Below are 57671 nucleotides of genomic sequence, written 5' to 3' on the forward strand. Positions count from 1 at the left end.
GTCGATTCATGATAGGGATAACCGCCGAACAGCGCCCCGAAATCGCCGAGATAGTCGGCCAGCGACTGGGCCGGCTCCGGATCGAAATTGATGAAGACGAAACCCTGCCATTCGTCGCACGCGATCGGGCGCAGCCCCAGGCAGGCGGTGTCGATCTGGCCGAAATGATCCTGAAGCGGCACCGATTTCAGCGGCCCTTCGGTGCTGAACACCCAGCCATGGAAACGGCAGGACAGGACATTGGCGCGCGCGCGGCCGAAACTTTCGAAATCGCTGTTGGGCACCACCTTGTTGCCGCGATGCGTGCAGACATTGTGGAAGGCGCGGATACGCCCGTCCTTGCCGCGCACGATCAGCACCGATGTGTCGGCGACCGGCATCTCCTTCACCTTGTAATCGCCGGGATTGGGCAGTTCCCACGCGGTCGCGACCTTCAGCCAGACCTTTTTGAACAGCCTTTCCTTTTCGAGCGCGTAGATGGCGGGATCGCGGATGGCGCGCACCGGAACGGGGGCGACGCCCAGCTCCTCGCGGATCTGCGGCACGGAGCGCCTGATATGGTCGAGCGATGCGGCTGGATGAGACATGTTTATTGATCCTTCCCGTTCCGGGTTCAGGCCTGGTCGAGAGCGGCGGGCTTGTCGTGCCAGCCCTCGGGATAATGAGAGATGAGATCGGCGCCGAGCGTCAGGCTGGCGAAACGCCAGCGATCCTCCGCCGCCACCGCCGTCGCGGCATAGCTGCCGCCGATCCAATAGGCGCGGCCGCTGGCGGCGGTCGCCGCTTCCCACAGCATGAACGCGACCGCCGCTGACCGGCCGTCCGCCGACAGGTCGATACGCGGCGACACCAGATAATGGAGCGTCCAGCGAAAGCCGGTATCGGCATTGCCGGCGACGCCGTCGGCGATGGCGTCGGCGCCGGCCAGCACGCCATAGCCGTCGATCGTGAACACCGCATCGGCGGTGAACAGCCCGCGCAGCAGTGTGGCGGAAGGGCCGCTGTCGAAACCATGGCCCAGGTCGGCGATCAGGCGTTCGATGGCCTGATACGCCTCCAGCCGGGCGATACGCGCCTCCAGCGACATGTCCGGCGCCATGGTCAGAACTTGTAGCCGGCGGTCAGATACCATTCGCGCGGGCGGCCATAGACGCCCTCGAAAATGCCGCCGAACGAGTCGGCATAGCCCGAACCCAGATAGACCTGCTTGGTGAGGTTGCGGACGCCGAGCGCCAGGCTCCAGCGCGCATCCTTGCCGGCATAGGCGATGGCGGCGTTGACGAGGTGATAGCCGTCCTGAACCAGTTCGGGCGTGTTGACCGCGTCGTTATAGACGCGCGATCGATAGGACCAGTCGATGCGCGGCGTGATCGTGCCGCTGTCGCCCAGGTCTACGGCATAGGAGATGCCCGCGCTCAAGGTCCATTTCGGCGCGTTCTGGAGATGCGTGTCCTTGGTGACGCCCGCGTTGAGCGCGCGGATATCGACCTCACGGTAGCGCGCGTCGAGATAGCCCAGCCCCGCCTCGATCCGCAGCCCGTCGATCGGCTGGGCGAGCAGTTCGAGTTCCAGTCCCTTGATCCGCGCCTTCGCCGCATTCTGGATGATCGGCGCGAAGCCCAATGTCGGGTCGTTCACGGTGATCTGGAGATTGCTGTAATTGTTGATGAACGCGGCGCCGTTCAGCCGCAGCCTGCGATCGAGCAGATCGGTCTTGAAGCCCGCTTCGAAGGTCTCGCTCGTCTCCGGCGCGAAGGACGGGATGAAGGCGAAGGGCGGGAAGACGCGCTGGGTGAAGCCGCCGCCCTTGAAGCCCTTGGAATAGGACAGATAGGTCAGGATTTCGGGGCTCCAGCGATAGGACAGGCTGGCCATCGGCGTCCAGGCGCGGTCCTTGATCGTCGAGCTCTGCCCCAGCGGGCCCATCAGCGGATCGCCGTCCTGCAGGCCCGAACCGTCGGGATTGAAGGGTGCGCCGGTCAGGAAGCCGGCCTCGACGACATATTGGTTGGCATTGTTGAAGGTCTTCTGGTCCTCGGTCCAACGAATGCCGGCGGTGAGGTTCAGATTCTCGACGATCTCGTAGGTCGCTTGGCCGAACACAGCATAGCTTTTGCCGTCGAGCACCGCGCCGCTCAGGAACACGGCGTCGATGATGTTGACCAGATCCCTGTGATTGCCGCTCTCGCTCGAATAATAGGCGCCGACCAGCCAGTTGAGCCGCTTGTCGAGCGCGTCGCCGCCAAGCTGGAGTTCCTGGCTGAACTGATCCTGGCGCCAGTCGCTGTTGGTCTGGATGATCGTCGCCGGGCTGTGATCGGAATCGCGCGTCCAGAAGCCCGTCACCTTGCGATAGGCGGTGATCGATTTGAGCGTGACCGCATCCGACAGCCGCCATTCAAGCACGCCAGAAATACCCCAGATGTTGAGGTCGGACGCGGATTGATAAGGCCGGCGGCTCGCCGAATTGAACACCTGCGAGATGGTCGTGAAGGTGCCGCCGTGGCGATAGGGTGCCAGCGCCCATTGGCTGTTGAAGCAGCGCTGATCGGTGAAGCGCGCCGGATTGGTCGCGCTCGCGCAGATCGCGGCCGCGCCCGAATAGGCGGCGTTCCAGGTCGCGGCGGCGGGCGCGTTCTCGTCCTGCGCGATCAGCACATTGGGCGCCGACTGCTCGCGCGAACGGGTGCCGTCCACCGCGATGTCGATGCTGACGTCGCTCGACGGCTCCAGCCGCAGCGCGAAACGGCCGGCAAGCTGGTTGGTATCGCCCAGATCGGGCGCGCCGGGCACCACGCCTTTCACATAGCCGTCCCGATTGTGATAAAAGGCGGACAGGCTGGTATAGACGCCTTCTGCCAGCGGCACGTCGATCGATCCCTTGATCTGGACGCGGTTGAAGCGCCCGGTCGTGACGTCGAGGCTGCCGCCAAGCGTGCTTCCCGGCTTCCTGGTGACGACGCTGACCGCGCCACCGATCGTGTTGCGGCCGAACAGCGTGCCCTGCGGCCCGCGCAGCACCTCGATCCGCTCGACGTTAAGCACGTCGAGCACATTGCCGACGCCGCGCGAGATATAGACGCCGTCGAGATAGAGGCCGACGCCCGGATCGGCGGATAGCTGATAGTCGTTCTGGCCGATGCCGCGGATGAAGATCGCCGCGGTGGCGTTGCTCGCCGAAACCGGAACCGAGCTGTTGAACTTCACATTGGGGGTGAAGTCCCCGATCTGCGTGACATTGTCGAGGCCGCGCGCCGCGATGCCTTCGCCCGAAACCGCCGAGATCGCGATCGGCGTGTCCTGCAGCGATTCCGCGCGCCGCCGGGCGGTGACGGTGATTTCCTCGATGCCCGCGCTCTCCTCTTCCGCCGCCTGCGGCGACGCATCCTGCGCATGGAGCGCGGGGGCGCCGACCAGCATCGCGGAAAGCGATGCGCCGGCGAGCAGACATTTGCCGAAAGCTGCGCGCATATGGGCCGCGCGGCCGAAACCATATTGGGTCATTATTGCTTCTCCCCTCACCCTGATCGGCGGAACCGCTGGACGGATCGGCCCCGTTTTCGGGCTCCAACCGTTCGTTTCCGCCGCGTGGCATTCATGGCGGCTCAGTGCCCCATGATCGTTCGCAATTGAGCCCCGCACGCCTTTTGCCGCTAGCCTGATCCCGCTGCCGCCATCCCGTCGCTGCTATCGACTGCACCGGCATCGCCAGCGTTTCCGGGCGATCGCACGGATGTTTCAGTGCGCGCGCAGGCTAAGCCGGACAGGGACGGGCTAGCCGCCTTCCCGCCGCCGCGGACATGATCATGCCATCAGATCATCGGGCAGCAGAAGGAGCATATCATGTCCGAGACCGCGCATCGCTGGATCGAACAATATCCCGAACTCGGCTCCGGCCCGATATCGACCGAACCCTATATCTCGCCCGAATGGTACGAGCGCGAAAAGGAGAAGATCTTCCGCCAGGTCTGGCTGTGCGTCGGGCGCGAGAACGAGATCCCCAGGGCCGGCGACTATAAGGTCAAGCGCCTCGCCGCCGCCGACACCTCGGCGATCCTGATCCGCGGCAAGGACGGCAAGGTCCGCGCCTTCCACAATGCCTGCGCGCATCGCGGCAACACCGTGGTCAACGAAACCGGCGAGGAGACCTTCGGCCGCAACAAGGCGGGCATCGTCACCTGCCGCTTCCATGGCTGGGTCTATGATGCCGAAGGCGCGCTGAAGCAGGTGCCGAGCGAGCAGCGCTTCTACAATTGCTTCTCAAAGGCCGAGAACGGCCTCGCCCCGATCCATCTCGACACCTGGGAAGGCTTTCTGTTCGTCAACCTGGCCGAAACGCCGGATGCCAGCCTGGCCGAGTTCCTGGGCGACTATGCCACGCATTTCGCGGGCTATCCCTTCGATACGCTCGATTACGGCTTCACCTATCACACCTATCTCGACTGCAACTGGAAGGTCGCGCACGACGCGTTCGCCGAGGCCTATCATGTCGACACCATCCATGCCGGCTCGTTCCCCAACGTGTTTTCGACCGGGCTTCAGAATGTGAAGCTGATGGGGCCGCACCGCACCTGCGCGGTGTGCCTGACGCTCAATGCGAAGCCCACGCCCGTCGCCGCCATCGCCAACGCGATGGCGGGCGCGTCGCTGGTTTCGACGCGCGCGGAATCGATGCTGCCGCCGACCATAAACCCGGACAAGCGCGCCGATTTCGCGTTCGAGCTGAGCGTGCTCTTTCCCAACACGCTGATCCATGTGGCGGAGGGCATCTGGTTCACCCACCAGTTCTGGCCGATCGCGCACAACAAGACGCTGTGGGAAGGCCGCTATTATGTGAAGGCGCCGCAGACCAACGGCCAACGCTGGGCGACCGAGCACGCGATGACGCTGCAGCGCAACGCCTGGCTGGAGGACACCGCGACGATGGAGGACACGCAGCGCGCCATGCAGTCGCGCGCCAAGACGCTCCAGCACCTGCAGGACGACGAGATCCTGATCCGCCATGGCGCGGTGATCGTCGACCGTTTCGTCAACGCGTGACCGCGACCGCGCACAAGGAACCGACAATGCCCCATACCCCCCTGCCCGATGCTTTTGCCGAGCTGGCGCCCTTTCTCGACTGGGCGCTGCCCAGCGCCGATGCGCGCCAGACCCGTCGCCGAACCGCGACGCGCCAGGAGATCAGGGCCTTTTACGATGCGGTGCTGCCGCGCACCGAGGCGATGCTGGCGGCGGTCGACGCCTATCCCTTGGGCAAGCTGCCCGATGAGATGCGCCCACTCTATTATCTGGCGCTGGCGCTGGCCGAGGTCGCCCCGCATGTCGAACTCTATGGCGGCGCGCCGGGCGTACCCTATGCGTTCGAGGAGACGCGCTTCGTCGCGGCGCATGGCGCGCAGGATACCGCGCTCGGCCTGCCGCCGACAGGCGCGTCATGACCCATGGCATCGAACAGCGGCTGCACCGCATCGAGGCGCGGCACGCGATCGGCGATCTCGTCGCGCGCTATGCGGCAGCCGCCGATCGCCGCAACGATCCCGCGATGATGGCGCCGCTGTTCGCCGACGATGCGACCTGGTCGTCCGAAGGCTTCGCCGCACTGGCAGGGCGCGACGCGATCACGCAGGGCCTGGCCGCGATCGCGGCGGAGCGCGTGCTATGGTCGATCCATTACATGACCCCGCCGCTGGTGGTGCTCGCCGAGGACGGCATGAGCGCGGACTGCCAATGGTATCTCTGGGAACTCTGCACGATGCGGACCGACGACGGCCCGCGCGATCAATGGCTGGGCGGCTGGTATGACGGCAGCGCCCGAATGGGGAATGACGGATGGAAATTCAGCAGGATCATATTGGATGTCCGCTTGCAGGGCGAAGCCTCGCCGCCCTGGTCGCTCAGGAAACCGGTTCAGGCCTGATGGAACGGCTCTGCGCATCCGCCGACGTTCCCGAAGGCGAGGTCTTCCAGGTCGATCTCGGCGATGGCCGGGTGCTCGCGGTCTATCGCGTCGACGGCCAGGTCTATGCGACCGACGACCTCTGCACCCATGGTGACGCGTCGCTGGCCGAAGGCGAGATCGAGAATGGCGAGATCGTCTGCCCCTATCATATGGGCAAGTTCGACATCCGCACCGGCGAGGCGACGGGCGCGCCCTGCTCGATCGCGCTGCGCACCTACAGCGTCGTCGAACGCGACGAAGCGATCCATCTGATTTGAAACAAGAGCCCCCAGGTGGGATTGGCCATCACCACCGTTGGGACTGAGCCTGTCGAAGTCCTGTCTTTCTTCGGCACCATGCCAAAGCAGGACAAGGGCTTCGACAGGCTCAGCCTCAACGGATTTTCATTTACCGCACTCAACCTGGCGGCCCTGGACCGCAGCCCCCCTCACACCCGCGCGAAATCGCAGGCGCGCAGCGTGGTCGAGGGGCGTTCGCCATAGCGTTCGAAATAATCGCGTGCGAATTTGCTGAGATGCGTGAAGCCGCAGGCCAGCGCAACGTCGGTCACCGAAATCCCCTTCTCCGCGCCCTTCTGCAGCGCGCTGCGCGCCAGCGACAGCCGGTGGTTCTTGAGATAGCCCATCGGCGTGCTGTCGCGGAACCGGCGGAAACCGGCATGGAGCGACCGCGCGCTGACGCCCGACACCTCGATCAGGTCGGCCAGGCTGATCGGTTCCTCGGCATGGGCGCGGATATATTCCTCCGCCCGCCGCACATAGAAGGGCGCCAGCCCCGAAACCGATCCGTTGAACAGGTCGCTGTGATTGTGCGGCACCGCCGCCAGCAACAGCCGCTTCAGCGTATCCTCCACCGATCCGCAGGTGCGCGGATGACTGTATGCGGTGAGCCCGAGATCGATATCGTCGCAGACGGTACGGACCATGCCGGCGAACGATGCCGCCACCCCTTCCAGCCGCACCGGCCGCGACGAGAAATGGAGTTCACCCGGCCGGAAGCCGAGTTCCTGCGCCAGCAAGGTCTCCAGATCGGCCTTGGGGATCTTCACCGTGAAATGCTTGTAGCCCTGATCGAAGACCTGGCGGACGCGCTGGCCGGATCCCAGCACGCACATCTCGCCGGGATCGAGCACGAAGCTTTCATCGCCCTGCGAGATCTCCGCCCTGCCCGACAGTGAGAACTGCACGAGATAAAGCTCTTCCATCGGCGGGATCGTCACCACCACCCGGCCATAGGGATTGCCGTAATCGGTGGCGTTGAAGGTCAGTCCGCGCAGCGGTGCCTGATTGTGGCAAAAGGCGATCGGCGGCACGCCGCCCTCGATATGCAGGCTGTGCCGGCAGAACATCGCGCTCATATGCGCGTGGACCATGTCGATATCGTCGCTGAGCAGCTTGTTGCAATGCGCCAGCGGCATGCCGGCGCCGTTCCAGGCATCGGCGCTCAGCGCAAAGGGCCATGGCGAAGAGGATGTCGTCATCACACTGCCTTTCCGGCGCCGACGATCCCGGGCGAAGGATCGAAACGAAACACCGTGTCGTTCAATCCTCTTGGCGAGGGATAGGCGCGCTTGCTGTGGCTCAATCCAAGATCGAGCAATGTCTCGCAGGTCTTGAAGGCAATCAAGCCCGGATTGAGTACGGGTATGTCGAGCCGGGACCGCAGGAAATCATGGCTCTGGTGCATCGTCGTCGAACCGAGGACGAGCACGTCGGCGCCATCGACCTCGATTGCCTGGCGCGCGGCATCCAGCAGCAGCGGGAACACCATATCCTCCTTGCCGGCGAGCAGTTCGGCGGTATCGGGAGCGACGCCGATCGTGCGGATCGAGGCGAGCCGATGACGCAGTCCGGTCTCGCCCAGCACCTTGTCGTACAGCCAGCGCCAATTGTCCCACATGCTGAGGATCGAGAAGCTGCGGCCGAGCTGGCTGGCCAGATGATAGGTCGGCGCGGCGGTGCCGAGCACCGGGATCGACAGCCGCGAGCGCAGCCCGGCGACGCCGGAATCGCTCATCGAATTGACGCAGACCGCATCGAACCCCTCCGCCTCCGCGCGGAGCCCGGCATCGAGGCAATAGGCGTCCGCCATCACCCCCTCATAATGGGAATCGAGCGCGCCGCCGCCGCGCGCGGCGCAGCAGAATTCGATCGACAGATCGGCGCGCGTCTCGGGATATTGCGCGGCGAAGCCGGCCAGTGCAGCGGCAGGCACCGGAACCGGGATGATCATCTTAATCCGTCGCATCATCGACGATACTCCGCAGGCATGATCATGGTGAAAGCCTGAAATTCGACCCCATGACCGCTTGGTGTCAAATACCTATTCCCGCAAATTCAATACCTGACGGGTATAGCGCTGACGGCCACGGCGCATGCCATCCGGTCCGCCGCAATGCTGCCGTTTCAGCGCATCGGTTGCACCAGCGGGATAGAGCGCGAAGCCCGGCCGCGCCGACAATCCACCCCACCGAACAGGCCCCGGACAGCGGGGCGCCGGACGATGCGACAGGGAGAGTGGCGTGCAATCATCATTGCCCGACGGATTTGCCGATCTCGAACGCTGGATCGATTGGGCGCTGCCCACCGAATATCAGCGCAATCGCAAGCGCTGGTCGGCATCGATGGCGGAAAGCCAGGCCTTTTACGACGTGATGCAGGCGCGCTGCGGCGATGCGCTCAGCTATCTCGACCAGACCCCGCTCACCGAGCTCGACGAACGCCAGCAGGCGCTGCTCAACATGTGCCTGTCGCTCACCGAAGTCGCGGTGACGGTGGAGATGTATGGCGAGCCCAGCCCCAAATATGTCTTTCCCATCGACCGGTTCGTGCCGCTGCACGATGCCTGGCCGCTCGGCGCCTCCGGCCCCGTCACGGGAAGCGCACGATGAGCGGCGCGGCAAGCCCGACCGAGGACGGCGCGCGCCGGTTCATGCGGCGCTATCCCGAGGAAGGCGACGGCCCGATCCCGGTCGAGCGCTATACCAGCCAGGCCTATTTCGATCGCGAGAAGGATGCGGTCTTCCGCCGCAAATGGCTGAATGTCGGCCATATGCTCCAGGTCGCCAAGCCCGGCGACTATATCGTGGTGGATCTCAAGATCGCCGAGACCGCGATCCTCGTCATCCATGGCAAGGACGGGGCGATCCGCGCCTTCCACAATATGTGCTCGCATCGCGGCGCGCCGGTGGCGTGGGACGCGCAGGGCAGTTGCCGCGGCTTCCTGTCGTGCCGCTTCCACGGCTGGGTCTACGACACCTCAGGGAAACTGGTGCATGTCAGCGACGCCGAGAATTTCCCGAGCGTCGATCCGGCCGCCAATGGCCTCAGCGCCGTGCATTGCGCGGTGTGGCAGGGCTTCATCTTCATCAATCTGGCGAAAGAGCCGGAAGAGAGCCTGGAGGATCATCTCGCCCCCGTCGCCGATCATATCGGTCGCTATGATTTCGAGGGCTTCACCCCCGCCTTCTCATACCGGATCGACGAGAACGTCAATTGGAAGACGCTGCAGGAAGCGCAGCTCGAAGGCTGGCACCTGCCCTATCTCCACGAAAAGACGCTCGCCCGCGCGGTCAAGGTCGAGGGCCGGCAATATCGCCACAGCGCCATCGAGCTCCACGGCCTGCACGGCGTGCTGGGTTCGCCCCCGCCCGACAGCTTCACACCCCCGCCAACCGCAATGCTCGCCAGCCGCTTCGGCACCGGCACCGTCCAGGCGTTCGGGTCGAAGGCCGACAAGGGCGATGAAGGCTATCAGTTCCGGGGGTCGTTCGATTTCTGGCACATCTTCCCCAATTTCTTCGTCGGGCTGCTCGACGGCCTGTTCTTCACCTTCAACATCTGGCCCGTCGCGGTCGACCGCAGCATCTGGGAAATCCGGGGCTATTATCCGCCGGTGAAGACCGCCGGAGAATTGTTCGCGCGCGAATATTCCAAGGTGGGGTTGCGCGATCCGATGATGGAGGATTGCTTCACCCACGAACTGATCGCGGCGCAGCTCAAATCGGGCGCGAAGCCGGTCATCCATTTCCAGGACGAGGAAATGCTGGTGCGCCATCTCGGCAACGGCGTCGACCGCTGCGTGCGGGGGCTGGCGTGATCGCCCATCAACTCCCGGCGTCACCATAGATGTCGCGGCTGATCGCGATCAGCTCCAGCAGGTCGCTCGCCTCGTCGCCCGCCCGGTGGCTGAGGATGATCGGCGAGACCGCGTCGGCCGCGGCGATCGGGCGATAGACGAGATCGTCGCGATGCAGGCTCTGCACCGACGCCGGCACGACGCACAGACCGGCCCCCGCCGCGACCATGCCCAAAGCCGTCTGCAATTCGCGGACTTCCTGCCGCGATTCGGGTACGAGCCCGTGATCCTGGAACAGCGACAACAGCTGATCGGCATAGCTGGGCCGCGACGGACGCGGATAGAGGATCAGCGGTTCCGCGGCGAGCGCCGCCAGTTCGAGCGGATCTTCGCCCTCAGCCAATATATGATCGGCGGGCAGCGCCGCGACCAGCGGCTCCTCCAGCATGACGATGCGTCGCACGGCAGGATCGTCGATCCGCAGCCGGCCGAAACCGGCGTCGATCCGGCCTTCGCGCAGCGCCGCGATCTGGTCGAGCGTCGACAATTCGGTGAGCGTCACCTCCACCGCATCGCCGAGCGCGGCGCGGAGCAGGCGGACGATCCGGGGCAGCCGCCCATAGATCACCGACCCGACAAACCCGATGATGAAGCGCCGCGACTGGGCGCCGGCATAGCGCGTCATCATCGTGCACATCTGATCGAAGCCCGAAAGCACCTGTTGCGCATGCTGGTGCAGCAGCCGCCCCGCTTCGGTCAGCCGCAGCGGCCGGCTGCCGCGATCGAACAGCTCGGCGCCCACTTCCAGCTCGAGCTGACGGATCTGGCGGCTGAGCGGCGGCTGCGCGATGTTGAGCCGCTCCGCCGCGCGCGAAAAATTGCGTTCCTGCGCGACCGCCAGGAAATAGCGGAGATGCCGGAGTTCCATATCATACCCCAGAAGTATCGAACCAGACCGAGAAAATCTTGGCGGACGAGTTCGCTTACACCTAAAAAATGCCTCGAAAAAGCGATTTGAAAGATGACGGCGTCGTGATCAAGATTGAGAAGATCGATACCTATTTGGTAGATTTGCCGACGATCCGCCCGCATATCCTGTCGATGACGACGATCAGCCGGCAAACGCTGGCCGTGGTCGAAATCCACTGCGACGACGGCAGCATGGGCATCGGCGAGGGCACCACGATCGGCGGCCTCGCTTATGGCCCGGAAAGCCCCGAGGGCATCAAACTCGCCATCGACACCTATTTCGCGCCGCTGCTCATCGGGTGTGACGCCGATCGCCCAGCGGCGGCGATGGCGCTGCTCGACAGGCATATCGTCGGCAATCATTTCGCCAAGAATGCGATCGAGACGGCACTGCTCGACGCGCTGGGCCGGCGGCTGGGCCTGTCGCTCTCGATGCTGCTGGGCGGCCAGGTGCGAGACAGCGTGCCGGTGCTGTGGACCCTGGCGAGCGGCGACACCGGCCGCGATATCGACGAGGCCGCCGAGATGGTGGCGCGCCGCCGCCATAACGCCTTCAAGCTCAAGATCGGCAAGCGGCCCGTGGCCGAGGATGTCGCGCATGTCGCCGCGATCAAGCGCGCGCTGGGCGATGCGGTGAGCATCCGCGTCGACATCAACCAGGCCTGGGACGAGCCGACCGCGCGCGAAGGCATCGCGCGGCTGGCCGATGCCGGCGCCGATCTGGTCGAACAGCCGGTGCCGGCCTGGAATCGCGGGGCGATGCGCCGGCTGACCGCAGAGGCCCGGATCCCGATCATGGCGGACGAGGCGCTGCGCGGTCCCGCCGACGGCTTCGACTTCGCAGCGCAGGCCGCCGCCCATATCTTCTCGATCAAGCCCGCCCAGGCCGGCGGCCTGTTCGCCGCGGGGAAACTGGCGGCGATCGCGGGTGCGGCGGGCGTCGCCGTCTATGGCGGCACCATGCTGGAAGCGGGCATCGGCACGGCGGCGGCGGCGCATCTGTGCGCCACCCTGCCCCGCCTGGAATGGGGCACCGAATTGTTCGGCCCGCTGCTGCTGACCGAGGAAATCCTGACCGCGCCGCTCGCCTATCATGATTTCGCGCTCGACATACCCGACGCGCCCGGGCTCGGCATCCATCTCGATCCCGACAAGATCGCCCGCTTCCGCCGCGATCGCACGCGATCCGCGCCGCTTTCCGTTCCCGCCATCGCAAAGGCCTGACATGCTGTTCCACGTCACCATGGACGTCCGCATCCCGCACGACGCCGATCCCGCCTATATCGAACGGCTGAAGGCCGAGGAGAAGGCGCGCGCGCAAGAGCTCCAGCAAGCCGGCACCTGGCGGCATCTGTGGCGCGTCGCCGGCGCCTATCGCAACGTCAGCATCTTCGACGTCGCCGACAACGCCGCGCTCCACGATCTGTTGATGAGCCTGCCGCTGTTCCCCTTCATGGAGATCAGCGTCACCCCGCTCTGCCGCCACCCTTCCTCGATCCATTCCGACGACCGATAAATGCCGGGCGCCAGACAGCCCGGTCAGCACAGGAGAAACATCATGACTTCACCCCTCGTCCAGAGCGCAGAGATCCAGGCCTATCTCGACCGGATCGCCGGCACCGCCGATCCCCAGGGCGATCCGCGCACCAAGGCGATCGTCCGCCGGATCGTGAGCGACCTGTTCTCGACGATCGACGAATTCGACGTCTCCGCGGAGGAATTCTGGCACGCGCTGCACTTCCTGCAACAGGCCGCGCCCGAATTCGGCCTGATCGCGCCCGGCCTGGGCTTCGATCATTTCCTGGACGTGCGCATGGACCTGCAGGACAAGGCGGCGGGCATCGCCGGCGGCACGCCGCGCACGATCGAAGGGCCGCTCTATGTAGCGGGGGCGCCGCTGTCGCAGGGGTTCGCGCGGCTCGACGACGGATCGGACAAGGGCGAGGTGCTGGTGATGCACGGCACCGTCCGCGAGACCGACGGCACGCCGATCGCCGGCGCGATCGTCGATGTCTGGCACGCCAACACGCTGGGCGCCTATTCGGTGTTCGATCCCGGCCAGACCGCCTATAACAACCGCCGCCGCATCGAGACCGATGCCGAGGGACGCTATCGTTTCCACAGCATCGTCCCCTCGGGCTACAGCGTGCCGCCGCAGGGATCGACCGAGCAACTGCTCGGCGCGATCGGGCGCCATGGCAACCGGCCGGCGCATATCCATTTCTTCGTGTCGGCGCCGGGCCATCGCCATCTGACGACGCAGATCAATATTCCCGGCGACCCCTATCTCCACGACGATTTCGCCTTCGCCACGCATGACGATCTGATCCCGGACGTGACGCGCCGCGCCGAAGCCGAGGCCATCCACGCCGAAGGGCTGAACGTCCCCTTCGCCGAGATCGCCTTCGATTTCCGCCTCAACCGGGCGGAGAGCGAGGACGAGACCGAGCTGATGGCCCGCGCGCGCGCCTCGGTCGACGCCTGAACGGAGCAGCGGGCCGATGGTCGACAAAATCTATCCCGACGCGGCCCGCGCGCTCGACGGGCTGTTGTTCGACGGCATGACGATCATGTCGGGCGGCTTCGGCCTGTCGGGCAATCCCGAACGGCTGATCCCCGCGATCATGGCGGCGGGCACCAAAGGCCTGACCGTCATCTCCAACAATTGCGGCGCCGACGGCTTCGGCCTGTGGATGCTGCTGAATAACGGCCAGATCGCCAGGATGATCTCGTCCTATGTCGGCGAGAACAAATTGTTCGAACAGCTTTATCTCGACGGCAGGCTGGCGCTGGAACTGAACCCTCAGGGCACGCTGGCCGAGCGCATCCGCGCGGGCGGCGCCGGCATTCCCGCCTTCTACACGCGCACCGGCGTCGGCACGATCGTCGCGGAGGGCAAGCCGACGGAGATCTTCGATGGCGTCGAATATGTGCGGGAGACCTGGCTGAAGGCCGACCTGTCGATCATCAAGGCTTGGAAGGCGGATACCGCCGGCAATCTGATCTATCGAAAGACCGCGCGGAACTTCAATCCGGTGATGGCGACGGCGGGCAAGGTGACCGTCGCCGAAGTCGAGGAGATCGTGCCCGCCGGCTCGATCGACCCCGATCATATCCATACGCCCGGCATCTATGTCGATCGCGTCGTCATGGGTGCGCCCTATGAGAAACGGATCGAGAAGCTGACGACCCGCCCGCGCCCGCAGACGGTGGACGCCGCATGACCGAGGGTATCGCGCCGATGAGCGATAGCTGCCCGATCGCGTGGCGGATCGACGGCCCCGGCGACGCGCCAATCCTGCTGCTCTCCAATTCGCTAGGGACCACGACGGATATGTGGGCGCCGCAGCTTGCCGCCCTCACCGCCCGGCATCGCGTGCTGCGCTATGACAGTCGCGGCCATGGCCGGTCCGGCGCACCAGCCGGCGATTACACGCTCGACCGGCTCGGCCTCGACGCCGTGGAGCTGCTCGATAGCCTGGGCATCGCGGCCGTCGATGTCTGCGGCCTCTCGCTCGGCGGCATGGTCGGGCAATGGCTGGGCGTGCATCAGCCCGAACGGATCGGCCGGCTGATCATCGCCAACAGCAGCGCCTATATGGGCCCGCCCTCCGCCTGGCATGACCGCATCGCGTTGGTCCGCGCACACGGCATGGCCGCGATCGCGGACGCGGTGACCGAGCGCTGGTTCACCCCCGAATTCCGCGCCACATCCCCCGATGCCGTCGATACGATCCGGTCGATGCTGCTGACCACCGCGCCCGACGGCTATTGCGGCGCCTGCGCGGCGATCGCGGCGATGGACATGCGTCCGCTGCTGCCGCGCATCGCCCGGCCGGTGCTGGTGATCGGCGGCCTGCGCGATCCGGCGACCCCGCCCGACCATGCGCGCGCGCTGGCCGCCGGCATCGCTGGTAGCCAGTTGGTCGAACTGCCCGCCGCGCATCTCTCCAATGTCGAACTGCCCGAATGCTTCACCGAGGCGGTGACTGGTTTTCTCGCTTAACAGGCTGTTGGAAAACAGTTCGTCATTCCCGAGCAGGCGGGAATCCATAGGCTCTGAGCATCCAGGATTGTCTGAAATACATGCGTTTGTGGATCCCCGCCTGCGCGGGGATGACGGCATAGGCGGCTTCAATCCAGATTCAACAGCCTGTTAGAGGCCCTCAATCGCGGCGATATTGCTGCTCGACCAGATGCGCGATGCCCAAGCGCTTCAGGATATGGATGGGGCACAGGAACGTGACGCGCACCACACCGGGCAGGCGGCTGATCTCGATCGATCCGGCGATGGTGGCGCGATTGAGGATCTCGTCGAGCGGCAGGCCGGTGACCGCGGCGGCGCGATCGAGCCCGTTATGCGTCGCCTCGTTGAGCGTCACGCCCGATCCGATGAAGGTGATCGGCGCATTTTCCTCGATCGTCTTCTGCCCGTAGCGTTCGGCAAGCGCCGCGACCGAGCCACGCTCGGCGGCGGTCAGCGGCTGGGCGAGCAACGGCAAATCCTCAGCGCGCTGCAACAGGATCGGGCCGTCGAGCGCCAGCCCCTTGATCACCTCCACCTCCAGCTCGACCTCACCCGACACGTCGGTGGCATGGCCGGCGATCTCGCCATTGCCCTGCTGGGCATGCATGTCGCCCATATAGACGCCGCCGCCGGGAATCTTGACCGGGCAGATCAGGATCGCGCCCTCGCGCACCGAGTTGGTGTCCATATGGCCATCGGTCTTGTGGCGATGGAGTTCGTCGCGCGTCATCGCATAATCATGTGGCGCATCGACCAGGAAGGATCCGAAATCGCCGGCATTGTGCGAATCCGGCAAGTCGCGCGACGGGCTGGTGCCGATATTGCCCAGGAACGGCCGCATCCGCGCGGGCAGCCCGGCAATGTCGGCGCGCGCCAGCGCCAGGATCGAATGCTGCGCCGACTGGCCAGGCATGGCGGCCATGGCGCGCGCGTCGCCCGCGATGCTTTCCGCGACATCCTTGCTGACGGTCAGCGACAGGTTGTTCTCGCGATCGAGCACGATCACATAACCGTTCGAGAAGCGGAAGGCGCTGACCTCCGCACCGCAGCCGTCGCAGCGCACGGCATCGTCGCCAATGCCCTCGACATGGCTGGGCGGGCTGGCGAGGCCGCAGGCCGGGCACAGTTTCGCGACGAAGGGATCGCCCAGATAGCGCCCCTCCACGAACTCCATCACGCCCGACGATGTGGCGAGCGATGTCACCTGCACCTTTTTCAGCTTGAGCGCGACGGCGTCGCCGATCTCCGCCCCCTCCACCATCACCGGCAGCGTCACTTCATGCCCGCCCTGGAATTTGGGCGTGATCATCGGCCCCCAGCAGCCCGGCGGCGTGCCGGTGCGGATGGTGCCGCCGTCCCGCACCGTCCCGGCGCTCCCGATGCCGGGGCCGACGATGCCGCCGCTATACTGATAGACCTCGACCACGGACCTTGCTTCGGACATGCTGACCACCCTTGGAAATTCAGGCGCCAGCTTATCCGGAGGATGCCCTGCTCAAAGCGCAATCGCCGCAGCCGACAGGGCCGGCGCGATTATCCTGCGGCGAAGTGAGATCGGGTGCGTTTTGGGGCCAATGAGGCAAGCCGCACCCGCGCCGACCGGCGCGCAGATCATGACGATGTCTGGAGCGGGTGAGGGGAATCGAACCCCCGTCGTAAGCTTGGGAAGCTTCTGCTCTGCCATTGAGCTACACCCGCGTTTTCTGGCCTGACCGTCATCGTGGCGGCAAGGCTCCGAAACTGTGCCCTCCTATCTACGGGTCCCGGTTCTCTCGCAAGCCCTATTGTGCCCATGGCCCATGCGATGACCGGCCATCCGGATCGCCGATGCCCTTTTTCAACGGGATGTTCGCCGTGATGCGTGCGTGACTTTCGGCCATGGCTGCCGGATCCCGGCCGGCCCATGCGCTGATCATTGTCAATATGATTGACAAATAATGCAAACTGGCCTTCCATCCGCCCAACGGGCCGACGCCGCCAAAGGATACGCGCCCTTCAGGATGGAGAGGCCGTGATGAACCCGAACCCATGCGCGTATCATCGATTCCCAACCGGCGGAGCAATCGGCGTGACGAGGCGCGCGGCATGAGCGATCCGCAGCCGCAACAGGTTTCCGAACGCGCGGCCGCCTGGGGGCTGTTCATCCTGTTCCTGGCCTACACCCTCTCCTTCGTCGATCGCACGATCCTGTCGCTGCTGATCGAACCGATGAAGCGCGACATGGGGCTGAGCGACACCCAGATCAGCCTGTTGCAGGGGCTCGCCTTCTCGCTGGTCTATACCGTGGCGGGCGTGCCGATCGCGATGGTGGCGGACCGCCGTTCGCGCCGGGCCATCGTCGCGGTCGGCGTCGGTTTCTGGAGCTTCGCGACCGCGCTGTGCGGGCTCGCCGGCAATTTCTGGCAGCTCTTCCTGGCGCGGATGGGCGTCGGCGTGGGGGAGGCTTCGCTCGGCCCCTGCGCCTATTCGCTGATCGCGGACATGTTTCCGGAGGAACGGCGGGGCCGCGCCATGGCGATCTACGGCGCGGGCGTGAAGGTGGGTGCGGGCATGGCGCTCGTCATCGGCGGATCGGTGGTGGGGTATGCGGCGGCTGTCGGCATGGTCGATACGCCGTTCGGGCCGCTGCGCGCCTGGCAGCTCGTCTTCATCATCGTCGGCATGCCCGGCCTGATCGTCGCGGCGCTGGCGATGACCATCGCCGAACCGGTCCGCGCAACGGGGGCGGCTGCGGCGGGGCCGCCGGTGATGCCGTTCGTGCGCGCCAATGCGAAGGCCGTCGCCTGGCATTTCATCGCGCTGGGTTTCTGCGCGACCACAGCGGTCGCCGTCACATCCTGGGTACCGAGCTTCTATATCCGCGTCCACGGCTTCACCGCGGCGGAGATCGGCTGGACGCTGGGGCTGATCCTGCTGATCACCGGAACATTGGGCGCCTATGCCGGCGGCGCGCTGTCCGATCGGCTGTCGCGCCGCGGCTATGCGGATGCCACGCTGCGCGCCGCCCTTATCGGCATCGGCGTTTCCACGCTGTTCGGCCCCGTTGCGATGATCGTGCCGTCGGCGCCGCTCAGCCTGGTGCTGCTCACCATCGCGACCGCCTTCGCCGCATTCTGCGCACCCTCGGGCGGCGCTGCGCTACAGCGTCTGGTGCCGGGCCCCTATCGCGCGCGCATGGCGGCGCTGTTCCTGCTGGTGGTGACCTTGCTCAGCGGCGTGCTCGGCCCGATCAGCGTCGCGCTGGCAACCGACTATCTGTTCGGCGACGACAAGGCGATCGGCTGGTCGCTGGCGCTGGTGCTGCTGGTCGGCGATGTCGGCGGCGCCGTATTCCTGATGCTGTGCATGCCGCATTTCCGGGAGTCGCTGGCACGCCAGGCGGCGGGCGGATAAGAAAAACGGCCGGGCAGCGCCCTGCCCGGCCGTTTCCTGACTTCAGCGGGCGTCACGCCGCCTTTTGATACTCGCGCGGAAGTTCGGCGCAGGTCCAGTTGAAGACGCGCTCGGCATTTTTCCAGAGGATGGCATCGGCCTCGTCGCCCGGAATATCGTCGAACTGTTCGGCCACTTCGGACTGGGCATCAGGCCAGGGCGTATCGGCATGAGGATAGTCGAGTTCCCAGAAGATGCGATCGATGCCCACCGTGTGCCGCAGCTGATGCAGCGCCACCGGTTCGTAGATCATGCAGAAATACATGTTCCGCGCGAAGATCTCCGACGGCAGTATCCCGGTCAGCTTGGTCCAGGGCGCGTGGCGCGTGAACTGGCGGTCCGCACGTTCGAGCGCTGCGGGGATCCAGCCGATGCCGCCTTCGGAAAAGACCAGTTTCAGCTTCGGGAAGCGGCGGCAGACCGGGCTCATCGAGAAATCGACCATCGCCATCTGCGCGCCGATATTGCCGAGCGCGATGGGGATGGTGGAGGGCGCTTCCACCGCCGTGCGCATCGCATCGAAGCCGGTGCCGATATGCATGCAGATCGCGATATCGGTCTCTTCGCAGGCGCGCCACACCGGATCCCAATGATCGGTCCAGTAGCTCGGCAGGCCGAAACGCAGCACATTTTCCGGAAAGCTCAGCGCACGCGCGCCACGCGCCGCGCAGCGATAAATCTCCTTCGCCGCAGCCTCGGGATCCCACAGCTTGGTCAGGATCGTCGGGACGAACAGGCCCTTGGGCCCGCCCGCGCACCATTCGTCGAAGATGAAGTCGTTATAGGCCTCGATACAGGCGGAGGCGAGGTCGCGATCCTGGAAGCCCAGGAACAATTCGCCGCTGAACCCGGCCTGGGTCGGGAAGCTGACGCTGGCGCAGACGCCGTTCGAGAGGAAATCGATCGCGCGCTGCTTCGGATCGTAACAGCCCTTCACCATGTCCAGATAGTTTTTGGGCTCGCTGTTCCATTCCTCCGGCTTCTTGCCCGCCACCGCGAACAGGCCGGTCGAATGGCCGCGCGTGCCGTTATAGGCCCAGACCTCATGATCGCCGTCGCGCACGACATGCGGCGCCAGTTCGCGATATTTCGCGGGCACCCGATCCTGCCAGAGTGTCGGCGGTTCCAGGATATGATCGTCGACGCTGAAAAGCTTGTACATCAGGCACCCTCCATCATGCGGCGCTCCGGGCGCCATCTTGCCTGACAAGCGTAGGGAGGCGGCTCGGCTAATGTCAAGTAGATTGACATTATATTCCGAACCCACAATGATCGGGGAAACAATTGCAGGAGAGACCGATGGCGCAGATGCGGCGGATCGCGACCGAGGAGGCATTCCTCATCCCCGAGATACTGGAAGCGGCGGCGCCGCTGGTCGACCGGACCAGCGATCCGGACCTGCGCATGTACAAGATGCATATCGACGGCGGACCTTTCGGCCGCAAGCTGCTCGACCTGGACGACGAACGCATCGCGATCATGGACGAGCATGGCATCGCGATGCAGGTGCTGGCGCTCGCCTCCCCCGGCGTCCAGGTGTTCGATGCCGACACGGGAACCGCGCTGGCCGCGATCGCCAACGACCGGCTGGCGGAAGCCGTCGCCCGGCATCCCGACCGGTTCGCCGGGCTGGCGGCCGTCGCGCCGCAGGACCCGGAAGGCGCGGCGCGCGAAATCGAACGGGCGGCGACCAGGCTCGGCCTGCGCGGCGTGATCATCAATTCGCACACCCATGGCGAGTATCTCGACCTGCCCAAATTCCGCCCGCTGCTGGAGGCCGCGGCGGCGCATCGCATGCCCATCTATCTCCACCCCCGTGCGCCGTCGCCGCAGATGCGATCGGTGTTCGACGTGGGGCTGGAACTCGCAATCTGGGGCTATCAGGTGGAAACCAGCCTGCACGCGATGCGGCTGATCATCGGCGGCGTCTTCGACGCGCTGCCCGATCTGCACGTCATCCTGGGCCATGGCGGCGAAGGGCTGCCCTTCTGGCTCGACCGGGTCGATACGCGCTACGGCGCGGGCGTGATCAAGCGCAACCGGCTGGAACGGCGGCCGAGCGAGTATTTCCTCGACAATTTCACGATCACGACCAGCGGGCTGAACTGGTCTCCCGCGCTGAAATTCTGCCTGGAGGTGCTGGGCGCGGATCGGATGATGTTCGCGGTCGATTATCCGTTCGAGGATACCGGCTTCATGGTCGACCGCATGGACAAGGCCGCGATCAGCGACGAAGACCGCGCGACCATCTACCACCGGACGGCGGAGCGGATCTTCCGCCTGCACGCTTGAGCGTTCCAGGCCGCGGATGCGCCGGCATTTCCGCGCCCTGATACGGCAGGCCCCGATGCGCAGGGCGCATCGGGGCCCCGTGACACGTCTTCAGAACCGGTAGCGCGCCTGCACCGAAATCGCGCGCGGCGGATCGATCACGTTCAGCCGCGCCGTCGGCGACAGGAAGGTGTTGGCAAGGCCGCCCGAGCTGCCGAAGCCCAGGGTCCGCCGGTTGGTGAGGTTCCTGCCGACCAGCGCCAGTTCCCAATTCCCGTCGGCCTGCGCAAGCGCGATGCGCGCATCGAGCTTGAGCCAGCTATCCTGGTGCAATTGCGGATCGGCGCTGAACTCGCGGATCGACGGTCCCTGGAAGATCGGCGACAGGCTGGCGCGCACCTCCAGATCCGAACCGGCCGGCTGGATATAGGTGAAGGTGAACGAGCCCGAATATTTGCTGGCATAGCCCAGCCGCACGCCATCGAGATTGCACGAGCCGGGCTGCGTGCCATTGGGCGTCTGGCCGACATAGCAGGGCCCGTTGGTGAAGCCGATATATTTGGCGGTGGGCAGCCAGGCGAGGCTGCCGTTGATCTCGAAGCCGTTCACCGGCCTCAGGAACAGTTCGGCCTCCGCACCGATCACGCGCGCTTCGGGCGCATTGCCCGTGAAGAAGGGCGCGGTCAGCCCGTCGGGCGACGGCAATGCCACAGAGACCTGCAGCCCCTTATAGGTGGTGTGGAACGCCGCGAGATTGACATAGCCGATCCCCGGCAGGGTCAGCTTGGTGCCGACTTCATAGGATTCGGAGCGTTCAGGCGCGAACTGGAACGAGAATGGCGCCGCGTTGGAGATCGCCCCCTGGAAACCGCCGCTCTTCGAACCCTTGCCATAGCTCAGATAGAACATCGCGTCCGAATTGGGGGTGAATTGCAGCGACAGCGCCGGATCGACGCGGCCTTCCTGCAGTTCGTCGATGATCGTCGCCGCCAGCGTTCCGATCCGGTCGGTCGCGGCCTGCGCGCCGGTATAGCGACGATAGACCGCCTGTTTGCGTTCGTTCGTGTAGCGCAGGCTGCCGTTGACCTTGAAGCGATCGCCCAGATTATAGGTGAGCTGGCCGTAGATCGAATAGACCCGGCTATCCTGATCGAAGCTGCGGTAGCTGCTGCTCGCGGGCGCGAACAAGGTCGCGGTGGTCCGCTGTTCCAGCAGGTCGGCCTCCGAATAATAGGCCCCCAGTACATATTCGATCGTCTGGCCGGCTTCGGAAACCAGACGGATTTCCTGGCTCAACTGCTCGAATTTCTGGTCGAAATCGGAGAAGGAGAGATCGCGCGCATAGAAATCGGCATCGACGCGCTGAACCTGGTTGAACGCCGAATAGCCGCTGATCAGCACCAGCGTCGGCCCGCCCAGATCGACATCGAACTGGAGCGCGGCATTGTCGCTTTTCAGATTGTCGAACTCCGGGCCGGTCAGCAGCCGGGAATCCTTGATATAATCGAAATATTGCCCGGCGGCGGGCGCGACCGGCTGAACGGGCGAGCCTTCGCCCTTCACATCGGCATGCTCGTATTTCGCGGTCATCCGCACCGGCCCGCTGTCCAGCACGGCGGTGATGCGGCCCGAAATCTCGCGGCGGCTCGGCTGATCCTTGCCGACCGTCACATTGTGGATATAGCCGCCCAGATCGGCATATTTCCCGACCGCGCGGATCGCGAAACTCTCCGAAAGCGGCACGTCCACCCCGCCTTCCAGCGTGGGGCCGTCATAGAGGAAATTATAGTCCGCATTCACATAGCCGCCGAATTCCTTGCCCGGCTTGCGCGTGACGATGTTGATCGCGCCCGCGCTGGTATTGCGGCCGACCAGTGCGCCCTGCGGCCCACGCAGTACTTCCAGCCGCTCGATATCGAGAAAGGGCGCGACGAACTGGCGGGCATTGCCGGCATAGATGCCGTCGATGAACAGGACGACCGACTGGTCGAGCGATGGGCTGCCCGTGCCCGAACCGATGCCGCGCAGCGAGATCAGATTGGACGCGACGGATTTCGAGATCATCAGATTGGGGATCAGCGGCGCGAGCTGCTCGAAGCTCTGGATCGACCGGTCGGCGAGCGTGTTGCCCGAAACCACGGCAAGCGAGATCGGCACATCCTGAAGCCGCTGCTCGCGCTTCTGCGCGGTCACGATGATCTCGCCGGGTTGTGCCTCCTCATCGGCCGGTACGTCCGCGGCCGTTCCCGCGACCGCCGGGGTCGCGGCGACCAGCGCCGCCAGCGATGCACCGACAAGGACAGAGCGCAGCTTATGATCGATCAAAATCCGTCTCCCACTCATGCTTCTGGTTTTTCCGAAACATGAGACCCGGCAGGGATTATGTCAATCTACTTTACAATCAATATTCTTTACAATTCCGCTGGCCAGAACATGTGCCCGCAAGCTGCCGGGCAATGCGCGGTGGCGGCCTGGAAAGCCGCGCTCCCTTACATGCCCGGACAGTTCCTCAGGCGCCCCAGATATCGTGGAGATAGCGGGTGAAATTGAGCCCCAATATCTTCTCGATCCGCCCGGCCGAATGGCCCCGCGCCGCCAGGCGATCGGCCAGCGCCTGGAACTGGCCCGGCCCGGTCAGGCCGCGCGCATAAGGCAGGATATCGGGGTATTCGCCGGGCGCCGCGACGCCGGCCTTCGCCCGCGCCTCCACCATCTTCGCCCAGGGCGCCGCCTGGATCGCGCGATCCGGATTGAGCGGAGCGACGCCGTAATCGGTGCCGATGCCCACATGATCCTCGCCGCAGACCTGGATCGCATGTTCGATATGCGCGACGACATCGTCGATATCGGCTTCCCTGCCCTTCTGGCGCGCCAGATACATCACCCAATAGATGCCGACATAGCCGCCGCGTTCGGCGACCAGGCGCAGTTCCTCGTCGGTCTTGCTGCGCGGGGAATCGGCCACCGCCTTGCAGCCGGTATGGGTGATGGCGATCGGCTGTTTCGAGGCGCGCACGGCATCCAGGCAGATGCGCTGGCCGCTATGCGAAAGATCGACGACGATGCGACGGCCGTTGAGCCGCTCCACCACCTCGCGCCCGAAATCGGTGAGCCCCGGATTGCCCGGCGCCATCGATCCGCCGCCGACCCGGTTGAGGCTGTTATAGGTGAGCTGGACGATGCGCAGGCCGAGATCCGCGAACGTATCGACACGCTCCGCCTTGTCGCCCAGCATGGTGGTGTTCTGGACGCCGTAGATCAGGCCGACCCGGTTCGCGGCCTTGGCCGCGCGGATGTCCGCCGTGGTCCAGATCTTCGACAGCACGACCGAATGGTTGCGGACAAAATCGTCGTAACGCCCGATCGCCGTGGTGCAGGCTTCGAAATCCTCGGCATCGAGGGTGATGTTGACCGCGGTCAGCCCCGACTCCAGCCCGGCGCGCAACGCGCCGGGGCTGATCATCATGCGCTTGTCGCTGTCCAGTTCGGGGGGACGCGGGCCATAGCTGTCGTCGAGGTCGCCAAGGCTGTTGACGATCAGCATCCGCCGGATATCGACGCGCCCGCCGGCAGCGGCCGGCCTGTTCTGCGCCATCGCCGCGCCGCTGCCGGCGATCCCGCTTCCCGCCAGCGCGGCAACCGCCGCCCCCGCCGTGCCGCCCATGAACGCCCTGCGGCCGATTCCCTGTTCCCGATCCATCCCGTCCCTCCACCTGTGCGGTGCCCGAATGGGCCCGCATCGATAGCAGGATGATAAGCGCGAAACCCTGTCCGCCGGAAGCGCGTTTTGGATGAAATGCCGCCCTTTTTGACGATTGCGCCAATGCCGTCCCGAACAGGCGCTCGATCCCGATACCCATCATAATCGTTTCGGCTGGGAACCGAGCCCGATTATCATCGGTTTGATCCGAGGAAGGGAATCCACATGAAGAGCATCACGGGCGGGATCATATCGGCGCTGCTGTTTTCGGGTACGGCGCTGGCGCAGGAAAAGCAGAGCGACCTCGACAAGGCCGGCAACATCGCCAGCCAGCCGGTGCGCGACCTCGGCATCAAGAAGGGCGAGATCCCCGAAGTCCTGCAGAAAGCGGTGCAGGCCCCCTATGCATCCCCACCGCGCGGATGCCGCCCGATCAATGTGGAACTGGGTGAACTCAATGCTGCGCTTGGCGAGGATTTCGGCGTCGGCACCGAAGCGAACGAGAACCGCACCGGCAAGATCGCCGAGGCCGTCGGCAAGACCATCGTCAATTCGCTGATTCCCTTCCGGGGCCTGGTCCGCGAGATCAGCGGCGCGGCGCCCGCCGAACGCCGATTGCAGGCGGCCGTCGCCGCCGGCATCGCACGCCGCGGCTATCTGCGCGGACTGGCCGGCGCCACCAAATGCAGGATCGCCCCGATCGTACCCGCCGTATCGCCCGCTGCGGAAAAGCCGGATCCGGACAAGGATCGCAAATAGCGCGAGGGCGGCGATCCTCGAGTTGCCCGGCCACGCACTGCCCGGGCAGGATGCCGCTGCTTTTGGCGCGGCCGGGCCATGGACCGGCCGCGCGCGAGATCAGAAGGGATAGCTGACCCCGTAATAGCCATAGACCTCCCGGCCATAGTCCCGGTCGAATGCCGGCTCCCGGTCGCTTGTGTAGCGCGGCGCCTTTTCGAGCATGGCCCTGTCGAGATTGACCGCATAGCCGCCCTGGGCGGTATCATAGGTCAGGACGTCCCAGGGAAGCGGATAATGGTCGCTGCCCAGCCCGAACAATCCGCCGAACTGAAGCACGGCATATTCGACGCGGCCCGATCGCTTGTCGACCATGAAATTATAGATCGAGCCGAGCTTTTCTCCCTCCCGGTTATAGACGTTGGTGCCTTCGACCTTGTTCGAGGCGATGAGGCGGCTGGTTTCGTCGGTGGCGATGTCGGCCTGTACCATGTGAATCTCCTTCGCGGCGATTGATGCAGATCCAACGCAGGAGCGGGCGTCATTTTTCCCCCGGCGGCGATCGATCGCCAGAGCCTCCCTCGCACCCGGGCACAAGCGGCAGAACGTGCCGGAAATTCCGGGCTTCCCTGATCCCGTCCGGAAGCGAAAATGGAGAATTGCGGCATTGTGCAACGCAATATGGAGGTTGCGACACCAACCGCAGCCATCGCGGCCGGGAACTTTGGTCCAGGCTCGCAATTCAAGCTCTCGATCGTCCATGCGACGACATCGCCCGAAAGGAGCTGGCATGCCTCTGAAGCTCAACGGATCGTGCCGGTGCGGCAATGTGCGATTCTCCGTCGACAGCCACGCACCCGTGCCGTTCATGCGCTGCTATTGCTCGATATGCCGCAAGACCGCCGGTGGCGGCGGCTATGCGATCAATCTTCACGCCGACAAGGGAACACTGAAAGTCGAAGGCGCGACCAGCGTGTTTCACGCCGAGCTGGACGACGGCCAGGGCGGGTGCCGCGTCAGCACGGGCGAGCGACACTTCTGCGCGCGATGCGGCAGTGCGCTCTGGGTTTTCAGCCCGGAATATCCCGAACTCGTCCATCCCTTCGCATCGGCGATCGATACCGGGCTGCCGAAGCCCCCGTCGCTCGTCCATATGATGCTCTCGTCGAAAGCGACATGGGTCGAGCCGGAGATCCGCCCGCAGGATCAGTGTTTCGAGGACTATCCCGAAGATGCGCTCGAGGATTGGCACCGGGCGCATGGCCTCTGGATCGACTGAATTTGCGGCTGAAAACGAAAAAGCGTCCAGCGCTGAAAAGCGGCCTCGCGTAAAACCCGCGGACGGGGTGAGGATCTTGGCGGCTACGCGAGACGCAAGGCTCAATAATCCTTCGAATAGCGCAGCTTCACCGCCGTGCCGTTCGATCCGCCGGTCTGGCTGAGGATCGACAGCGCCTTCGACAGCGCGATCTCGAGCTGGGTCGCGGTGAAGCCCTTGGTGTCGGTGATGATCTCCACATAGATGTCGTTGGAGATATATTGGCCGGCGGCGACGGCGGTGCCGCGCCCCGTCGCCTCGTCCGCGCCCAGCACCCGCAGCCTGTCTATGCCAGTCGCGGAGCGCAGCTTGCCGAGCGGGTTGAGCCCGCCGCCCGACGCGCGCAGCCCGTTGAGCGCGGATGCGAGCTGGATCGCCTGCATCGCCGAAAGCTCGGTCACCGAATTGCCGAACAGGATGCGTGAGAGCAGCTCGTCCTGCGGCAGGCTGGGCGAACTGGTGAAGGCGATCTGCGGATTGAGCGCGCGGCCGCCGATATTGATCGTCACCGCCGTGCCCTGGATGTCGGCGGTCGCCGAAATCTCGAGCGAGGGGTTGGTCGCCTGGCCACCCTCGAAGCGCACGACGCTGGCGTCGCTCAGGTCGAAGCGCCGCCCCGCGAAGCTGTAGGTGCCGCGCACCAGATCGACCACGCCCGTCACCACCGGCGCGCTGGAGGTGCCGCCGACGCGCAGATTGGCGCCCCATTCGCTTTCCAGCCCCATGCCGCTGACATAGAGGCGTTCCTCCGCGCGGATGTTGAGATCGAGCTTGAACAGCCCCGGCGGCCCGGCGGCGGCGGCCTGCTGCGCCGCCTGGGCGCGGCTGGTGCCCTTGCGCCGCACGCCCTCCAGCTCCGCGATCTCCGCGCCGCCCTGGCGGATGATCTGGTAACGCACCTCCGGCAGGCGCAACGTGCCCCGGATGAAGGCGCCGCGTGCATCGTTGGTGACCGCGATATCGCCCGAGACGCGCGCCGACAGGGCGTCGCTTTCGGCCAGCCGCGCATTGGTCAGCGTCGCGCGCAGGTCGATCGGGAACCCCGAATTGGCCGCGAAGCCGATGCTGCCCTGCGCGGTGACGGTGCCGTTGCCGGCGCGGCCGTTGAACTCGGTGATCTCCAGCCGGTCGTTGGTGAAGCGGCCGTTCAGCCGGATCGCGCTGATCCGCGTGCCATAGGTCTCGTTCTCATAAGCAAGCGCGTTGGCGCGGACCACGCCCACCGCGCGCGGCTGGCCAAGCGTGCCCGAAACATCGGCGGCGACGCCGACGGGGCCGGAAAGCTGCTGGTCCGCGATACCCGTCAAACTCCACAACACGTCCGCCGGGCCATTGTACCGAATGCCGCCGGACACCGCGCCACTGGCCAGCGCGCTCGTCCAGGCGCCGCCGCCGGAGGGTTGCAGGCGGAACTGGGCGCGCCCGATCGCCGCCCCGCCCCGGCGGATGATGGCGGCGATGGAGCCGCCCTCGGGCCGGAGCGCGCCCTGCGCCGAAATATCCACCGGCGTCGAGACGATCGCGGCGCCCGAACGCGTGAAATCGTCGATCGTCAGCCGCAGATCGGCGCGCGGCATCGCCTCCCCCGAAGCCTGGACGAAATCGAGCCCGCCCGTCGCCCGCCCGCCAACGCCCGCGCCCGGCGCGAAACCGTTGAGCACGGACAGGTCGAAATTCTGGAACCGCGCCTGCGCCTCCAGCGCAGCGCCGTAGCGGCCGGCGATCCGCATCTGCCCCTGCGGCACGACGACCGCGACGGGCAGCAGGCGATAGCCGCCGCCCTCGCCCCGGATCACCGCCGGCTGCGCCAGGCGGAAGGGCACGGCGCCGATCTGCCCCTGCGCCGCAACGCGGTAGAGATCGGGCGAGAGCTGCGCGTTGGCCGCCACGCGGAAGCTGGCGCCCGAACGGCCGCTGGCGACAAGCTGCGCGGTGCCGCGTCCGCCGCGATAATTGATCTTCGCGCGCGCGGTCTGGATCAGCAAGTCGCCCTGGCGTACCCCGGCGAGCTGCACATCGGCGATCACCTCCGGCGTTTCGTAGAGGATCGCGCGCGCCTCGATGATCGCGCGATCGATCACCAGCCCGGCCTGCCCCGGAATATGCGCGCCATTGGCGCGCGCGGAGACGAGGGCGCTCTGATATTTGCCGACCGCGCCCAGCGTCACCACGCCGGTGATGCCCGATCCGCTGGCGGTGAGCCGCCCGGCGAACGGCCCGGCGGCGAGCTGGCGCACGGTGCCCGCGAAATCGACGCCCGCGAAGCGCGCCCGGTTGATATCGATGGTCAGCGGCCCGGCGGCGGTGCGCACCACTATGTCGGCGTTGAACGGGCCATAGGGCGATCCGCCCGTGGCGGTGACGGCATAGCCAGCGCCCGTGCCGCGAATGATCGCCTCCACATCGCTCAACTGCACGCCGACATTGGGCCGCGCCGCGCGCAACCGCACCAGCGGCCGTTCGACCGTGCCCCAGATATCGAGCGCGAGCGGGCCATATTGGTTGGACATGCCCTGCGCGACAAAGGCGATGCGCCCATCGGGCCGATTGGATCCGCGCCCGCCCGCGAGGCGGAATCGGGGGGCGTTGACGCGCAGATTGTCGACCGAGAATATGCCCGCCGGATCGAAGCGCAGATTGCCCGCCATCACCGTTCGGCCGCCCAGGAATTCCGCCGCGCTGGCATTGTCGATGCGCACGGTGGCGAGGCCGAACCGCCCCTGCATGCCGAAGCCGCCCGATGGTACCGTCACCAGCTTGATATCGGTCGTCAGGTTGACGATGCCGACACCTTCGATCCGGTAATCATTGACGCGGCCGTTCAGCGCGCCGCGATAGATGCCGGTCGAAAGATCGGCGATCACGATCGCGGTCGCATCGATCTGCCTGGATCGGATGCGCAGATTGTCGGACATGATGCTGTCGCCCTGCACCGCGAAATCGCCGTCGATCGCGACATTGACGAGCATGCCCCCCGCCGCCGCGTTCAGCCCGGTGACGCGCGCGATCCGCGCGGAGACGGGCACCAGGATCCGGTTCGCATCCACCCGGCTGCGCCCCTGCGCGCTCAGCCCCTCCACCACCGTGTCGCCGAAGCCGATCGCGGCGGCGCGGATCCTGTAGTCGACGACCGGCGCGGCGAAGGCGCCGTCGAGGACGAGCGCGGCCTGGATGTCGCGGCCGTTCAGATTCTCGGCGATCGCGCCGGGCGTCAGCAGCCGCGCATCCACCTTCATGCCGCCGAAGCGGCTGCGCCCGAGATCGAGCACGCCGTTGGCGGAAACCGCCAATGCCGGCGACCGCAGCGACAGGCGGGTATCGGCGCGCCGTTCCTCCAGCTTCGTCGCCAGTTCCAGCATCAACGCGGGCGCGGTCAGCCGGTCGACCGGCCCTTGCAGGATCAGGCCGGGCCGCAGGGGGCCGCGCAGATCGAAGCTGCCATTGCGCGCGGTCATGTCGATCGCGGCGAGCGGCTGGCCGCCCAGCGCGGCGTCGATCCGCCCCTTCCAGTCCGCCCAGCTTCCGCGCCCCGCGATCCTGGCGTCGAGCGGCTTGGTCAGCCCGGCCATGGTGGCGACGACGCCGCCCACCGGCGCCGCCAGCCGCGCGTCGATCACCAGGCGATTGTCGTCGGGCACCGCGTCCAGCAGCACGGCGAGCCGGTCGCCCGTGCCCGCCGCCGCGGCATTGGCGGTGATCCGCGCGCGCCGGTCCGCGATCTCCGCCTTGCCGCCCAGGCTGATCACGCGGCGCTCGCCGGCGACCGCCGGCCCCAGCACCAGCCGATCGACCTTCAATCGGCCGATATCGATGTCGAGATCGGGCAGGATCGGCGCATCTGGATCGCTCGGCACCGCCTTCAGCTCGGGAAGCCGCGCGAGCGTGACCAGCCCGGCGGTCGCCGAGCGGACATCGACATGGCTTTTCAGAAAGGCGAAGGGCCGCCAGTCGAGATCGATGCGCGGCGCGGTGGCGAAAACGCCCCTGGTGTCGCTGAGCCGCAGGTCGCGGATCACCAGCGCGCCGTAAAGCGATCCGTCGAGCCGGCCGATATTGACCTTCAGCCCCGATTCCAGTTCGTAGCCGTCAAGCTGGTTGAGGACGAAGCGGCGGCCCGGCGCGGTATCGAGCGCGAAGATCGCGGCGATGGCGAGCAGCACGAGGGACAGGAGCGCGATGCCCGCCCAGATCGCGATCCGCAGGCCCAGCGGACGCTGCGGCCGGACCGCCAGGGTGTCGCCCGCCTCCGCCATCAAAAGGCCTGCCCGATCGAGATATAGACGGCGACGGCGGCTTCGCCCTTGCGGCGCCCGAGCGGCGTCGCCACGTCCAGCCTGAGCGGCCCGAAATTGGTGTAGAAGCGCCCGCCGATCCCGGCGCCCATGCGCAGGTCGCTGAAGCCCGGCGTCGAGGATTCATAGACCTGCCCGATATCGAGGAAGGGCACGATGCCGAAATCGCCGAAGCGATAGCGCGCCTCGATCGCGCCTTCGACCAGGCTGCGCCCACCGATGGGGTTGTTCTGCAGATCGCGCGGGCCGAGCTGCTGGTATCCGAAGCCGCGCACCGATCCGCCGCCGCCGGCATAGAGCCGCCGCGACGGCGCGATCTCGTCGCGCGGCGCGCCCATAATCGTCCCGAAGCGCACGCGCCCGGCGATCACCAGGCTGTCGGACACGGGGTAATAGGCGCTCCCCTCCACCAGCGCGCGGGCATATTGGAAGTTCTTGCCCTCGCTCTGCGAGATTTCCGGGCTCAGCCGCACCATCGCGCGCATGCCCTTTTTCGGGTCGAGCAGACTGTCCGACGTGTCATAGCCCAGTTGGCCGTTGATGCCGCCGATGAAGTAATTCTGTCGGGTGCGGGCGCTCAGCAGGTCGTCGAAGCGGGTTTCGCGCGTCGCCAGCGCCTCGAACCCATAGGCCCAGGTCCATTTCTTCTGCCAGATCGGCGTGGAATCGCGCGAGATGCGGCCGTTGATGCCCAAGGTCAGGGCTTCATAGGCGTCGTAATCCTGCCGGTTGGCTGAGAGCGACAGCAGCACCGTGCGATCGCGCTTGCCGGCGTTGGAGCGGCGGAAGGTGCCGCTCAACCCCTGTTCCTGCGTGCCCGCGACGGCGGCGACGATCAGCGCGCCTTCGGGCCGGAACAGATTCTTGTGCGTCCAGCTTCCGTCGACGCGCAGCCCCTGCCCCGTCGAATAGCCCGCCGTCGCCGCCAGACGGCGCGCCGGCCCGGCATTCTGGGTGACGAGCAGATCGACATATTCGGTGCCGTCGGGCGCGGTCTCGCCGGTGCGCTGCGGTTCCACCGCGACCGAATCGAACAGGCCGGTGGCGACCATCGCCTCGCGCAGATCGTCGACCTTGCGATTGTCGTACAGTTCGCCGCGCTTGAAGCGGGCGAGCACGCCGACATGTTTGGCGTCGAAGGCCTGCTTGCCCGTCGTCCTGTAGCCGCCGAACGAGGATCGCGGCCCCGGATCGACGGGCAATGTGTAGTCCCCGGTGTGATCGGCATCGTCGAGCTCGATATCGCGCGCGCCGACCGCGACGAAGGGATAGCCGCGCTGCGGAAGCTGGAGGCTGATCCCCGCCTCCGCCGCCTCGACGGTGGCGGCGACGATGGGGTCGCCGGTCTTCAGCGCCAATATTTCTCGCGGCATGCCCGGCGGCGTCGTATCCGGCCCTTCGATGGTGATGGCGCCCAGTGCATAGCGCGTGCCCGCAGTCGCGCTGATCGTCGCGGTGGCGCGGCCCGGCTGGCCCTGGACGGGCTCGACCACCGACGTGACCACCGCGTCATAATAGCCTTCGGACTTGAGGATGCGCAGCGCCAGCGCCTCGTCCTCACGCGCGCGCGCAGCGATCACCGCGCCGTTGGCGCCCTTGCCGTCCCCCTCTTCGAGCGCCGAAAGACCGCGAAACTCATCCTCGAGCCCGACCTTGTCGAGCCCTTCGACGACAACGGTGTAGCGCACCGCCGGCGCTGGCTTGGCATCATCCTCCGCCACGGCCTGGGGCGGCTCGACATCGAAGGTCGCCAGCGACGGCAATGGCTGCGCCAAGGCCGGATCGGGCGCGGAGGTCGCAACCGCCGGCGGCGGCGCGGGCTGGGCCGATGGCGCCGCCGCGTCGGGCGTTTCCGCGGGCATCGCGTCGATATCCTCGATCGGCGCCAGCGGTTGCGCCAGTTCGGCATCGATCGGCGGCAGCGCCTCTTCGAATTGCGAATCGGTGATGATCGGATCGCCATCCGGGGTCGCGGCCTGTGTCGCCGGGCGCGCAGGATCGACAGCGCGCACCTGCGCCGCAAAAGCCGGGTCGACCAGGATCAGCGGGATGGTCGCCGCTGCGGACAGAAGGAACAGCTTCATGAGCAGACGGCCGGCATCAGGAAATCGGGCAGGCGCGCGCCGGCATCGCCAGCATCGCTGACGGTCCGCCCGGCATGCGCATTTCGAAAGCCCGAATGATACCCCCCTTTTTCTGGCCCGCGCGGTGAACAACGGCGACAGGGCCGCGATGTTCCAAGGATAACAACAAGAAAGAATTCACCAACCGCGAAATCGGACCATGCGCGAGTTGCGGTCGCACGCATTCGGAGACAAGCTGGAGACAAGACCATTGCCGCTCCGCCGTTCCACCATGGAGGGGCATGACAGGACGAACGCATGCAGCTCAGCCCCTTCGACAGCGAGAATTTTCCCGAGATCCGCGAGGGCGTGCGCCGCCTCTGCGCCGAATTCCCCGGCGAATACTGGCGCGAACTGGATGCGAAGCGCGAATATCCGAGCCGCTTCGTCAAGGCGCTGACCGACGCCGGTTATCTCTCCGTTCTGATCCCGGAGGCATATGGCGGTTCCGGCCTGGGCCTGTCTGCTGCGGCGGCGATCCTCGAGACGATCCAGGCCGAGGGCTGCAATGGCGGCGCCTGCCATGCGCAGATGTACACGATGGGCACGATCCTGCGCCACGGATCGGAGGCACAGAAACAGGCCTATCTGCCGAAGATCGCGACCGGCGAACTGCGCCTGCAGGCGTTCGGCGTCACCGAACCGACGAGCGGCACCGACACCACCGCGCTGCGCACGACGGCGGTGCGCGACGGCGACGCCTATATCGTCAACGGCCAGAAGATCTGGACCAGCCGTGCCGAGCACAGCGACCTGATGCTGCTGCTCGCCCGCACCACCCCGCGCGAACAGGCGGGCAAGAAGACCGAAGGCCTCTCCACCTTCATCGTCGACATGAAACAGGCGCTGGCCGACGGATCGCTGACCATCCGGCCGATCCGCACGATGATGAACCATGCGACGACCGAGGTCTTTTTCGACAATATGCGCATTCCGGCCGCCAATCTGCTCGGCGAGGAAGGCAAGGGTTTCCGCTACATATTGTCGGGCATGAATGCGGAGCGCGTGCTGATCGCCGCCGAATGCGTCGGCGACGCCAAATGGTTCACGCGCAAATCGGTCGATTATGCGAGCGATCGCCATGTCTTCGGCCGTGCGATCGGCAAGAACCAGGGCATCTCATTCCCCATCGCCCGCGCCTACGCCAACATGCGCGCGGCCGAACTGATGGTGCATGAAGCGGCGCGGCTGTACGAAGCCGGCCGACCCAACGGCGCCGAAGCGAACATGGCCAAGATGCTCGCCGCCGACGCCTCGGTCGAGGCGGGCAATGTCTGCATCCAGACTCATGGCGGCTTCGGCTTCGCCGAGGAATATGATGTCGAGCGCAAGTTCCGCGAAACCCGGCTCTACCAGGTCGCGCCGATCTCGACCAACCTCATCCTGTCGTTCCTGGCCGAGCATGTCCTCGGCCTGCCCCGAAGCTATTGAAGCATCCCCGCACTTCGGCACGGCTTGGGATTCAGTCGGGCGCGAAGGCGCGCATGAAGATATCGGCCGCCAGCCGTGCTTCCTGATCGCGTTCCTCGGCCGTGGTTTCCTGCCCCATCAGCATGCGCTGATGGGTGCCGCCCATGCACAGGCTGGTGAGCGCGCGCGCGGCGCGGCGGGGATCCTCGTGGCGAAGCGTCCCGGCCTCCATCTCGCGCGCCAGGAAGCCCGCGAGCAATTCCTGCGTCGGCTGCGGTGCGCGGCGATAGAAGATCTCGCCGACTTCGGGAAAACGATTGACCTCCGCCGCGACGAGCCGGTGAAGCCGCACCGCCTCCGGCGAGGTGATCTTGGCAATGAAGCTCCGGCAGAATTCGAGGATCATCGTGCGCACATCCACACCGGGCCTGAACAGATCGGCCAGTTGACGGCGATATTCGGACGTCACGGTTTCCAGCACGGCGGAGAACAATTCCTCCTTCGACGGGAAATAGCTCCATAACGTGCCCTTCGATCCGCCGAGTTCGGCCGAAATCGCGGACATCGACGTACCCGAATAGCCGTTTTCGAAGAATGTACGCTTCGCCACCGCGATGATTGCATCACGACGATCCTGTTTGCGGGCTTCGCGCCTGCCCGGCGGCTTTTCCAACTCTCTCTCCATAACCGTACTATAGGGTACGATTTTTCCTTGACAAGCCATCGAACCGGGCCCATCTGCATTTTCGTACCCTATAGTACGGTTTTACAGATGCGCTTACGCCCTGCCCGCCTCTTGCTCTTCGCACCGGTCATGCTCGCCGCCTGCGCCCCCGTGCCGCAGCTCGGCGCACGCCCGGAAACACGGCCGGCCGCGAGCTTCGCGGCCGACATGTCGATCGGCGCCCATGCCGCGGGACCGGCCTGGCCCGGGGCAGATTGGTGGACGGCCTATGGCGATACCCAGCTCAGCGCACTCATCACCGAAGGCCTGGCCGACTCGCCCGATCTCGCCGCCGCCGCGGCACGCCTTCGCGCGGAGCAGGCCTACGCCCAGCAGGCCGGCGCCGCGCTGCTGCCGACGATCGACGTTCAGGCGAGTGCGACCGAAGCCAAGCAAAGCTATAATGAAGGGATACCGCCCGCCTTTGTGCAAAGGGGCTGGAACGACAGCGGCCGGCTTGCCGCGTCGCTGGGGTTCGATCTCGACCTATGGGGCCGCAACCGCGCCGCGCTCGCCGCGGCGACATCGGATGCGGAGGCTGCGCGGATCGAACTCGATCAGTCCCGGCTCGTCCTTTCGACCAATATCGCGAGCGCCTATGCCGATCTCGCCCGGCTCGCCGCCGAACGCACGGTCGAGGCCAAGGCGCTCGACCTGCGCGTCCAGACGCGGACATTGGTGGGAGACCGTGTCGCCAACGGCCTGGACACGCAAGCTGAACTGAAACAAGCCGATGCCGCGATCCCTGCGGCGCGCGCCGATCTCGCGGCGACCGACGAGGCGATCGCGCTCACGCGCAATCGCATCGCCGCGCTGCTCGGCAAGGGCCCAGATCGCGGGCTCACCATCACCCTTCCGTCCGGCCCCGCAGAAATGCACGGCCTGCCGGCGGGCGTGACCACCGACCTGATCGGGCGCCGCCCCGACATCGCCGCCGCGCGCGCGCGGGTGGAGGCAGCGGCGAGCCGTATCAAGGTGGCGCGCGCCGACTTCTATCCTTCGATCAACATCACCGCATTGGCCGGTTTCCAGGCGCTGGGGCTGGGCAACCTGTTCAGGAACGACTCGACCTTCGGCCAGGCCGGCCCCGCGCTCAGCCTGCCCATCTTTCGCGGCGGCCAGCTTGCCGGCCAGTATAAGGGTGCGCGCGCCGGTTATGATGAAGCGGTCGCGACCTATGACTCGGTCGTCGCGACGGCGTTCCGCGAGGTCGCCGACGCCGTGACGAGCCAGACCGCGCTGGTGTCGCGCCTGTCCGAAAGCCGCCAGGCGCTGGCGGCGTCCGAAGCCGCCCATGCCATTGCCCGGCAGCGCTATGAAGGCGGCCTCTCCACCTTTCTCGACGTGCTGACCGCCGAAGAGCGCGTGCTGCAGAACCGCCGGATCGTCGCCGATCTCGACGCGCGGGCGTTCGCGCTCGACGTCCAGCTCGTGCGCGCGCTCGGCGGCGGCTTTTCCGGCACCAGTGCGGCGGCGGCCGCAAACACAGCCACATACAAGGACGCGACCCATGGCTGAAGCCGATCCCAATTTCGGCGGCGAACGTACCGACGAAACGACCGCCGGCCGCAGGCCCCTGCGCAAGCGGCTGCTGACCTATGTCGCCGGCGCGGTGCTGATCGGCGGCGTCGGTTTCGGCGCCTGGTATGCACTTGTCGGCAGCCATTATGTGAGCACCGACAATGCCTATGTCGGCGCCGACACGGCCAGCGTCACGCCGATGGTGGCGGCGCAGGTAGCGGCGGTCGCGGTCGCCGATACCCAGGCGGTGCGCAAGGGCGACACGCTTGTGCGGCTCGACGACAGCGACGCGCGGATCGCGCTCGCCCAGGCCGAAGCCGATCTCGCCAAGGTCCGCCGCCAATATGGCCAGACATCCGCGACCAGCGCCGCGCTCGCAGCGCAGGTCCAGGCCCGCAATGCCGATATCGCGCGTGCCCGCGCCCAGCTCGTATCCGCCGAGGCGGACTATGAACGGGCACGCGTCGACCTCGCCCGGCGCCAGCGCCTCGCCCCCAACGGCGCGGTGTCGGGCGAGGAACTGACGGCCGCGACCAACAGCTTTTCGTCCGCCAGAGCCAATCTGGAACTGGCGCGCGCCGGCATCGCGCAGGCGAGCTCGACCCGTGGCGCCGCGGCAGGCGAACTCGCGGCGAACGACGCGCTGATCAGCGGCACCACCGCCGCCACCGCGCCCGAGGTGCTGGCGGCACAGGCCAGGCTGGCGCAGGCCCGGCTCGACCTGGAGCGCACCGTGATCCGGGCGCCGATCGACGGCGTGATCACCCGCCGCAACGTCCAGGTGGGGCAGCGCGTCGCGCCGGGCGCGCAGCTGATGCTGATCGTCCCCGTCGGCCAGCTTTATGTCGACGCCAATTTCAAGGAAGGCCAGCTTGCCAAGGTAAAGATCGGCCAGGCGGTGACGCTCAAATCCGATCTTTATGGCGGCGATGTCGAATATCACGGCAAGGTGGTCGGCCTGTCGGGCGGCACCGGATCCTCCTTCGCGCTCATCCCCGCGCAGAACGCGACCGGCAACTGGATCAAGGTCGTCCAGCGCCTGCCGGTGCGTGTGGCGCTCGATCCGAAGGAATTGCAGGCGCATCCGCTAAGGGTTGGCCTGTCGATGGACGCCGAGATCGATATCTCCCGAAACTAGGGGCAAGTCCATGGACGGCAAGGCCGAGGCACTGGCGCCGCTGACCGGCGCGCGGCTCATCCTGGCGGGTATCGTGCTCGCGCTCACCAATTTCATGGTGGTGCTCGACACCACGATCGCGAACGTCTCCGTCCCGCACATCGCCGGCAGCCTGGGCATCTCGGGCAGCCAAGGCACCTGGATCATCACCTCCTATGCCGTCGCGGAAGCCGTGAGCGTGCCGCTGACCGGCTGGCTCGCCGGGCGCTTCGGCACGGTGCGCACCTTCACCTTCGGCATGATCGGCTTCGGCGTCTTCTCCACATTGTGCGGCATGTCCTCGACACTGGGCATGATCGTCGCGTGCCGGATCGGCCAGGGGCTGTGCGGCGGCCCGCTGATGCCGCTCAGCCAGACATTGCTGATGCGCATCTTCAAACCCGAGCAGCGCGTGCAGGCGATGGCCATCTGGTCGATGACCACCGTCGTCGCGCCGATCCTGGGGCCGATCCTGGGCGGCACGATCAGCGACGGCTGGTCGTGGCACTGGATCTTCTTCATCAACATTCCCGTCGCCGCATTCTGCGCGTTCGGCGCGGTGCGGCTGCTTGCCAGGGTGGAGACGCCCACCGACAGGCTGCGCGTCGACAGGGTCGGGCTGATGCTGATGCTGCTGTGGATCGGCGCGCTCCAGATCATGCTCGATCTCGGCCGCGAACATGACTGGTTCGCCGATCCGACGATCATCGCGCTCGCCATCATCGCCGCGATCGGCTTCGTCGTCTTCCTGGTCTGGGAAGGGACGGAGAACCAGCCGATCGTCGATCTGCGCGTGTTCCGGCATCGCGGCTTCACCGTCGCAGTGATGTCGCTCTCCTTCGCCTTCGGGACCTTCTTCGCCTCCGCCGTGCTGATCCCGCAATGGCTGCAGACCAGCATGGGCTACACCGCCACCTATGCCGGCTACGCGACCGCGTTCACCGGCGTGGCGGCGGTGATCATGTCGCCGATCGTCGCCAAGCTCTCGTCCCGGGTCGACCAGCGCGCATTGGTCTGTTTCGGCATCCTCTGGCTTGGCTTCGTTTCGCTGCTGCGTGTCCATTGGAACAGCCAGGCCGATTTCTGGACGCTCGCCCTGCCGCAGATGCTCCAGGGCCTCGGAATGCCCTTCTTCTTCATCCCGCTGACATCGCTCGCGCTCGCCTCGGTCGAGCCGCAGGAAACGGCGTCGGCCGCCGGCGTGATGAGCTTCCTGCGGACGATGGCGGCCGCGATCGCCACCTCGATCTCGACGACGATGTGGGACAACAGCTCCCGCGTCGCGCGCAGCGAGATCACGTCGCAACTCAACAGCGACGGCACCGTCGACGCCATGACCGCGCAAGGCTTCTCGCTCGATCAGGTCCGCATCGTCGTCGCGCAGGTCGTCGACAAGGAAGCCTATGCGCTCGCGACCAACCACATCTTCCTGCTGTCGGCCTTCGTCTTCATGGCATCCGCGATGATCATCTGGATGACGCCGCGCCCGAGCCGCGCAGTCGCGCCCGGCGCCGCGCATTGAGATCCGGCAGGGCCATGCGACGCAGGAAAACGGCGACGCCCGGCAAAACCCGAGCGCCATGCAGCAGGACGGCGTATGCCGAACGCTCGGGAACGCCAGCGTAACCCTCAGCCTGAGATGCGATCAGCCTTGCCTTGCGCCGGATCCAGCGGCGCGGCGGAGGCGAATGCCAGTTCCGCGAAACGCTCGCCGATCAATCGGTGCGTTACCGCATCGGGATGCAGCCTGTCGGGCAACGGCAAGGCGGCATGGTCCGCCTCCCCGTAAAGCACACGCCCGTCGAGATAATGAATGTTCGGATCGGCCAGCGCACGCTGCGCGACGATCCGCGAAAGACCGTCGCGAATGACTTCCAAGGTCAATTTCCCGGCCACCACCTCACACGGATCGCCCGCCGCGCGATACAGCAACCGGCCATCAGCGAGCTCGGGCGCGGTCGGCCCAGGCGTGGCTTCGTGGATCGGGCAGAGGATCGGTGAGGCCACCAGCAGCGGCGCGGTCGGATGCCCCTCCCGGATCGTGTCGAGAAAGCCGTGCACCGCGGGACCGAACGCGCGCAGACGCATCGCATCGGTGTTGACCAGGTTGATGCCGAGCTTGACGCTGATCAGGTCGGCCGGCGTGTCGCGGATGGTGCGCGCGGTGAAGGGATCGAGCAGCGCATTGCCGCCCAGCCCCAGATTGACCAGCGAAACGCCCGCCAGCGCGGCGGCGATGGCGGGCCAGGTGCCTGTCGGGCTCGCCGCATCGGAACCATGGCTGATCGAACTGCCATGATGCAGCCAGGTCTTGAGGCCCGCCCCCTCGATCGCGGCGACAGGCGCGTCGGTGCGCAGCGCCACCAGTTCCGCCATCTCGTTGTGCGGCAACCAGATCTCGACCAGCTTGTCGTCGGTCGTCAGGCCGTCGAACGACAAGGTGCCCGGCACACCGGCTTCGCACCTGACCGAACCGGTCGCCATATCGACATGCATGACATTGCCGCCGGCAACGCCGGACTGGCGGACGAGCCGGCCGTCTACGCACAGATCGTAGATGCCGTCGGGGCGTGGCGGGAAGCCGGCATAGATGCGGCGGGTCGGCAGGACATCCAGTTCGATCGCGGTCGCACGCGTGCGGAAGACCAGCCGCACGCCCGACGGCTGGCTTTCGACCATCGCCAGCAGCGGATCGGCGCATTGCGCGCGCGCCCAGCCCGGCAGGCGATGCGGCAACAGGCCCTGCGACGTCGTCTCAAGCTCGATCGCGCCGCGCAATAGCGGCCGGTTGATCGGGGTGGTGATCCATTGACGATCGGCGGCCATGACTCGGATCCTGGATAACGGGTGCGTGCGCCGGACTATCGGCTTCGGGCCATTGGAACAGCCAGAGAAATTCTATCGGATCGGCGGAAACGCGCCTGCCACCGATATCGCCCGTCTATCGTTCCTGATCCTGCCGATCGCCGATATGGCCCCGTCCATCGCCGGCCGGATCTGCCGAGTTCCAGCCATGGTCATGCTTTCCCGGTTACGAACGTTGATCACCGACCGACGCAACGCGCGCGCATCCTCATGCGTATCATGGCGATGACCCGGCGACCGGCATCGGCGCGCATGCTATGCTCCGCGCCCGAGGTATGAAGGAGACGATCTTGCGAGGCTGGATCCTGTTTCAGCGCGAACTGGACCCCGCGCTTCCCGAAGTGCCGGAAGTGCTCCGTTTCCAAGAGACCGCCCGGGCGATGGGAATCGGGCTCGACATCCTCAATCCCCACAGCTTCGATCTCGTCGTCGGCGCGGATGACGATTGGACCGCAAGCTATCAGCGCCGCCCTCTCGAACGCCCGGACTTCATCCTGTGCCGGACGGGCGCCGAGACCGATTATTTCACGCTGGCGCTGCTGCGTCATTTCGAACGGCGCGGCGTGCGGCTGATCAACGACGCCACCGCGATCGAGATGGTCGCGGACAAACTCCATACCCTGCAGCGGCTGATCCGGGCCGGCCTGCCGATCCCGCGCACCATCCTCGGCACCTTCCCGATGGATGTCGATCTGGTCGAGCGCGAGCTGGGTTTCCCCGTCATCGTGAAGACGCTGAAGGGCACAAGGGGGGCGGGCGTCCTCAAATGCGAGGATCGCAGCCAGTTCGAGGATCTGGCCGGCCTGCTCGAAAGCGCGGATGCGCAGGCCGATTTCATCCTGCAGCATTATGTCCGCGCCAGCCATGGCCGCGACGTGCGGGTGCTGGTGGTGGGCGGGCGCGTGGTCGCGGCGATGGAGCGCCGTTCGCTCACCGGCGGATTCAAATCCAACGTGTCGCTGGGCGGCGTCGGCATCGCCTATAATCCGCCGCCCGAAATGGCGGAGCTCGCGGTGCGCGCGGCCGACATATTGGAACTCGACGTGACGGGCATCGATATATTGTTCGACGAGGACGGATACCGGATCTGCGAGGCCAATTCCGCGCCCGGCTTCCAGGGGCTGGAGCGGGCGAGCGGGCTCGACATTCCGGCCGCCATTCTCGAATGGATCGCCTCCACCCAGACTGCGCCGGAAACCGCGCCCGCCCCGGCCGCGGCGGAAAGCACCGCGCTCGCCGATCTCGCCTTTGGCGGCCGTGCCGGGCTGCGCGCGCTGAGCGACCGCGCCACCAGCTATCCCCGCTTCGCAAGCGCCGTCGGCGTCCGCATGATCGGCGCGGGCATCGCCTGCCTGGCGCATGCAGCCACGCCGCCGCCGCTGGCCGACGAACGCGGCCGGACGAGTCTCAGCCTGCGCACCCTGTTCGAAGGCCGCGTCCGCACCGATCTGGCGGCGTTCGACGACAGTGAACAGGAACGCACGCTCGTCATCGTCCTGGCGGTGTCGATCTGGGCGGCGGTCCTGCCCTGGCTGGCCGGTGCGGCGCCCATCGTCAGCGGCGCGCTTTCGGTGCTGGCGCTGCTCTTCCCGATCCTGTTCGTGCTGACCGCGCCCGGCCGTCGCCCGCGCAAGCGCAGGCACTCATCCGGAGCCGCGCGATGATCGAGTTCTCTGCGCTCCCCTGGGCCGACCTGCTTCCCTTCATCCTGATCGGTTTCCTCGCGCAATTGGTCGACGGCACCCTGGGCATGGGCTTCGGCGTCTTCTCCAATTCGCTGCTGGTGATGTTCGGCCTTCCGCCGGTCACGGCATCGGCGGCGATCCACACCGCCGAAAGCTTCACCAGCGGCGCATCCGGACTGAGCCATGTGATGCAGCGCAATGTCGATTGGCCGCTGTTCGCGCGCCTCGTCGTTCCCGGCATCGTCGGCGCGATCATCGGCGTCTGGGTGCTCACCATCGTCGATGCCGAGATCGCCCGGCCGGTGGTGCTGGTCTATCTGGCCGCGATCGGTGCCTATCTGATCTGGCGCGGGCCGCGACGCCCCCAGGCCTATCGGCGGATGAAACTCGTCGGCCCCCTTGGCTTTGCCGGCGGCTTCTTCGACGCGTCGGGCGGCGGCGGCTGGGGGCCGCTGGTCACGGGCAATCTGCTGGCCCAGGGCATGACGCCGCGCATGGTGATCGGCACGGTCAACGCATCCGAATTCTTCATCACCGTCACCGTGCTCGCCGCGCTGATCGGGACATTGGGCCTCGCATCCTTCACCATCGCCGCATCGGGCCTGCTGATCGGGGGCGTCGTCGCGGCGCCGCTCGGCGCCTATCTCGCGCGCAGCATCCCGGCAAAGCCATTGATGCAGCTTGTCGGCGCGGTGCTGATCGCCACCAGCTTCTATGGCCTGGTGGCGCTGATGTTCGAGCCGATCCCCGCCTTTCCGCGCTTTTGAGCATCGAAGATTATATTTCAACTAAATCAATAGAGAATATAGTCCACTTCCGCTATATCGGTCTTGCCGCCCGGCGGGTGGCCGGAGAATGATATGGCCTCTCTTGCACACCCCAGCCCCACCATCCTGCTGATCCCGGAGGCATTGCCGCTCGATCCGGACGATTGGATGGTCCACTGGGGCGCCGGGATGAAAAACGCATCCCTGGTTGCGGACGCGCACGCGCGATTGAGCGCGCTCAACTCCGAAACATCCGGGCCGATGCTGATCGTCGCGCGCGGGCGGGCCTGCCAGCGAACCGCTGCCGCCATCGCGCATCTCGACGATCCGTACGGACAGCGACCGGCGGGCGCCTTGTTCGTCGCGCCCGGAACATCGGAAGAACTGACGCCGCGCCTGAACATCCCGTCCGTCGTCGTCGCCAGCCAGGGAGAGGTACGATCGCTGCTCTTCGCCTCGGCGATCGGCGCGCGGCTGGTGCAGGGCGGCGATATCGGCCGCGCGGACGCGACGGCGTCGCTCGGCGACTGGGATTATGGCCGCTACGTGCTCAACTGGCTGATCGCGTCCACCACGGAAGCACAGGCAGGAAGGTGCGGCGCCTGGCCCAACACCGTCGCCCCCCCGGATGGTTCGAACGGGCGGTCGGCGGGGATGCCGCCCGGCTAAAGCGACCCCACGCGTTCGATCGGGGGCTGCGCGGTCCGTTCGCGCTCGACGATGGTGAGATTGGGATGAGCCTGGCGGACATGCGCGCCGGCGGGCACGGCCTGTGTCAGCCACACATTGCCGCCGATCACCGCACCCCGGCCGATCGTCACCCGGCCCAGGATCGTCGCGCCCGCATAGATCACGACATCGTCGCCGATGATCGGATGACGCGGCTCGCCCTTCACGATGGAGCCTTCCTCGTCGGGCAGGAAGCTGCGCGCGCCGAGCGTGACCTGCTGGTAGAGGCGCACGCGCTCGCCGATGATCGCGGTCTCGCCGATCACGACGCCGGTGCCGTGATCGATGAAGAAGCTGGCGCCGATCCGTGCGCCGGGATGGATGTCGATCCCGGTGCGCGAATGCGCGATCTCCGAGATGATCCGCGCGACGAGCGGCACGCCCAGCCGATAGAGCTGATGCGCCAGGCGATGATGGATCACCGCGGTGATGCAGGGATAGCAGAGCAGCACCTCGTCGACGCTGCGGGCGGCGGGATCGCCGCGATAGGCGGCATGGACATCGGTATCGAGCAGGGTCCGCAGCACCGGCAGCGACTGGGCGAAACGGCGGATGATCGTCTGCACGTCCGCCTCCACCGCATCGGCATCGGCAAGCCCGGCCGATGCCCGGCGGCGATCGTAGAGCAGTTCCAGCCGCACCTGCGCCGCCAGTTGCGACAGCGCCGATTCCAGCGTCGCCTCGACGAATGCATCCTCGTTCGCCGGGCTCAGCTCGGGCGGCCCCAACCGCAGCGGGAACAACACCGCGCTCAGCGCCCCCAATATCCGCGCGAGCGACTGGCGGGAGGGGAAACCATGGCTGCCAAGCTCGGCATGGCGCTCGTTCGCGGTGCGCCAGCGCTGCCGCTGATCGCGCAGGCCGGCCATGATCGGCGCGAGTTCCCGGCGAGGGTCGAAGGCGGTGGCGGGATCGATCATAGGGTCTCCGGAATGGCGGTTTCATGCTGTGGAAAGGAGATGGCGGGCGCGGCCGCATCATCGTCGAGCAAGCCTTCGCGCCGCGCGACGATCAGGGGTACGAGGATCTGGCCGGCGACGTTCACCGCCGTGCGCCCCATGTCGAGGATCGGATCGATCGCCAGCAACAGGCCGACGCCTTCGAGCGGCAGGCCCAGAGTGGAGAGCGTGAGCGTCAGCATCACCACCGCGCCGGTCACGCCCGCCGTCGCCGCCGATCCGATCACCGAGACGAAGGCGATGAGCAGATAATCCGCCGCGCCCAGCGGCACATGATAGAATTGCGCGACGAAGATGGCGGCGATCGCGGGATAGATGGCGGCGCAACCGTCCATCTTGGTGGTCGCGCCCAGCGGCACGGCGAAGGCGGCATAGCTACGCGCGATCCCGAGCTTCTCGGCCGCGAGCTCGGTGACGGGCAATGTGCCGATCGAGCTGCGCGAGACGAAACCGAGCTGGATCGCCGGCCAGGCCGCCCGGAAGAACGCCGCCGGGCGGATCCCGTTGGCGATCAGCAGCAGCGGATAGATGCCGAGCAGCACGATCGCGAGCCCGAGATAGACCGCACCGGCAAAGGCACCGAGCTGGGACAGCGTATCCCAGCCGTAGCGCGCGACCGCCGTGCCGAGCAGGCCGATGGTGCCGAGCGGCGTGAGCGCGATGACCCAGCCCAGCAATCTGCGGACGATGGCGTAGAGCGCGGCGACAAAACCGACGAACGGCGCGGCCGCCGCCCCCACCCGGTGCGCGGCCAACCCGATCGCGAACGAAAGCGCGACGATCTGGAGCGTGCCGACCGAAACGCTGGTCGCGATGCCGCCTCCATCGGCGCGCGCCGAAACCGCCAGCCCGAAGATGTTGGTCGGAACGATGCCCTTCAGGAAATCCAGCCAGCCCGCATCCACGGCGGCGTGCGACCTTGCCGCGAGCGCGGCTGCCTCTCCGCCATGCAGCACGATCGTTCCCACCGCGACGCCGACAAGCACCGCGATCAGGGCGGTGATCGCGAACCAGACCAGAGTCTGCGTCGCCAGTCGCGCGGCGTTCCTGAGTTCGCCCAGGCCGGCGATGCTGGTGACGATCGCGGTGAAGATCAGCGGCGGCACCAGCAGCTTCAGAAGCTGGACGAAGGTGCCGCCGATCGTATCGAGCGCGACTAGCAGCGCATTGGGCGCATCGACAGGCGATCCGATAGCGCGCGCGCCAAGGCCGAGGCCGATGCCCAGGACCATCGCCAGCAGGATGCGCGCCGCGAAAGGCACCTGTCGGATGCTCGCCTTCACCGGCATTTCAGCCTCGTTTCTCCATCGGTTCGGTGGCCTGCATTTAAGTCAACCAATTAACTTGACAAAGCGTAGTTTTTCTTTGTCCCACAGAAGAAGGGATGGCGCGCAATCCCATGAAGCTTCGCCGAATATGCGCCTGCGTGACGAAACGATGGCCCCGGCCGGCACAGGCCGGGGCTCCGAAAACGGGGAACATCATGGTTCGCGCACGCCGATTCACGACCGCTCGCGCCCTTGCCGCATCGCTTGCAGCGCTCGCCCTGACCGGGCCATCGGGCGCAGCGGAGCCGTTCACGCTCGACGCGCATATCGATATCGAACCGGGCTTCGATGCCCCTGCCAGCCCCGCCACCGCCGAGGGCGCGACCCAGTTCGATCTCGCCAAGGCCCGGCGCGGCGGGCTCGACGCCGCGATCCTGGCCGTCTTCGCCCCGCAGGAGACCGACACGCCGGGGGCGCGAACGCGCGCCAGGGCGATCGCCGAGGCCAAACATGCCGCGATCGTCGGCCTGGCCGTGCATCATCCCGATCGCGTGGGGCTCGCCCGCAGTCCTGCCGAGGCGCGCGCGATCGCCGCGTCCGGGCGCTTCGCGGTGGTCGAAGGAATCGTCAATGGCGGCGCCTTTGTCGGCACGCTCGACGATATCGACGACTGGGCGAAACGAGGCGTCGCCTTTTTCGGCTTCGTCCATGCCGGCCATAACGGGCTGGCGGACAGTTCGCGCCCGGCGCTGGTGCGCGGCGAACCGCAAGCGCTGAACCAGGGCCTGTCGCCGCTCGGTCGCGAGGCGATCGGCCGGTTGAACCGGCTGGGCGTGGTGATCGACATCTCGCAGCTCAGCGACCAGGCAGTCGATCAGGCGCTGGCGCTCAGCCGCGCGCCGGTGATCGCCAGCCATTCGGCGGTGCGCGGCCTGGTCGGCAATGGCCGCAACCTGACCGACGCGCAGCTCGATGCACTGAAGGCCAATGGCGGCGTGATCGCGATCAACGCGTTCAGCGCGTATCTCCGCCCGCACGATGCCGGGGTGGAACGGCAATTCGCGGCACTGAAGACCGAATTCGGCCTGTCCGACGCGGGCGGCGCGGCGCTGCCGGCCGCGCGGGCCGCCGAATACACCAAACGCTATTACGCGATCCGCGCGACCGAGCCCAAGGCCGATGTCGATCGGCTGGTCGATGCCATCGACTATGCGGTGAAGCGGATCGGCATCGATCATGTCGCCCTGTCTTCGGACTTCAATCATGGCGGCGGCGTGACGGGCTGGCAGGATGCCGGCGAGACCGGAAACGTTACCGCAGCACTTGCCCGGCGGGGCTATTCGGCGGCCGATATCGAAAAGCTGTGGAGCGGCAATGTCTTGCGCATCTGGCAGGCCGCCCGGGACGGGGGCGCGCAACTCGCCGCACGCTGACCAAAAAACCGATCACGCAACAGGGAGAAATCGAGTGAACCCCAATTTCAGGGCCCTTCTTCTGGCGTCCGCGCTCTCGGCCGTCGCGGCGACGGCGGCACAGGCGCAGGCCGCACCCGGCGCACCGCCGCAGGGTGAGGGCGATACCGCCCCGTCCGACGAGATCGTGGTGACGGGAACTCGCGTGCAGGGCCGATCCCGCCTGGATTCGGTGTCGCCGATCGACGTGCTGTCGGGCGCGGCGCTGCGCCAGCAGGGCACGACCGAAGTTGCCGAAGCGCTGGCGTCGATCACACCTTCGATCGACTTTCCTCGTGCATCGGCGGTCGATGGCACCGATTCGATCCGTCCGGCCACGCTGCGCGGTCTTTCGCCCGATCAGACACTGGTGCTGGTCAATGGCGTGCGCGGCCATGCCTCGGCACTGGTCAACGTCAACGGATCGGTCGGACGCGGATCGGCGGCGGTCGATCTCAACACCATCCCCGGCGTCGCACTCGAACGCATCGAAGTGCTGCGCGACGGCGCATCCGCGCAATATGGATCTGACGCCATTGCCGGGGTGATCAATCTCCGCCTGCGCCAAGCGCGCGAAGGCGGCGGCGCCACGCTGAGCTACGGCCAGTACCGCAGCGATGTGAAGACCGCGCTCGCTTCGCGCACCGCGCATGACGGAGAGACCTGGAGCGCATCGGCCTGGCAGGGCATCGCGCTGGGAGCGGAAGGCTATCTGACGCTGTCGGGCGAATATCTCCATCGCAACCCGACGAGCCGCGGCGACCTGGACACCCGCGCGACGCCCGCGCGCGTCCGCTCGCGCTTCGGCGATCCGGCGGTGGAGCAATATACGCTCTATGCCAATGCCGGGCTGCCCGTAGGCGACGGCTGGGAGCTATACGGCTGGGGCGGCTATCAGCATCGCGACAGCACCAGCGCGGCCTTTCCGCGCGTGCCGAGCAACGTCAACAACGTCGCGGCGCTTTATCCCGACGGCTTCCTGCCGCTGATCAACGTCCGCTCCAGGGATCTGACGCTGGCGACGGGGCTGCGCGGCGAAGTGAGCGGATGGAAGACCGACATCAATCTCAGCTATGGCCGCAACCAGCTCGATTTCCGGACGCGCAACTCGCTCAACGCCACATATGGCGCCGCCTCACCCACCGATTTCGACGATGGTTCACTGATCTACGACCAGTTCGTCGCCGCGCTCGACGCCGCGCGCGAATATCCGTTCTCCGGTGGTGCGGTGAATGTGGCTGCGGGGCTGGAATATCGGCGCGAAGGCTATGAGATCCGCGCGGGCCAACCCGAATCCTACAATCGCGGCCCGTTGGGCGGCAACAGCGCGCTGACCGGCGGCGCCCAGGGATTCATCGGTTTCCAGCCTTCGAACGCGGTCGACAGGCACCGCAACAATGTCTCCGCCTATCTCGATCTCGAGGCGCGCTTCGACGGCGGCTTCACGATCGGCGGCGCGGTGCGCGGCGAACGCTATTCGGATTTCGGCGAGACCGCGACCGCCAAGCTTTCCGCGCGCTGGGACGCAGCCGACTGGTTCGCGCTGCGCGGCGCGATCTCATCCGGTTTCCGTGCACCGTCGCTCCAGCAAAGCTATTTCACCTCGACGGCATCGGTGGTCGTCGCCCCCAATATCCTCGAAACCGGCACCTATCCCGCGACGAGCACGATCGCGGCGGCGCTCGGCGGCCTGCCGCTCGAACCCGAAAAGTCGGTCAATTATTCGCTGGGCTTCGTGTTGCGCGCCGGGCGTTTCGAACTGACCGTCGACGGCTATCACATCCGCATCCGCGACCAATTGGCGCTTTCGGAGAATATCCAGGCGAGCTTCAGCCCGCAGGTTGCCACCATCCTCGCGCCATTCGGCGTCCAGGCCGCGCGCTTCTTCATCAACGGCATCACCAGCCGCACCCAGGGTGTCGATATCGTCGCGCGCTATCGCCAGCCGCTGGGGAGTAGCGCGCTCGATCTCTCGCTCGCCGCCAATTTCAACGATATCGACGTCACCCGCGTGCCGACATCCACCGCCACGCTCAACCCGTCCCCCACCCTCTTCGCGCGCAACCGCATCCTGACCATCGAGCAGGGCACGCCGCGCACCAAGATCGTGGGCAGCGCGGACTGGACGCTGGGCGATCTCGGCATCACCGCGCGCGCGGCCTATTATGGCGACGTGCTCCAGCCCGGCACCGTCGCCGCGTCGGACATCCATACCGGCAAGGCGACACTGGTGGATCTGGAGGCGCGCTACACGCTGGCCGATCGCATCACCTTCGCCATCGGCGCGGACAATCTGTTCGACGTCTATCCGGACAAGGTGCCGACCGCGCTCAACAGCACGGGCGTGACAGCTTTCCCCTATTATTCGCCCTTCGGCTTCAACGGCCGCTATCTCTACGCACGGGTGGGCGTGCGTTGGTAGGGGATCAACGGGTGGCCCTGCACGGGCCACCCGCCCCGTCCCGACAGGACATGTAAGCCCACATCGCGGGTGGGCGGCGACCCACCCCGCCCCACACGTTTTTGCGCCGATCCCACACGGACGAGTCTTTGCGCTCGTCCGCGCCGTGGCCCAGCACGGCCGGGCGTCCGGCTCGAGGCGCGAGGCGATTGGGAGCGGGATCCGAATGCGTATCGGTATCGATGTTGGCGGAACGAATACCGATGCGGTGGCGCTTGTCGACGGCGGCATCGCCGCCTGGGCGAAGGTGCCGACCAGCGCCGATATCCGATCCGGCATCATCGACGCGATCCGCGCGCTGATCGATCAGGGCGTCGATGTCGCGACGCAAACCGAATGCGTCATCATCGGCACCACCCAGTTCACCAATGCCTTTGTCGAACGGCGCGGCCTGTTGCCGGTGGGGGTGCTGCGGCTGGCGCTGCCGGCGACCGCGGCGCTGCCGCCGCTCGCCCAATGGCCGGCGGATCTGCGCGACACCATCGGCGACGCCACCTTCATGGTGCGCGGCGGCTATCAGTTCGACGGGCGGATCAACAGCGCGCTCGACGAGGCGGGCATCGCCGACGCCGCGCACGCCATGGCCGAACGCGGCATCACCGCCGTCGCGATCTCCGGCCTGTTCTCCCCCGTCAATCACGCGATGGAGCTGCGCGCCGCCGACATCGTCCGCGCGCGCATTCCCGAAGCGCGGATCACACTGTCGCACCGGATCGGCCGGCCCGGCCTGCTCGAACGCGAGAATGCGGCGGTGATGAACGCCAGCCTCGCCGATCTCGCTTCGGTGGTCGTCCGCTCCTTCCGTGCCGCGCTGGCGGCGCTGCGCATCGACGCCCCCTTCTTCATCACCCAGAATGACGGCACGTTGATGAGTGCCGACGTGGTCGAGGCCTATCCGGTGCTCACCTTCGCATCGGGGCCCACCAACAGCATGCGCGGCGCGGCTTTCCTGTCGGGCCTGGGCGACTGCCTCGTCGCCGATATCGGCGGCACAACCACCGATATCGGGGTGCTCGTCAACGGCTATCCCCGCGAATCCACCGTTCCCGTCGATATCGGCGGCGTGCGCACCAATTTCCGTATGCCCGATATATTGGCGCTGGGCCTGGGCGGCGGCAGCATCGTCGATGCCGAGGATCCAGCCTCGATCGGCCCCGCCTCGGTCGGCCATCGCCTGACCCGCGAGGCGCGCGTCTTCGGTGGAGACACTTTGACCGCCACCGACATCGCGGTCGCGGCGGGCACGGCGCAGATCGGCGACGCCACGCGCCTGAACGAGCTGACGCCGGCACAAATCGCGACCGCGAACGATCGCCTGCACGCCATCGTCGAGGACGGAATCGACCGGCTGAAGACGCAGGCGGGGGCGGCGCAGCTCGTTCTGGTCGGCGGCGGATCGGTTTTGATCGGCCGGCCGCTCGACGGCATTTCAGAGGTGATCCGTCCCGGGCTCGCATCGGTCGCCAACGCGATCGGCGCCGCGATCGCGCAGGTCGGCGGCGAGACCGACCATATCTATCGCTACGAGGATATCGGGCGCGATGCGGCGCTGACCGATGCGCGCGACCGCGCGTCGGCCGCCGCGATCGCCGCCGGGGCGGACGCCGCGACGATCGCCATCATCGATCAGGAGGAATTGCCGCTCGCCTATGTGCCGGGCGGCGCCGTCCGCGTGCGCGTGAAGGCCGTGGGCGCCCTCTGCACCGTCGAAACCGGGAACCGAAACAGCAGGAACATCGGCCGTGACAGGCAAATGCCGCGCGCGCCGTCGTCAACGAACACGTTAGAAGGGGAAATCGAATGTCCAGACCTCACCTCATATTGATCCTGTCGGCCTCGGTCGCGTCGCTGGTCGCCGCGCATGGCCCGGCGCTTGCCCAGGAGGCGAGCGACGAGACCGAAGCATCCACCGATATCGTCGTCACCGCCCGCAAGCGCGAGGAGCGGCTGCAGGAAGTGCCGGAATCGGTGAGCGTGCTGACCGGCGCGCAGATCGATCGCGGCAACATCAACAATCTGAAGGATTTCGTCGCGCTGACGCCGAACATTATCGCGCGATCGACCTTCCGATCGAACGAGACCTTCATCACGCTGCGCGGCATCGCCAGCGCACAGGGCGCGCTGCCCCCCGTCAGCATCATCGTCGACGGCGTGCAGCTCGGCTCCAACGACTTCATCAACCAGGATCTGCTCGACCTCGAGCGTATCGAAGTGCTGCGCGGGCCGCAGGGCGCGCTTTACGGCCAGGGCGCGATCGCCGGCGCGATCAACATCGTGACGCGCAATCCGACCAATGATTTCGAAGGGTTCGTCAAGGGCACCTATGGTCGCGGCAACAGCTATCGCCTGTCTGGCGCGGTGTCCGGCCCGATCATCGCGGACAGCCTGTTCTTCCGCCTCTCCGCCTATCATCGCGGCACCGACGGCCTGATCAAGAATGCGGCGGGCGTCCGCATCGACGGCGGCAAGCAGAGCTCGGTGCGCGGGCAATTGAGCCTCGACGCCGATCCGCTGACGATCAAGCTGCGCGGATCATGGACCGACGGCGACGGCGGCTGCTGCATCCAGGACAAGGCGCCGCGCGACGCGGCAGGCAATCTGATCGACCTGGACGACGTGACCAATCCCGGCGCCAAGAGCAACATCCTGGGCCGCGAGAAGACGCGCTTCCGCGACGCATCGGCCCGCATCGATTATGATTTCGGGCCGCTGACGCTGACCTCGATCACCGGCTGGGCCGATGTCCGGCAAAAGGTGTTCGGCGATTTCGACTATACCGCCGCCGCGCTCACCGCGCAGGATCTCGTCTACAGCACCAATGTGGTCAACCAGGATATCCGCCTGGCATCGAACGGCGACGGCGCCTTCTCGTGGATCGTCGGCGGCTTCTACCAGAAGCGCAAGGAAACGCTGCGGCTGCGCGTCGGCGCCGAGATTCCGGGCGGACTGACGCCCACGATCATCGACCAGGATATCCACAAGACCAGCAAGTCGACGGCGGTCTATGGCCAGCTTTCGTACAAGATCACGCCCGAACTCGAACTGCTCGGTGCGCTGCGCTATGACGACGACAAGGAAGACAATGTCGACCGCAATCGTCCCGCGACGACGCAGGCCAAGGCGAAGTTCCACGCGCTCCAGCCCAAGGCGCAGCTTTCCTACAAATGGACGCCGGACATCATGGTCTATGCGACCTATTCGGAAGGGTTCCGTGCCGGCGGCTTCTCCCAGACCTCGCTGTTCGACAATGAGAAGACGCGCAATTACGAAGCCGGCTTCAAGAGCCAGTTCGCCGATGGCCGGGTGACGCTCAACGGCTCGGTCTTCCACATCGATTATCAGAACCAGCTTCTGTCCTATGTGGTGAACACCAACACTGCCGCGATCCGGCGGACGATCAACATCCCCAAGACCGCGATCGACGGCTTCGAGCTGGAAGTGAACGCGCGCCCGAGCCGGAGCCTGACCGCGAGCTTCAGCGTCGGCTTCACCGACAGCGTGGTGAAGAAGGTCGCTCCCGATCCCGTCATCCCGACGGCGGGCGCGGTCGGCAAGAAATCGCCGCTTGTCGCCCCCTTCACCGTCGGCGCGTCGGCGACGCACCGCACGCCGCTGACCGACACGCTCGATTTCGTCGCCTATGGCGCCGTCCAGCATCGCGGCGGCTATTATTTCGACCTGACCAACACGATCCACACCGGCACCAAGACCTTCGTCGACGCCAATCTGTCGATCGAAACCTCGGTGTGGAGCATCGGGCTCTACGGCAAGAACCTGACCAACGCCCGCTTCGCCGAGAATATGTCGATCACCGGCGCGGATCTGCGCGTGCCCAACCAGCCGCGCAGCTATGGCGTGGAAGCGCGGTACCGCTTCTAGGGCCGATCGACATTCAGCCCATACCGGCCTGCAAATGGCGGTTTGCCGCGCTTCCGGTGCTCACGTACCTTAAGTACGCTGCGCTCCGGGTCACGAAAAACCACCATTTTCGACTCGGTCTGAACTGAATGTCGACCGACCCTAAGGTTGGGCACCCTCTTGTCATTCCCGCATGCGCGGGAATGACAAGAGGGGACTGGATAACGCCTCAAGCTCCGGACAGGAGACCTCGAATGCTCCCCCAGAATGGCGACGATTTCTCGCAGACGCCGGTGCCTGAATCGGCGACGGTCAGCGGCTGGCGGATCGCGCTCACCAAGCTCGGCGCGGTCGTGGCGCTGCCCGGCTTCGTCGCGGGCGCCCAGATCGGCTTCACCTATGGCGTGGCGCGCGGGCTGATCGCCATCGCCATCGGCGGCCTCGTGCTGACCGCGATCGCGATCGCGACCAGCATGGTGGCGGTGCGCACCCGCCTCACCGCCTCGCTGCTGATCCAGCGCACCTTCGGCACGATCGGCAGCCGGTTCGTCAACGGCGTGCTCGCCACGATCCTGCTCGGCTGGTTCGGCGTCACCGCGCAGTTGTTCGGCGCCAGCCTCGCGCAGATGGTGACCGAACTCGCCGGCTATCACGTGCCGGCATGGCCGCTGATCATCGGCGGCGGCATCTTGATGGTGACGACCGCCCTGTTCGGCTTTCGCGGATTGCAGCGGCTGGCCGACGTCACCATTCCCGCGCTGCTGATCGTGCTGGTCGTCGCGACCTGGCGCGCGCTCGGCGACGTATCGGCGGACGATCTGCTCGCGGTGCCGGCCGGCGCACCGCCGCTCGGCACCGCGATCTCGGCGATCGTCGGCAGCCTCGCGACCGGCGTGGTCGTCTTTCCCGATCTCGCGCGCTTCGCCCGCCGCCGCCGCGATGCCGCCGTGGCGGCATTCCTCACCTTCGCGCTGGGCATGCCATCGGTGCTGGTGCTGGCGGCGATCCCGAGCACCGCGACGCATCAGCACGACCTGATCGCGATCCTGACCATCCTGGGCATGGGCGTTCCCGCCTTCGTGATCCTTGTGCTCAAGGCCTGGGCGAGCAATTCGGGCAATCTCTATTCGGCGTCGCTGGGGCTGCGCACCGTCTTTCCCGGTTTCGGCCGGTCGACCATCGCCTGTGTCGGCGGCAGCGTCGGCGTCGCCTTCGCCCTGTTCGGGATCAGCGACCATTTCCTGCCGCTGCTGATGCTGCTGGGCATCACCATCCCCGCGCTTGCCGGCATCTATATCGCCGATTTCCTGACTCTGGGCGATCGCGTGCCCGCCGCCCGCCGCTTCCACTGGCGCGCCTTCCTCTCCTGGGCCGCCGGCATCGCGGTCGCCACGCTCACCGCGCGCGGCGTCATCCATCTGAGCGGCGTCGCCGCGCTCGATTCCATCGCCACCAGCTTCCTCGTCCAGGCCGCATTGATGCGCGCCATGGCCGCCCCCACCGACCCATCCCTGAAAGTATCGCATGGCACAGAATGACATCCGCCTCGAAGACCTGCCCGATCTCGCGCGCGGCGCGGCGCTGCTCGGCGCCGGTGGTGGCGGCGATCCCTATATCGGCCGGCTGATCGCGGAACAGGCCTTCGCCGAATATGGCGCCCCCACGATCCTCTCCCCCGTGGCGGTGCCCGACGACATGCTGATCTGCGCGGTGGCGGCGCTGGGCGCCACCAACATCCAGATGGAAAAGCTGATCGCGGGCAACGAACTGCCCCATGCCGTCCATGTCCTCGAACGCTATCTCGGAAAACGCGTCGGCGCTCTGATCCCGGCCGAGATCGGCGGCAGCAATTCGCTGCTGCCGCTGATGCTGGGCGCACGGCAGGCCCTGCCCGTGATCGACGCGGACGGCATGGGCCGCGCCTTTCCCGAGCTGCAGATGAACAGCTTCAGCATCAACGGCGTCCGCGCCGGGCCGCTGGTGGTGGTCGACGAGCATCTCAACACCGCGATCATCGATACGCCCGACGACACGACGGCCGAGGCGATGACGCGCGCGCTGGCGATCCAGATGGGGCTGCGCGTCTATCTCAGCTGCTTTCCGATGACGGGCAAGCAGATGCGCGAAACCGCGATCCATGGCACGCTGTCCGCCGCGCTCGCGATCGGCCGCGCGCTGGGCAACGGCAACGGCGCGGTCTCGCCGGTCGATCATCTGGTCGACGTGCTGCGCGATATCCCGACCTATGGCCATGCCCGCGCGCTGTTCGACGGCAAGATCGTCGATGTCGACCGGCGCACGGCGCGCGGCTTCTCGGTCGGTTCGTGCCGGCTCGACGCGATCGGCGGTGGGGGCGGCAATGGGGGCAGTCAGGCGGTGATCAGCTTCCAGAACGAAAATCTGTCGTGCGACATCGACGGCCGGATCGTCGCGGTCACGCCCGACCTGATCTGCATCGTCGATCGCGAGACCGCAGAGCCGATCCCGACGCCGCAGCTCAAATATGGCCAGCGCGTGCGCGTCGTCGGCATTCGCGCGCCGGAGCGGATGCGCACGCCCCAGGCGCTCGCCGCCTTCGGCCCCGCCGCCTTCGGTATCGATGCAACCTATACGCCGCTGACATGCGCGTAACCGCGCGCATGGCGGCCGAACAGCCGACCGCGCCGATCGAGACCGCGATCGACGGAGACCGCATCTACTGGACCGAAGCGCAGCCGGCGCGTGGCGGATCGGCGACGGTGCGCTGCTGGCATGAGGGCCGCGTCGCTACGCCGATCGCGGGCAGACATGACGTGCGATCACGCGTCCATGGCTATGGCGGCGGCGCGATCGCGGCCGCCAACGGCTTTCTGTATTTCACCGATCGGATCGACGGACGGCTGCACCGCCAGGATGCGCAGGGCAAGCGCCAGGCCCTGACGCGGAGCGACCCCGCGCTGCCGCGCCACCATGCCGATATCGTACCGGACGCTGCACGATCGCGGATCATCTGCGTCGAGGAATCGCATCGTCCCGACGGCCGTGTCCGCAACCATCTGATTGCCATTGCCGATGACGGATCGGGGCAGATCACGCTGCTGGCCGACGCGTTCGATTTCGTCGCGGCACCGCGCATCGATCCCACCGGCACCCGCATCGCCTGGATCGGCTGGTTCCTGCCGCAGATGCCGTGGGACAGCACCGAATTATGGGTGGCGGACCTGACGGGCACCGGGATCGCCAATGCCCGCTGCGTGGCGCGCGGCGCGTCGATCGTCGATCCGCAATGGACGCCCGATGGGCGGCTGCTCCATTTGTCCGACGCGCCGGGATATTGGACGCTCCATGTCTGGGACGGAACAGCCTGTCGGCTGGTCGCGCAGACCGAAGACCTCAGCGCGCCGCAGCTCCGCCTCAATTTTCCGCGCTATGCGCAGCTCGACGACGGCATTGTCGTCGCCGCCGAAACCCGGTCCGCCCGCACCCGGCTGATCGCGATCGACCTCGCATCGGGCGCGGTCACGCCGATCCCCCTGCCCTTCACCGATATCCAGTCGGTCCGCCGGATCGACGGCACACGCATCTGCCTGGTCGGCTTGGCCGAAGACCAGCCGCCCGCCATCGCGCAGCTCGAGCCCGCGACCGGACGGCTGATCATCCTGCATCGCGGCGCCATGCCCGCGATCTGCGTTGTCCAGCCCGAGGATGTGTCGATTCCGGCCGATGACGGTGCCACGATCCAGGCCTTCCACTATCGATCGCGCACGGCCCCCTCCCCGCCGCCGATGATCGTGATGGCGCATGGCGGACCGATCAATCAGGCGAGCGCGGCCCTGTCGCTGACGATCCAGTTCTGGCTGGAAAGCGGCTTTTCCTGCCTCGACGTCAATTATCGCGGCAGCAGCGGGTTCGGCCGCGCCTATCGCGACACG

At 66.5% G+C, this 57671-nt stretch carries 47 protein-coding genes and 1 tRNA gene (2 of these 48 cut by a window edge); 30 read left to right on the plus strand and 18 right to left on the minus strand.

Translation table 11 applies throughout. The features are described from left to right. The 3 genes in view from K7G82_RS25605 to K7G82_RS25615 are tightly spaced (at most 26 nt apart) and all read right to left on the minus strand, a layout consistent with a single transcriptional unit that may run on beyond the window. Nucleotides 1-587, minus strand: the 5' portion of a protein-coding gene (locus K7G82_RS25605; RefSeq protein ID WP_222992811.1) for an aromatic ring-hydroxylating oxygenase subunit alpha. Its footprint begins 649 nt before the window's first position; only the first 587 of its 1236 coding nucleotides appear in the window; its start codon is at nucleotides 585-587; the stop codon falls past the left edge of the window. A 26-nt stretch (nucleotides 588-613) separates the two neighbouring features. Next, nucleotides 614-1087 carry a nuclear transport factor 2 family protein gene (locus K7G82_RS25610; RefSeq protein WP_222992812.1) on the minus strand — a complete coding sequence of 158 codons (474 nt, stop codon included), beginning with the start codon at nucleotides 1085-1087 and terminating at the stop codon, nucleotides 614-616. Nucleotides 1088-1101: 14 nt separating this feature from the next. Beyond that, nucleotides 1102-3504: a TonB-dependent receptor gene (locus tag K7G82_RS25615; protein ID WP_246623879.1), complete on the minus strand. Its 2403-nt coding sequence runs from the start codon at nucleotides 3502-3504 to the stop codon at nucleotides 1102-1104. A gap of 339 nt (nucleotides 3505-3843) precedes the next feature. Between K7G82_RS25615 and K7G82_RS25620 the strand changes: the two genes are divergently transcribed. Genes K7G82_RS25620 through K7G82_RS25635 form a run of 4 tightly spaced genes read left to right on the plus strand, consistent with a single transcriptional unit; the run spans nucleotide 3844 to nucleotide 6216 of the window. Then, nucleotides 3844-5040, plus strand: a complete 1197-nt coding sequence (locus K7G82_RS25620) for an aromatic ring-hydroxylating oxygenase subunit alpha (RefSeq protein ID WP_222992813.1) — start codon at nucleotides 3844-3846, stop codon at nucleotides 5038-5040. A gap of 26 nt (nucleotides 5041-5066) precedes the next feature. Continuing rightward, the gene (locus tag K7G82_RS25625) at nucleotides 5067-5438 is read left to right on the plus strand and encodes a hypothetical protein (protein WP_222992814.1); all 372 of its coding nucleotides are present in this window, start codon (nucleotides 5067-5069) and stop codon (nucleotides 5436-5438) included. Then, nucleotides 5435-5917, plus strand: a complete 483-nt coding sequence (locus K7G82_RS25630; RefSeq protein ID WP_222992815.1) for a nuclear transport factor 2 family protein — start codon at nucleotides 5435-5437, stop codon at nucleotides 5915-5917. Before K7G82_RS25625 ends, K7G82_RS25630 begins: the two co-directional genes overlap by 4 nt. Then, nucleotides 5917-6216, plus strand: coding sequence for a non-heme iron oxygenase ferredoxin subunit (locus tag K7G82_RS25635; protein ID WP_246623880.1), 300 nt, complete (start codon nucleotides 5917-5919; stop codon nucleotides 6214-6216). The genes K7G82_RS25630 and K7G82_RS25635 overlap by 1 nt, the downstream gene beginning before the upstream one ends. 170 nt (nucleotides 6217-6386) lie before the next feature. Here the strand turns inward: K7G82_RS25635 and K7G82_RS25640 are convergent, their stop codons facing one another. Both K7G82_RS25640 and K7G82_RS25645 read right to left on the minus strand, forming a co-directional pair. Beyond that, nucleotides 6387-7439, minus strand: coding sequence for an AraC family transcriptional regulator (locus K7G82_RS25640; RefSeq protein WP_222992816.1), 1053 nt, complete (start codon nucleotides 7437-7439; stop codon nucleotides 6387-6389). After that, nucleotides 7439-8209, minus strand: a complete 771-nt coding sequence (locus K7G82_RS25645; RefSeq protein ID WP_222992817.1) for an aspartate/glutamate racemase family protein — start codon at nucleotides 8207-8209, stop codon at nucleotides 7439-7441. Before K7G82_RS25645 ends, K7G82_RS25640 begins: the two co-directional genes overlap by 1 nt. Nucleotides 8210-8480: 271 nt before the next feature. Here K7G82_RS25645 and K7G82_RS25650 point away from each other — a divergent pair, with 271 nt between their 5' ends. Together K7G82_RS25650 and K7G82_RS25655 are read left to right on the plus strand one after the other, a co-directional pair. After that, nucleotides 8481-8849, plus strand: coding sequence for a hypothetical protein (locus K7G82_RS25650; protein ID WP_222992818.1), 369 nt, complete (start codon nucleotides 8481-8483; stop codon nucleotides 8847-8849). After that, a complete protein-coding gene (locus K7G82_RS25655) occupies nucleotides 8846-10057 on the plus strand; it encodes an aromatic ring-hydroxylating oxygenase subunit alpha (protein WP_222992819.1) in 1212 nt (403 codons plus the stop codon). The genes K7G82_RS25650 and K7G82_RS25655 overlap by 4 nt, the downstream gene beginning before the upstream one ends. 7 nt (nucleotides 10058-10064) lie before the next feature. Here K7G82_RS25655 and K7G82_RS25660 read toward each other — a convergent pair whose 3' ends face one another. Further along, nucleotides 10065-10964, minus strand: coding sequence for a LysR family transcriptional regulator (locus K7G82_RS25660; protein ID WP_222992820.1), 900 nt, complete (start codon nucleotides 10962-10964; stop codon nucleotides 10065-10067). A 104-nt stretch (nucleotides 10965-11068) separates the two neighbouring features. Here K7G82_RS25660 and K7G82_RS25665 point away from each other — a divergent pair, with 104 nt between their 5' ends. Genes K7G82_RS25665 through pcaD form a run of 5 tightly spaced genes read left to right on the plus strand, consistent with a single transcriptional unit; the run spans nucleotide 11069 to nucleotide 15011 of the window. Beyond that, the gene (locus K7G82_RS25665) at nucleotides 11069-12229 is read left to right on the plus strand and encodes a muconate cycloisomerase family protein (protein WP_425517309.1); all 1161 of its coding nucleotides are present in this window, start codon (nucleotides 11069-11071) and stop codon (nucleotides 12227-12229) included. A gap of 1 nt (nucleotide 12230) precedes the next feature. Beyond that, nucleotides 12231-12521, plus strand: coding sequence for a muconolactone Delta-isomerase (gene catC, locus K7G82_RS25670; protein WP_222992822.1), 291 nt, complete (start codon nucleotides 12231-12233; stop codon nucleotides 12519-12521). A 42-nt stretch (nucleotides 12522-12563) separates the two neighbouring features. After that, nucleotides 12564-13490, plus strand: coding sequence for a catechol 1,2-dioxygenase (catA, locus tag K7G82_RS25675; RefSeq protein ID WP_222992823.1), 927 nt, complete (start codon nucleotides 12564-12566; stop codon nucleotides 13488-13490). Nucleotides 13491-13506: 16 nt separating this feature from the next. Continuing rightward, nucleotides 13507-14229, plus strand: a complete 723-nt coding sequence (locus tag K7G82_RS25680) for a CoA transferase subunit A (protein WP_222992824.1) — start codon at nucleotides 13507-13509, stop codon at nucleotides 14227-14229. Beyond that, a complete protein-coding gene (gene pcaD / locus K7G82_RS25685; RefSeq protein WP_222992825.1) occupies nucleotides 14226-15011 on the plus strand; it encodes a 3-oxoadipate enol-lactonase in 786 nt (261 codons plus the stop codon). Before K7G82_RS25680 ends, pcaD begins: the two co-directional genes overlap by 4 nt. 160 nt (nucleotides 15012-15171) lie before the next feature. Here pcaD and K7G82_RS25690 read toward each other — a convergent pair whose 3' ends face one another. Together K7G82_RS25690 and K7G82_RS25695 are read right to left on the minus strand one after the other, a co-directional pair. Continuing rightward, nucleotides 15172-16476: an acetamidase/formamidase family protein gene (locus tag K7G82_RS25690; RefSeq protein ID WP_222992826.1), complete on the minus strand. Its 1305-nt coding sequence runs from the start codon at nucleotides 16474-16476 to the stop codon at nucleotides 15172-15174. Between the two features lie 180 nt (nucleotides 16477-16656). Continuing rightward, a tRNA-Gly gene (locus tag K7G82_RS25695) sits at nucleotides 16657-16730 on the minus strand. A 387-nt stretch (nucleotides 16731-17117) separates the two neighbouring features. On the opposite strand from K7G82_RS25695, the gene K7G82_RS25700 reads away from it, so the two are divergent. Further along, complete coding sequence (locus K7G82_RS25700) at nucleotides 17118-18425, plus strand: spinster family MFS transporter (protein WP_222992827.1); 1308 nt, start codon at nucleotides 17118-17120, stop codon at nucleotides 18423-18425. A gap of 52 nt (nucleotides 18426-18477) precedes the next feature. Here the strand turns inward: K7G82_RS25700 and K7G82_RS25705 are convergent, their stop codons facing one another. Continuing rightward, a complete protein-coding gene (locus K7G82_RS25705) occupies nucleotides 18478-19626 on the minus strand; it encodes an amidohydrolase family protein (protein WP_222992828.1) in 1149 nt (382 codons plus the stop codon). Nucleotides 19627-19763: 137 nt separating this feature from the next. Between K7G82_RS25705 and K7G82_RS25710 the strand changes: the two genes are divergently transcribed. Beyond that, nucleotides 19764-20756, plus strand: a complete 993-nt coding sequence (locus K7G82_RS25710; protein ID WP_222992829.1) for an amidohydrolase family protein — start codon at nucleotides 19764-19766, stop codon at nucleotides 20754-20756. A gap of 90 nt (nucleotides 20757-20846) precedes the next feature. Here K7G82_RS25710 and K7G82_RS25715 read toward each other — a convergent pair whose 3' ends face one another. Further along, nucleotides 20847-23060 (minus strand): TonB-dependent receptor, encoded by a 2214-nt coding sequence (locus K7G82_RS25715; RefSeq protein ID WP_222992830.1) that lies wholly within the window; start codon nucleotides 23058-23060, stop codon nucleotides 20847-20849. Nucleotides 23061-23244: 184 nt separating this feature from the next. After that, nucleotides 23245-24435 carry a dipeptidase gene (locus tag K7G82_RS25720; RefSeq protein WP_222992831.1) on the minus strand — a complete coding sequence of 397 codons (1191 nt, stop codon included), beginning with the start codon at nucleotides 24433-24435 and terminating at the stop codon, nucleotides 23245-23247. Between the two features lie 225 nt (nucleotides 24436-24660). On the opposite strand from K7G82_RS25720, the gene K7G82_RS25725 reads away from it, so the two are divergent. Then, nucleotides 24661-25194: a hypothetical protein gene (locus K7G82_RS25725; RefSeq protein ID WP_222992832.1), complete on the plus strand. Its 534-nt coding sequence runs from the start codon at nucleotides 24661-24663 to the stop codon at nucleotides 25192-25194. Nucleotides 25195-25293: 99 nt separating this feature from the next. On the opposite strand, the gene K7G82_RS25730 is transcribed toward K7G82_RS25725, so the two are convergent. Beyond that, entirely contained in the window at nucleotides 25294-25665 is a 372-nt protein-coding gene (locus K7G82_RS25730; protein ID WP_222992833.1) for a PRC-barrel domain-containing protein, read from the minus strand. Between the two features lie 298 nt (nucleotides 25666-25963). Between K7G82_RS25730 and K7G82_RS25735 the strand changes: the two genes are divergently transcribed. Beyond that, the gene (locus K7G82_RS25735) at nucleotides 25964-26452 is read left to right on the plus strand and encodes a GFA family protein (RefSeq protein WP_222992834.1); all 489 of its coding nucleotides are present in this window, start codon (nucleotides 25964-25966) and stop codon (nucleotides 26450-26452) included. Nucleotides 26453-26553: 101 nt separating this feature from the next. Here K7G82_RS25735 and K7G82_RS25740 read toward each other — a convergent pair whose 3' ends face one another. Both K7G82_RS25740 and K7G82_RS25745 read right to left on the minus strand, forming a co-directional pair. After that, nucleotides 26554-30744, minus strand: coding sequence for a translocation/assembly module TamB domain-containing protein (locus K7G82_RS25740; RefSeq protein ID WP_222992835.1), 4191 nt, complete (start codon nucleotides 30742-30744; stop codon nucleotides 26554-26556). Continuing rightward, nucleotides 30744-32867 carry an autotransporter assembly complex protein TamA gene (locus K7G82_RS25745; protein ID WP_222992836.1) on the minus strand — a complete coding sequence of 708 codons (2124 nt, stop codon included), beginning with the start codon at nucleotides 32865-32867 and terminating at the stop codon, nucleotides 30744-30746. The genes K7G82_RS25740 and K7G82_RS25745 overlap by 1 nt, the downstream gene beginning before the upstream one ends. Nucleotides 32868-33164: 297 nt before the next feature. Here K7G82_RS25745 and K7G82_RS25750 point away from each other — a divergent pair, with 297 nt between their 5' ends. Beyond that, nucleotides 33165-34337: an acyl-CoA dehydrogenase family protein gene (locus tag K7G82_RS25750; RefSeq protein ID WP_222992837.1), complete on the plus strand. Its 1173-nt coding sequence runs from the start codon at nucleotides 33165-33167 to the stop codon at nucleotides 34335-34337. 31 nt (nucleotides 34338-34368) lie between these two features. Here K7G82_RS25750 and K7G82_RS25755 read toward each other — a convergent pair whose 3' ends face one another. Further along, entirely contained in the window at nucleotides 34369-34989 is a 621-nt protein-coding gene (locus K7G82_RS25755) for a TetR/AcrR family transcriptional regulator (RefSeq protein ID WP_246623881.1), read from the minus strand. 99 nt (nucleotides 34990-35088) lie between these two features. On the opposite strand from K7G82_RS25755, the gene K7G82_RS25760 reads away from it, so the two are divergent. Genes K7G82_RS25760 through K7G82_RS25770 form a run of 3 tightly spaced genes read left to right on the plus strand, consistent with a single transcriptional unit; the run spans nucleotide 35089 to nucleotide 39239 of the window. After that, nucleotides 35089-36558, plus strand: a complete 1470-nt coding sequence (locus K7G82_RS25760; protein WP_222992839.1) for an efflux transporter outer membrane subunit — start codon at nucleotides 35089-35091, stop codon at nucleotides 36556-36558. Further along, entirely contained in the window at nucleotides 36551-37699 is a 1149-nt protein-coding gene (locus K7G82_RS25765; protein WP_222992840.1) for an HlyD family secretion protein, read from the plus strand. The genes K7G82_RS25760 and K7G82_RS25765 overlap by 8 nt, the downstream gene beginning before the upstream one ends. 10 nt (nucleotides 37700-37709) lie before the next feature. Continuing rightward, nucleotides 37710-39239, plus strand: a complete 1530-nt coding sequence (locus tag K7G82_RS25770; protein ID WP_222992841.1) for a DHA2 family efflux MFS transporter permease subunit — start codon at nucleotides 37710-37712, stop codon at nucleotides 39237-39239. 107 nt (nucleotides 39240-39346) lie between these two features. Here the strand turns inward: K7G82_RS25770 and K7G82_RS25775 are convergent, their stop codons facing one another. Next, on the minus strand, nucleotides 39347-40543 hold the full coding sequence (locus tag K7G82_RS25775) for an SGNH/GDSL hydrolase family protein (RefSeq protein ID WP_222992842.1): 1197 nt from the start codon (nucleotides 40541-40543) through the stop codon (nucleotides 39347-39349). On the opposite strand from K7G82_RS25775, the gene K7G82_RS25780 reads away from it, so the two are divergent. From K7G82_RS25780 to K7G82_RS25795, 4 genes are all read left to right on the plus strand, one after another. Beyond that, on the plus strand, nucleotides 40542-40811 hold the full coding sequence (locus K7G82_RS25780) for a hypothetical protein (RefSeq protein WP_222992843.1): 270 nt from the start codon (nucleotides 40542-40544) through the stop codon (nucleotides 40809-40811). The two genes, K7G82_RS25775 and K7G82_RS25780, sit on opposite strands and share 2 nt — an antisense overlap. Nucleotides 40812-40872: 61 nt before the next feature. Next, entirely contained in the window at nucleotides 40873-42246 is a 1374-nt protein-coding gene (locus K7G82_RS25785) for an ATP-grasp domain-containing protein (protein ID WP_222992844.1), read from the plus strand. Further along, on the plus strand, nucleotides 42243-43034 hold the full coding sequence (locus K7G82_RS25790; protein ID WP_222992845.1) for a sulfite exporter TauE/SafE family protein: 792 nt from the start codon (nucleotides 42243-42245) through the stop codon (nucleotides 43032-43034). The genes K7G82_RS25785 and K7G82_RS25790 overlap by 4 nt, the downstream gene beginning before the upstream one ends. Before the next feature lie 93 nt (nucleotides 43035-43127). Then, entirely contained in the window at nucleotides 43128-43703 is a 576-nt protein-coding gene (locus tag K7G82_RS25795; protein WP_222992846.1) for an alpha/beta hydrolase family protein, read from the plus strand. Here the strand turns inward: K7G82_RS25795 and epsC are convergent. Then, on the minus strand, nucleotides 43700-44683 hold the full coding sequence (gene epsC / locus K7G82_RS25800; RefSeq protein ID WP_222992847.1) for a serine O-acetyltransferase EpsC: 984 nt from the start codon (nucleotides 44681-44683) through the stop codon (nucleotides 43700-43702). The genes K7G82_RS25795 and epsC overlap by 4 nt on opposite strands. Beyond that, entirely contained in the window at nucleotides 44680-46011 is a 1332-nt protein-coding gene (locus K7G82_RS25805; protein WP_222992848.1) for a dicarboxylate/amino acid:cation symporter, read from the minus strand. Before K7G82_RS25805 ends, epsC begins: the two co-directional genes overlap by 4 nt. A gap of 194 nt (nucleotides 46012-46205) precedes the next feature. On the opposite strand from K7G82_RS25805, the gene K7G82_RS25810 reads away from it, so the two are divergent. From K7G82_RS25810 to K7G82_RS25840, 7 genes are all read left to right on the plus strand, one after another. Continuing rightward, the gene (locus K7G82_RS25810; RefSeq protein WP_222992849.1) at nucleotides 46206-47423 is read left to right on the plus strand and encodes a dipeptidase; all 1218 of its coding nucleotides are present in this window, start codon (nucleotides 46206-46208) and stop codon (nucleotides 47421-47423) included. Between the two features lie 34 nt (nucleotides 47424-47457). Further along, entirely contained in the window at nucleotides 47458-49863 is a 2406-nt protein-coding gene (locus tag K7G82_RS25815) for a TonB-dependent receptor plug domain-containing protein (protein ID WP_343228649.1), read from the plus strand. A gap of 205 nt (nucleotides 49864-50068) precedes the next feature. After that, nucleotides 50069-51727: a hydantoinase/oxoprolinase N-terminal domain-containing protein gene (locus K7G82_RS25820; RefSeq protein ID WP_222992851.1), complete on the plus strand. Its 1659-nt coding sequence runs from the start codon at nucleotides 50069-50071 to the stop codon at nucleotides 51725-51727. Continuing rightward, nucleotides 51703-53781, plus strand: coding sequence for a TonB-dependent receptor (locus tag K7G82_RS25825; RefSeq protein WP_222992852.1), 2079 nt, complete (start codon nucleotides 51703-51705; stop codon nucleotides 53779-53781). Before K7G82_RS25820 ends, K7G82_RS25825 begins: the two co-directional genes overlap by 25 nt. Nucleotides 53782-54014: 233 nt before the next feature. Continuing rightward, nucleotides 54015-55298, plus strand: a complete 1284-nt coding sequence (locus tag K7G82_RS25830; protein ID WP_222992853.1) for a cytosine permease — start codon at nucleotides 54015-54017, stop codon at nucleotides 55296-55298. Continuing rightward, the gene (locus tag K7G82_RS25835) at nucleotides 55285-56391 is read left to right on the plus strand and encodes an S-methyl thiohydantoin desulfurase family protein (protein WP_222992854.1); all 1107 of its coding nucleotides are present in this window, start codon (nucleotides 55285-55287) and stop codon (nucleotides 56389-56391) included. The genes K7G82_RS25830 and K7G82_RS25835 overlap by 14 nt, the downstream gene beginning before the upstream one ends. Beyond that, nucleotides 56382-57671: the 5' portion of a S9 family peptidase gene (locus K7G82_RS25840; RefSeq protein ID WP_222992855.1), read on the plus strand. Its footprint extends 531 nt past the window's final position; only the first 1290 of its 1821 coding nucleotides appear in the window; it begins with the start codon at nucleotides 56382-56384; the stop codon falls past the right edge of the window. Before K7G82_RS25835 ends, K7G82_RS25840 begins: the two co-directional genes overlap by 10 nt.

Origin of the sequence: Sphingomonas colocasiae (assembly GCF_019880585.1) — a bacterium.
GTDB lineage: Bacteria > Pseudomonadota > Alphaproteobacteria > Sphingomonadales > Sphingomonadaceae > Sphingobium_A > Sphingobium_A colocasiae.

Excerpts from the sequence above, each read along its gene's own strand:
- K7G82_RS25610 (WP_222992812.1), bottom strand. The coding sequence starts at position 1,087 with ATGTCGCTGGAGGCGCGTATCGCCCGGCTGGAGGCGTATCAGGCCATC.
- K7G82_RS25615 (WP_246623879.1), bottom strand. The coding sequence starts at position 3,504 with ATGACCCAATATGGTTTCGGCCGCGCGGCCCATATGCGCGCAGCTTTC.
- K7G82_RS25620 (WP_222992813.1), top strand. The coding sequence starts at position 3,844 with ATGTCCGAGACCGCGCATCGCTGGATCGAACAATATCCCGAACTCGGC.
- K7G82_RS25625 (WP_222992814.1), top strand. The coding sequence starts at position 5,067 with ATGCCCCATACCCCCCTGCCCGATGCTTTTGCCGAGCTGGCGCCCTTT.
- K7G82_RS25630 (WP_222992815.1), top strand. The coding sequence starts at position 5,435 with ATGACCCATGGCATCGAACAGCGGCTGCACCGCATCGAGGCGCGGCAC.
- K7G82_RS25635 (WP_246623880.1), top strand. The coding sequence starts at position 5,917 with ATGGAACGGCTCTGCGCATCCGCCGACGTTCCCGAAGGCGAGGTCTTC.
- K7G82_RS25640 (WP_222992816.1), bottom strand. The coding sequence starts at position 7,439 with ATGACGACATCCTCTTCGCCATGGCCCTTTGCGCTGAGCGCCGATGCC.
- K7G82_RS25645 (WP_222992817.1), bottom strand. The coding sequence starts at position 8,209 with ATGATGCGACGGATTAAGATGATCATCCCGGTTCCGGTGCCTGCCGCT.
- K7G82_RS25655 (WP_222992819.1), top strand. The coding sequence starts at position 8,846 with ATGAGCGGCGCGGCAAGCCCGACCGAGGACGGCGCGCGCCGGTTCATG.
- K7G82_RS25660 (WP_222992820.1), bottom strand. The coding sequence starts at position 10,964 with ATGGAACTCCGGCATCTCCGCTATTTCCTGGCGGTCGCGCAGGAACGC.
- catC (WP_222992822.1), top strand. The coding sequence starts at position 12,231 with ATGCTGTTCCACGTCACCATGGACGTCCGCATCCCGCACGACGCCGAT.
- catA (WP_222992823.1), top strand. The coding sequence starts at position 12,564 with ATGACTTCACCCCTCGTCCAGAGCGCAGAGATCCAGGCCTATCTCGAC.
- K7G82_RS25680 (WP_222992824.1), top strand. The coding sequence starts at position 13,507 with ATGGTCGACAAAATCTATCCCGACGCGGCCCGCGCGCTCGACGGGCTG.
- pcaD (WP_222992825.1), top strand. The coding sequence starts at position 14,226 with ATGACCGAGGGTATCGCGCCGATGAGCGATAGCTGCCCGATCGCGTGG.
- K7G82_RS25690 (WP_222992826.1), bottom strand. The coding sequence starts at position 16,476 with ATGTCCGAAGCAAGGTCCGTGGTCGAGGTCTATCAGTATAGCGGCGGC.
- K7G82_RS25700 (WP_222992827.1), top strand. The coding sequence starts at position 17,118 with ATGAGCGATCCGCAGCCGCAACAGGTTTCCGAACGCGCGGCCGCCTGG.
- K7G82_RS25705 (WP_222992828.1), bottom strand. The coding sequence starts at position 19,626 with ATGTACAAGCTTTTCAGCGTCGACGATCATATCCTGGAACCGCCGACA.
- K7G82_RS25710 (WP_222992829.1), top strand. The coding sequence starts at position 19,764 with ATGGCGCAGATGCGGCGGATCGCGACCGAGGAGGCATTCCTCATCCCC.
- K7G82_RS25720 (WP_222992831.1), bottom strand. The coding sequence starts at position 24,435 with ATGGATCGGGAACAGGGAATCGGCCGCAGGGCGTTCATGGGCGGCACG.
- K7G82_RS25725 (WP_222992832.1), top strand. The coding sequence starts at position 24,661 with ATGAAGAGCATCACGGGCGGGATCATATCGGCGCTGCTGTTTTCGGGT.
- K7G82_RS25730 (WP_222992833.1), bottom strand. The coding sequence starts at position 25,665 with ATGGTACAGGCCGACATCGCCACCGACGAAACCAGCCGCCTCATCGCC.
- K7G82_RS25735 (WP_222992834.1), top strand. The coding sequence starts at position 25,964 with ATGCCTCTGAAGCTCAACGGATCGTGCCGGTGCGGCAATGTGCGATTC.
- K7G82_RS25740 (WP_222992835.1), bottom strand. The coding sequence starts at position 30,744 with ATGGCGGAGGCGGGCGACACCCTGGCGGTCCGGCCGCAGCGTCCGCTG.
- K7G82_RS25745 (WP_222992836.1), bottom strand. The coding sequence starts at position 32,867 with ATGAAGCTGTTCCTTCTGTCCGCAGCGGCGACCATCCCGCTGATCCTG.
- K7G82_RS25750 (WP_222992837.1), top strand. The coding sequence starts at position 33,165 with ATGCAGCTCAGCCCCTTCGACAGCGAGAATTTTCCCGAGATCCGCGAG.
- K7G82_RS25760 (WP_222992839.1), top strand. The coding sequence starts at position 35,089 with ATGCGCTTACGCCCTGCCCGCCTCTTGCTCTTCGCACCGGTCATGCTC.
- K7G82_RS25765 (WP_222992840.1), top strand. The coding sequence starts at position 36,551 with ATGGCTGAAGCCGATCCCAATTTCGGCGGCGAACGTACCGACGAAACG.
- K7G82_RS25770 (WP_222992841.1), top strand. The coding sequence starts at position 37,710 with ATGGACGGCAAGGCCGAGGCACTGGCGCCGCTGACCGGCGCGCGGCTC.
- K7G82_RS25780 (WP_222992843.1), top strand. The coding sequence starts at position 40,542 with ATGACTCGGATCCTGGATAACGGGTGCGTGCGCCGGACTATCGGCTTC.
- K7G82_RS25775 (WP_222992842.1), bottom strand. The coding sequence starts at position 40,543 with ATGGCCGCCGATCGTCAATGGATCACCACCCCGATCAACCGGCCGCTA.
- K7G82_RS25790 (WP_222992845.1), top strand. The coding sequence starts at position 42,243 with ATGATCGAGTTCTCTGCGCTCCCCTGGGCCGACCTGCTTCCCTTCATC.
- K7G82_RS25795 (WP_222992846.1), top strand. The coding sequence starts at position 43,128 with ATGGCCTCTCTTGCACACCCCAGCCCCACCATCCTGCTGATCCCGGAG.
- epsC (WP_222992847.1), bottom strand. The coding sequence starts at position 44,683 with ATGATCGATCCCGCCACCGCCTTCGACCCTCGCCGGGAACTCGCGCCG.
- K7G82_RS25805 (WP_222992848.1), bottom strand. The coding sequence starts at position 46,011 with ATGCCGGTGAAGGCGAGCATCCGACAGGTGCCTTTCGCGGCGCGCATC.
- K7G82_RS25810 (WP_222992849.1), top strand. The coding sequence starts at position 46,206 with ATGGTTCGCGCACGCCGATTCACGACCGCTCGCGCCCTTGCCGCATCG.
- K7G82_RS25820 (WP_222992851.1), top strand. The coding sequence starts at position 50,069 with ATGCGTATCGGTATCGATGTTGGCGGAACGAATACCGATGCGGTGGCG.
- K7G82_RS25825 (WP_222992852.1), top strand. The coding sequence starts at position 51,703 with ATGTCCAGACCTCACCTCATATTGATCCTGTCGGCCTCGGTCGCGTCG.
- K7G82_RS25830 (WP_222992853.1), top strand. The coding sequence starts at position 54,015 with ATGCTCCCCCAGAATGGCGACGATTTCTCGCAGACGCCGGTGCCTGAA.
- K7G82_RS25835 (WP_222992854.1), top strand. The coding sequence starts at position 55,285 with ATGGCACAGAATGACATCCGCCTCGAAGACCTGCCCGATCTCGCGCGC.